Below are 57248 nucleotides of genomic sequence, written 5' to 3' on the forward strand. Positions count from 1 at the left end.
CCGCGTGCAGCGGGGTGGAACCATGCAGATGGTTGACGTCGAAGCCGAGACCGGCGAGCAGCCGCACCGCCGCGGGCTTGCGCCGCTCGGCCGCCCTGCTGATCAGCTCGGGGGATCGGGCGAGCGCCCGTGCCAGCGGTTGCGGGCCGAGTCCGGCCACCGCCTCGGCGTCGGCGCGCATGCAGGCGGCGGTGAACGTGTCCGTCTCGTCCATCACCGCCGAGGCGCCGGCCGCGGCGAGCGACTCCGCGACCTCGGTGTGCCCGTTCAGCAGGGCGAGCTCGTACGGCGTGCGTCCGCCGTACGCCGGATGACCGCCCAGGCCGTCCACCTCGGCGCCGTGTGCCAGGAGCAGCCGGGCCCGCCGCGGACAGCCCCGCAGCGCGGCGGTGGCCAGTTCGTCGCGCATGAGCTGTCGCGGAGACTGCAGCGTCGGTCCCATCCGGGCCTGCCACGGCCCGCCGTCACCGCGGCCCAGCCCGAACTCCAGCAGCAGCTCAAGGTGAGTGGTGTCGTCGGGGCAGGCGCCGCCGAGCCCGCGGTTGTACAGGGTCTGGCTGTCGTTGGCGTCCGCCCCGGCCTCCAGCAGCAGTCTGGCCAGCGCCAGGCCCTGCGGATGCGGCGGCTGATGGCCCTCTCCGCCGCCGAACGCGCCCGTGAGCGCGGTGAACGGCGAGGGCAGCCCGTCCCACAGGAATCCGGCGTTCGGGTCGGCGCCGTGCTTGAGGAGGAGCCGGGCCGCTGCTACATGGCTGCCGGGAGTATCGAGCCGCGCGTAGGCCAGGTACAGCAGCGGCTCCCACGCGAAGGGGCCGCCCTGCGCCCGGGCCAGCCCCGGATTCTCGGCCAGGGCGTCGGCCAGCGCATCGGCCGAGCCGGTGGCCGCCATCGTGAAGACGTTGGTGGTGGGCAACCGCGGATGCCGGGCCAGCAGCAGGTCGGCGTCCTCGGTCCGGCCCGGGTAGTCCGTGCCATAGGTGAGGCAGGCGAGCCGCAGGAACTCCTCCGGCAACTCTTCCCTCGGCGCGACCCGGTGCGGCGACCGGGAGTAGCGCTCGACGGTGCCGATGTGGTCTTTCAGCCTGGGCCAGCTCGCGAAGCCGTACATGCGGGCGGTGACGAGCTGCGCGTCGGATAGCTTGAGCGTCTCCGGAGTTCGGGGATGGAACTCATCGACGAGCCCGAGCGCCTCAGGAACTCCCGCCTTCACAGACCGCAGGAGTGTCTTGGCCTGCTTGCGGAGCTGTTCGATGCTGGGGTTGTCGGGCAGGCGATGGACAGGCATGAAAGCCTCCTTTCCGTCTGGCCTGGGGTCCGCATGATCAGGCTGGAAAAGAGGTCGGGCCGGGTCGTTCGATGAGCATCAGGTGGGCTTAGCCCTTCCCGCGGACCGGTGGCGCCCTGGGCGCGCGCCACCCAGCCTACTCCTCATCGCGTTCTCGGAGCCGGGCGCCTTCAGTGAGTCACCGCGCCAGTCGCCCCAACAGGCCGGACGCCGCCGTGATGCCGATCGCCGAGGCCGCGAGCAGCACCACGAAGTCCAGCGGCAGGTCCGAGGGGATGCCGAGCAGCAGCCCGCGCAGCGCGTCGACCTCGTAGCTGAGAGGGTTGATCACGCTGATGTACCGCAGCCAGTCCGGCATGGCCGTGGTCGGATAGAGCGCGTTGGACGCGAAGAACAACGGCATGGTGATGGCCTGCCCGATCCCCATCAGCCGGTCGCGGGTCAGCACGATCCCGGCGATCGTCACCGACAGGCAGGAGAAGAACGCCGAGCCGAGCAGCACGACCACGATCACGCCGGCCAGGCGCAGGGGGTTCCAGGTCATGCTCACGCCCAGCAGCGCGGCGATGAGCACCACGACCACCGCCTGGATCATCGCCTTCACCCCGGCGGCGAACGCCTTGCCGGTGACCAGCGCGACCCGCGGGGTCGGCGTGACCAGGAGCTTGGTCAGGACGCCCGAGTCGCGTTCCCAGATGATCTGGATGCCGTAGAAGATGGCGATGAACATGGTGGACTGGGCGATGATCCCGGGGGCCAGGTAGTCCAGGTACGGGATGCCGCCGGTCGGGATCACCTTGATGCGGGTGAAGGTCTCGCCGAAGATCAGCAGCCACAGGGCGGGCTGGATCGCGCGGGTGTACAGCTCGGTGCGATCGTGGCGCAGCTTCTGCAGCTCCACCACGCACATCGCGGTGACCCTGGCGGGCAGCACGCGCCACCCTGTCCGGGGGCGCGGCGGAACGAGCAGCAGGTCGAGATCACCGACGCCGGTCATGTCAGCCGACGCGGGAGGCGGTGTTGCGGGTACGGCGGACATCGCGGAACTCTCCTCCTCCTTCGTCGAGGCCGCTGCCGGCGACGTCACGGAAGACGTCCTCCAGCGTCGGCGTCGAGCCGTCGCCGAGGCGGACGCGCAGGTCGTCGGTGAGCTGCTCCGGCGTGCCGAGCGCCCGTACGCGTCCGTGGTGCATGAGCGCGATCCGGTCGCAGTACTGGTCGGCCTCGTCCATGTAATGCGTGGTGACCAGGACGGTCATCCCGGTGGCGGCGCGTACCGCCATGATGTGCTCCCACACGCTGGTGCGGGCGATGGGGTCGAGCCCGATCGTCGGCTCGTCCAGCATGAGCAGGCGTGGGGCGCTGACCAGTGCCTGGGCGAGTTCGAGGCGGCGTACCATGCCGCCGGAGTAGGTGGCGGCCAGCCGGTCGGCGGCGTCGGCGAGCCCGACCGCCTCCAGCGCCTGGCCGACCCGGGCCGCCCGCTCGCGCCGGGGGACGTCGAAAACGCGGGCGAACAGGGAGACGTTCTCACGCCCCGTCAGGCCCGCGTCCGCCGACAGTTGCTGGGGTACGTAGCCGAGCAGGCGGCGCACCGCCATCTGTTCGGTGGCCGCGTCGTGCCCGAACACCCGCACCATCCCGGACGGAACGGGCAGCAGTGTGGTCACGCAGCGGATGGCGGTGGTCTTGCCCGCGCCGTTGGGACCGAGCAGGCCGAACACCTCACCGGAGACCACCGTCAGATCGAGGCCGTCCACGGCTTTCGTCGGACCGAAGGCGTAGCTCAGGCCGGTGCAACTGACCGCCGGCGGGTCGTCCCTCATGCCATCTCCATCTCCTCGTGCAGTCCCTCGGCCAGCCTGCGCAGCGCCGGGAGCGCGACGCTCAGTGCGGCCCGGTCCTCCTCGCTGAGCCGTTCGATCTGCTCGCGGACGAGCGCGGCGCGCCGCTCCTCCCAGGCCCGCAGCCGCGCCTCGGCCTCGGGGGTGGCCAGCAGCCGGGCGGAGCGGCGGTCGTCATGGCCGGTCTCGCGGCGCAGCAGCCCGGCGGCCGTGAGCTGGTTGACCAGCGTGGACACCGAGTTGCCCGCCAGATAGAGCTCCTTGGCCGCCGCCGAGACCCCGATGCCGGGGTTGGCCGCGACCAGTCGCAGCAGCTCGACCTGGGCGCCGCGCAGCCGCGGCCCGGTCATCCCCTGACGCAGTCGGCGCCGGACCAGCCGCTGGATACCGGTCAGGACGCCGACGAGGACGTCGGGAAAGTCCGTTGTATCCATACCAAAAATATTAGCTCTGCTCACGAGTTAATAGGAAGCCCCCCAGCTCAGCCGGTCGTAGTAGGAGTTGACCGCGGGTTGGCCGGTGTAGTTGGGACCGGCCTGATCGTCAGAACCCTGGTAGCGGTACGGCAGGTCGATGAGGCGCCGACCCGTCCAGCTGATCCGCCGGGCGCGGCTGTCGTACCGCACGCCCTGCGAGCGCAGTGACGTGGTGAGGTGGCGGCCCGCGGGTGTGCCACCCCTTAGACGGATGGAGCGAACGTCGAAGTTCGCGACGAACAGGCCGTCATCGGCGAGCCATGTGCCGATCCTGGCAAGCACCCCGAGCTTGTCACCGATGTAGTGCAGCCCGTGAACGCAGGTGATCAGGTCGAAGGGCTGCTCGGGCTCCCACGTGACGACGGAGGCGGTGACCAACCGCAGGCGCGGTGGTCGCTGGGGGCGGGCGAAGAAGTCGACCAGGTCGACGCCGACGATCTCGGCATCGTCGCCGAGCAGGTCGGCGGCCTGGCCGAGGGCGTTCCCCGTCCCGCAGCACAGATCGAGCCAACGCACCGGCCGCCGCCTGGAGCGCAGCGTGTCGACGACGTTGATGCCCAGCTCTCGGTCGTAGCCGGGCAGGCGTCGCTCGCGATTCATCCGGCAGTTGGCCACGACGGAGGAGCGTTCGAGCGCGTCGTCGTCGAGCAGATTCATGAGCATCATGATGACCCTTGACAGCCAGCTTTACAGGAAAGAAACTTAACCAAATGCATCGAGAGAGCGCTCTCTCGCCATGGAAGACGAGGGCGCTCCGGCATTACGGTGAGGAGCCCGACACTCATGATCACAAGACGAACCCTGCTCGCCGGCGCGGCGGCAGCCGCCGCCACCCCGGTGCTGGCACTCACCCCCCGGGCCGAGGCCGCCACGGTGCTGCCCCTGACCGTCGTCAACCACACCTACCGCTACGCCAACAGCGCGATCTTCCTCTACGTCGTCGGCACCGACCTGAGCACCGGCCAGCAGGTCTACGTCCGGGCAGACGGCACAAGAGTGCCGGTATCGGCCTCCCTCAACGGCCCCGACGGCTTCGCCGACCTGTCCATCCCACTTGCGGCCAACGGCGACACCCACCTCAACCTGCCGTGGATGTCCGGCCGCATCTACGTCTCCATCGGCCAGAAGGTCAAGTTCAGGGTGGTCACGGATGGCAACGGCCGACCGGCGTTACAGCACCCGGCCGGTTGGGTGAGCTCGGACCCCAGCTACGGCGTGCTGCACGACTTCATGGAGTTCACGTTCAAGAGCGATGGGATGTTCTGCAACACCACCATGGTCGACATGTTCAGCATCCCGATGGAGCTCCGGCTCGACGGGCAGTCCAGCCACACCGTCGGCACCCTCGTCCCGAACGGCCGCGACACCATCTTCGCCGGCATCGCGGCCAACCCCGCCTTCCGGCCGCTCATCGTCGGCGACAACCTCCGGGTGATCGCCCCGGGACACGGCATCGACTCGGGCATCTTCTCTTCGACGTACTTCGATCCGTACGTCACTCAGGTGTGGAACACGTACGCGTCGGCCAACCTGCGGGTGGTGGTCGGCGGGACCACCTACACCGGGCGGGTGTCCGGCGGCCAGCTCGTCTTCAACAACGGCATCCGGACGTTCGCACGGCCGAGCACCCGCGACATCTTCTACTGCAACGGCGCCCTGGACGCCGGCGGCACCTCCGGCCCGGTCGCGGCGATCCTCGGCGCCGCGTTCAACCGCTCGACGCTGCACAACCACCCCGACCAGCCGACGACAGACCGGAGCACGTTCTATCTCACGTCGGTCAGCAACCACTACGCGCGGGTCCTGCACGAGAACACCCGGGACCACAAGGCGTACGGCTTCCCCTTCGACGACGTCGCGAACTTCGCGTCCTATGTGCAGGATTTGGCTCCGACGTCGCTGCGACTACGGCTCACGCCGTTCAACGCGACCGCCTGACCCCTTCTAACTGATGGGTCGACCGGTCTGCGGGGTGACCACAGAGATCGTCGTACTGCGCACCGCCCTGCGAGAGGCCGCTGTACGCCCCGCGACAAGTGCACGAGCGCCTGAAGTGCCAGCCCACCGAGTCGGCCAGGCGCGGGTGGTCCTACGCGGGCTGGACAGCGAGTTCACCATTCCCGGGTTCTCCGACAAAAGGGATCATCCCGACGTCCATCAAGAGAGATTGTTCGGGGATATCTTCGTGGAAGCACCCGGCGACGTAGCCCGCTATCGCATGGCCGCCGATGCCGCTCGCCGGACGGCTTTGGCAGCCCATGAGTCCGTGACCCTGATCAAGGGCACAAGGAAGGCGATGCGATGACTGACGAGCAGGGCTGGGTCTCCAGCAGCCGCAGCGGTAGTGGCCAGCAGTGCATCCAAATGAAGCAAAACGGCGCAGGGGCCACCTTACGTGATTCGAAAAGCCCCTCCGGTCCCCTGCTGTGGGCAAGTGCGGATGCCTGGCAGTCCTTCCTCACCGGAGCCAAGACGGCTACTTCGAGTTGCCTACTCCCCCACCCGCGGTTACGGGCCGTACGACGAAGCCGACATCCGAGGACCTCAATCTGATCAGCACCGAATGGCTGCACACCCCTGATCAGTCGGACGCTCTTCTGTTGGTCGCATTCGTCGGCGACCACGTTGTGATGCGTCTCTCCCCCACCGTTGAGACGCTCGTTTTCACACTCGCGGAGTGGCAGGCATGGTTAGCCGGCGCCAAGGACGGCGAATTCGACCATCTGGCATAAGCCGTACGACGTTGGCGGAGATGGACCTTGCCATCGGGCACCTCCAGGTCTTCGGTGAGGGTGTCGAGCTTGGCGTCGATCGTGTTGAGCTGAGCCTCGTCGAGTGACGCTTGCAGGTAATGGCCGCACAGCGAATCTCCGGCTGACGACCGTTTTGCTACAGTATCCGGGTCGTTCCTCTGCGGGCGTTCCGACTGGCACAGGCCAATCCTCACAGTCATGTCAGCGACAGAATACAGAGCGCCACACCCGAGATGACTCGCCGGCATATTGCCGCATGTTTTTTCATCCGTCATTGTTGCAGGTGATGTCTGTATTCCAGGCCGCGCAGTCTGCATGAGCGGACGCCAGGCCGAGGTGTGGATTGGTGTCGAAACGGCGTGGTAGCCAAGAGAAAACTGTCAGAAATTGTGTACAACGAGGCGGCTGGGATAGTTTACGGTTCGCTTGTCCAAGCCCGTGACATATTCGGCGGAGTCCATTTCCACGAAGCGGCCTCCCTGCCCGCGCCGAGCCAGCTTCCGCCGCGCCCGCGCCTGATCGACCGCGAAGCCGCCATCGCCGAACTGGATGCCCTGCGGGAGGACGCGACGGATGTGCCGGTCACCGCGCTGATAACGGGTTCGGTGGGTGTGGGCAAGACCGTGCTGTCCCTGAGCTGGGCGCACATGATCCGCTCGCACTACCCGGACGGGCAGTTGTACGCCGAACTGCGCGGACATTCCGCCGGCGACCCGGCCTCCCCTCAGGAGGTGCTGGGCGACTTCCTGCACGCCCTGGGCATCCCGGCAGAGCTCATACCGGGCGATACAGCCCAGCGTGCGGCGCTGTACCGCACAGTGACTCATGACCAGCGGCTTCTCGTCGTGCTGGACGACGCGTTCACCGCCGCTCAGGTGCGGCCGCTGCTTCCGGCCTCACCGGCGAGCCTCACCGTGGTGACCAGCAGGTACCGGCTGGCCAGCCTGCTGGTCCAGGGCGCCCGCGGGGTGTACGTCGACCGCTTCGACGCCGCGGCGAGCCTCGCTTTTCTCCGCGACGTGCTGGGGAGCGACCGGCTGGAGCGGCACCGCGAAGCGGCCTCTGAGCTGGTCGAACTGTGCATGCGGCTACCCCTGGCCCTGAGCGTCGCGGCGGCCCGCCTGGCCGCGCGGCCGAGTTGGCCGCTCCGCGAGATGGTCACCGCGCTGGCCGAGGAGCAGCAGACCCTGGCGGCGTTGACGATAGGAGACGACGTGGCACTCCGTTCCGCGCTCGACCTCTCCTATCGAGCGCTCCATCTCGACGCCGCCCGGCTGTACCGGCTCCTGGGCCTCGTACCAGGGAACACGTTCGGCGGTGACGCGACGGCCGCGCTCGCCGGCATCTCTCGGATGGAGGCCAGGCGGCTGCTTGGCGAGCTGACCGACGCGAACCTGCTGACCGACGTCTCGGACGGCCACTATCGATTCCATCACGCGCTGGTCCGCTTGCACGCCGCCCAACTGGTCGAGGCCGGGGACCAGCGCGAGGGCGCCGAAGGCCGATTGCTCGCCTGGTATCTCGCTACAGCCGCGCGTGCGGAACGGCAGCTCCGACCGTACCGTACCGGGCTGCCTCGCGACGCCGAGCCGCCTCCCGCCGAGCCGACGGACTTCGGCGGTCCGCAGGACGCGCTCGGCTGGCTGGTGTCCGAACGCGCGAATCTGAGCGCCGCCGTCACCCTGGCGCACGCGCGCGGGCGGGAGGTGATGGCGTGGCAGCTCGCCGATGCCATGTGGGCGCTGTTCCTGTACATGGGCCATCACGTGGAACGTGTCGGGGTGGAGGAGACGGGGCTGGCTGCGGCGAGGGCAGCCGGGGACGCGTACGCCCAGGCTAAATTGCTGAATCGCCTCGGGCTGAGCCTGAATGACCTGGGGCGCTATGACGACGCCGTCGCGCGGTTTGACGAAGCGCTGGAGATCTGGCGTCGGCTTGGCGAGCGGGGCAGGGAGGCAGGGTCGCTGCGGCGACTCGGGCTCGTCGCGGCGGGGCGGGGGGACCACGATGCGGCCATTGCCAGGTTCACGGCCTCGATCGCCATGTATCAGGAGTTGGGGGCCGATCGGAAGGCCGCGCTGGGACTCACGGATCTCGCCGGTGTCCTCGTGGCCCAGGGCCGGGGGCCTGATGCGGTGATTCACCTGGAGCAGGCGCGGGGGCTGCTGCGCGGGGTGGCTGACGACTTCAACCAGGCTCGCGTGGGGATCCTTCTTGGGTACGCCCAAATCGATCACGAGCAGGCGGATCGCGAGCTACGCTCCGCACTGGAGGTCATGAATCGGCTGGGATCTTCGGTCGGCCGGGCCGCGGCCCTGGAAGGCCTGGGCGAGCTGGCTCAACGTACCGGCCGACCGGAAGAGGCGTACCACTGCTATGAGATGGCGCTAGAAGTGCTTGGCGAAGCCGACTCTGCGACGTATCTCCGGCTCAGGGGCCGCCTGGACCACCTCACTTGAGTGGGTCGTCAGCTGCTACCAGCCAACAACCCACATCATCATATCGGTGTGCATTCTTCTTACCTTTCGGCAACTTCGGCGTTTACCGCAGTAAGTAGACCATGGCCGCTTAACAAAAACAAGAAAGGGCCCCTACCAGATTTCAACCCGCCGCATCGTGATCATTCAGTCGATTCTGCAGAATACCCGCCTCCGGAGCACCCAACCGCTCAAATATCCCCAAAGCCTCCCTCCATACCCCTTCCGCCGCACTCCTCCCATAAATATGCAAAAGACTCTCACCGAGGCGCCGCAGAGAACCCGCCACCAGGGAGGGATCCGCCACATCCCTCGCCAAAGAGAGCGCCCGCTCATAAGTCTCCCGAGCAAGGACAAACTGCCCACCGACCTGCTGAGTATCACCAATCCGCTGGAGCGCACGCGCAGTCTCGTACGAATCTCCTATATCCCCCGAGATGGCAAGCGCTTTCTGGAAATGGATCAGCGCTTCGGCGGTCATCCCCATGCCCAGGTACATCGACCCGATATTACTCAATGCGTCCGCCTCATTCCGGCGATCACCGGTCTCGCGGTAAATTGACAAGGCCTCACGATAGAAGTGCAAGGCCTCATCGCGGCGCCCCTCATAGGCCATGACGCCGGCCACGTTGTTCAAGGCCACAGCCTCGTTCTGCCGCCATCCCGCCTCCCGCATCGTGGCGAGCGCGTCCCGGAACAGACTGAGCGCCTCCCGGTGATCACCGCGGTTGAGGTGCAGCTCTCCGAGATTGTTCAACAACATCGCCTTGGTGGCGACATCCCCCATCTCCTCCACGATCTCCAACGAACTCTCGAAGACGGCCACCGCCTCCTCCGTACGCCCCAGGTACGAAAGCGCGATCCCCGAATGCAGCAACGCGTTCCCTTCCCCATGCCGATCCCCCACGGCACGAAACAGCGCGAGCGCCTCCTCCGCGTACGCCAGTGCCTCGCGGTTGCGCCCGGACAGCCAGTGCACGTGGGCGAGGTGGTCCAGGGCATCGGCCTCGCCACGCCGGTCGCCGAGGGCGCGGAAGGCACCGAGGCCGTTGACGGCGTGTTCGAAGGCCTCGGGATAGTGGCCCGTGCGGCTGCGTACCAAGCTCAGTTCGAGCTCCACGCGGGCCTCCCCCTCGCGGTCGCCCACCTCCTGACAGGCCCGGCGAGCGAACTCATGGATGCGGGCGGCGTCCTCCCAGTGCGCCGAGCGTTCGAGGTACGTCGCGACGGCCTGCGAGAGACGAACCGCATGCTCCGGAAAGCCTCGCTCGGCGGAGTGGCGTACGCACATGACCAGATTGATCCGCTCGGCGCGCAGCCACTCGGCGGCGGAACGCGGATCGCTCACAGACGATAGATCGGAGGGCGGATGGGCCACGTCCACGGCGGCCCTGCGCCTGTGCGGGTAGAGGGCGCGATCAGCCTGGTCGGCGGTGTGCAGGTAGAAGTCGAGCAGCCGATGTACGGCTCGCCGCAATTCCGCCGCGGGTTCCTCCTCAGCGGCGCGCTCCCCCGCGTACGCGCGGAGCAGATCGTGAAATCGGACCCGGCCGGAGTCCGGTTCCTCCACGAGGTGCCGGTCGATCAGTTCCTCCAGGATGCGCTCGGCCCGCGCGAGGTCGCAGCCGATCAGCGCCGCGGCCGCGCCCGCGGTGAGGTCGGCGCCGACGTGCAGGCCGAGGCGGCGGAACGCGTGCCGCCGCTCCGGAGTCAGTTCCCGGTACGACAGTTCGAACGCGGTGACGAGGTCCCTGTCTCCCGCGTGCATCTCGGCCAGCCGATCCCTGGATCGGGACAGCTTCGCCACCAGGTCTCCGACACCGCGCGCCGGCCGGTGGCGGAGCTTGTTCGCCATGATCGTGACCGCGAGCGGAAGGTACCCGCACAGCTGGACGAGCCGGTTGACGTCTCCGGCGTCGAGCTGCCGGTCCTGGCCGACGATCCGACGGAAGAGCAGCGCCGCCTCGGGTGGCGCCAGAGCGTCCAGCGGGAGCGGTCGCGCCCCTTCGAGGCCGGCCAGCCGCCGCCTGCTCGTGACCAGCACCAGGCAGCCGGGCGCCCCGGGAAGGAACGGCCGCACCTGGTCGGCGCCGGCCGCATCGTCCAGCACGATCAGTATCCGGCGGTTGGCGAGCCACGCCCGCCACAGCGCCGCGCGCGGCTCCAGCGCCTCGGGAATCCGCCGGGGATCCTCTCCCAGCAGCCGCAGCAGGGCGTCGAGACCTTCGGCCGGGTCGAGTGGCGGCTGGTGGGGATCGTGCGCGCGGAGATGGAGGTACCACCGGCCGTCCGGATACCGGTCCTTCAGCCGGTGAGCGGCGTGGATGGCGAGCGCCGTCTTGCCGATCCCGGCCATGCCGTCGATGGCCTCGATCACGACCGCTGAGGGGGAACGATCCACCACGGCGTACAGCCGGCTCAGCTCCGTCTCCCGCCCGGTGAAGTCCTGGACATCCCTGGGCAGGTTGTCGGCGAGCGGCCCGCCGGGGGTGCGGTGGCGGGCGGGCGGCGCGGCCAGCTCCGGATCGCCGCGGAGCATGCGCTCGTACGTGCCGCGCAGGGACGGCCCGGGTTCGGCTCCGAGGTCGCCGATGAGGCGGTGGCTGGCTCGGTGGTAGGCCTCCAGCGCGTCACCCTGACGCCCGCAGCGATACAGGGCCACCATCAGATGTTCGACGAACGATTCGTCATACGGATACTGATCGACCAGCCCGTACAACTCCCCGACTAGTTCGGCGTGCCGGCCCGCGTCGAGCTCCATCGCCAGGCGCGTGCCGATCGCCGCGCGGTGTTCGCTCTCCAAACTCGTTCTGAACGTCGTCACCCATTCTCCGGGCAGGCCGGAAAGCGGATCGCCCCGCCACAGATTCTCCGCTTCGCGGAGCAGGCGGAGCGCGTCTTCCGGGTTCCCGCTGGCCGCAATGGCCCGCGCCTGCACGTTCAGCTGCCGAAAACGATGCAGGTCTATCCGTTGGGGATCGACCTCCAGAACGTAAGCCCCGGAACGGGAAGTCAGCCGCGCCCGGGTATCGCCGAAGCGCCGATTCAGACGGCCGCGCAGCCGGGCGATATAGCTGTGGACGCTCTCACGCGCCTTTGCCGGCGGCGCGTCGCCCCAGACCCGGTTGATCATGGTCTCGATGGACACGGGCTGCCCGGGCGACAGGAGCAGGATCGCCAGCACGTACCGTTCCTTGGCAGATCCGAGCTCACACGCCTCCCCGTCCGCCCACAACTCCACGGAGCCGAGTATTCGGAACTCCATGAGTGTCCTTTCACCGCTAAAGGCCCACGTGTCGCCAGTTTCCCGCGTATTCGCTTAATGGTCCATACGCACCTTTGATCTGACTCTTCAACTTCACGATTGTTGCAAGGTTTTGTCCAGGAATGTGGTCGACTCTTGGATTGAGCCGTTAAGACGGGGATTACGGCCGGGGCGAATACGGCGAAAGGAAACCACGCCGTACACGAAAAGTGGGGGGTTCGAAAGCCCGATGTCCTGTTCAGAGGGGTACCGCGTGCCAGTGGGGCCAGATGCGGCGCGCTGGGTGACGCGCCGCGGCCTGCGGACTGTACTCGTGATCGTTCACACGGTCACCGCCGGGCAGCGTCTGCTGGACGTCGTCCGTCTTCTCGCCGCCGACCTGCGCGTCCAGGTGGTGTTCACCGTGGGCCCGGACGTCTTCGGCAACGGGGTGAGCGAGTTGCTCGGACGCATCGGCGGCGTGGTGATGCCGTGGCAACTGGCCATCCGCGAGCGCTTCGACCTCGCCGTCTCCGCCGCTTATGGGGGGATCGAGGATGTTCACGCGCCGCTCGTCGTCATCCCGCACGGCGCGGGTTACAACAAGCGGGTCAGCCGCCGGCTGGGCGGCGGCGCCGTCGCGGTCCGCGGCGTGTACGGGCTCAGCGCCCAGGAGCTGGTCCGGGACGGCATGGTGGTCCCGTCGGCGATCGTGCTCGCCCACGACGCGGAGCGCGGGCGGCTGGCGCGGAGCTGCCCGGAGGCCGTCGCGGTCGCCGAGGTCGTCGGCGACGCCTCCCATGACCGGCTGGTCGCCAGCGCGGGCGAGCGGCGCACCTACCGCCAGGCCCTCGGCGTCCAGGACGACCGCGAACTCGTGGTGGTGACCTCGACCTGGGGGACGCGGTCCCTCTTCGGGCTGCGTGCGGAGCTGATCCGGCGGATGCTGGCCGAGCTGCCTCGCGACCGCTACCACGTGGCCGCGCTCTTCCACCCGAACGTCTGGTTCGGGCACGGCATCTGGCAGGTGCGATCCTGGCTGGCCGACTGCCTCCGTGACGGGCTCGTCCTGATACCGCCCGAGGCCGACTGGCGCGGGGCGCTCGTCGCAGCCGATCACGTCGTGGGGGACCACGGCTCGGTCGCGGTGTACGGCGCGGTCTGCGGCGCCTCGGTCCTGCTGGTGGGCGGTTCGGGAGACGATGTGGACCCGGAGTCCGCCGGGGGGCTGCTGGCTTCGGCCGCGCCCCGGTTACGTTCCGATCAGCCACTGACCGCGCAGTTGCGCGCAGCTGCCGCCTGCCACCGTCCGGGGCTGCATGCCGCGGTCGTGGCACGGCTCACCTCGGCCCCCGGCCGCTTCGACCGGAACATGCGGCGCCTGATGTACCGGCTGATGCGGATCACGCAGCCGCCCACCATCCCACGGACCGATCCGGTCCCCCCGCCTCATCTTTGAAGGAGAAGGAATGGGCAGCAAGATAGTCGTAGCCGGTGTCACCAGCCTCTACCTGGCCATGCCGGTCGCGGAGTTCCCGCTCCCGTACACGTCGCAACGCTTCCCCGGCTGGATGCGAGCCGAGGTGTCCGGGGCCGCGTGCCACATCGCCGACACCCTGCGCACCCTGGGCGACGAGGCCCGCCTGTGCACCTTCGTGGGTGAGGACGTCGCGGGCGAGGCGATCAACGCGTCGTTACGCACCCGAGGGCTGTTCGGTCCTGGGGTGGTGACGGTGCCGCGCTCGTCGCTCGGCGTGGTGCTCGTGACTCCGGACGGACGGCGCTCCGGGCATCCGTACGTCGCCGCGGTCAACACCGTCGAGTACCCGGTCGAGGTGTTCCGCCGGCTGATCCGCGGCGTCGATCTCGCCGTACTCACCAACACCGCGTTCGTCCGGCCCCTGCTGGGGCACGCGCGGGCGTCGGACGTGCCGATCGCGGTCGACGTCCACCTGATCACGGACATCGACGACGCGTACAACCGGCCCTGGCTGGAGGTCGCCGACATCGTCTTCTGCAGCCACGAACGGCTGGCCGGGCCGCCGGAGCAGTGGGTGGCGGGGGTCTTCGAGCGCTATCCCGGATGCGCGATCGCCGCGGTCGGACTCGGCGGGCGCGGTTGCCTCGTGGGGCTACGCGACGGCACCCTGCTCGAGGCGGCGGGTGTCGCACCGCGTGGCGTGGTGAGCACCTCGGGGGCGGGGGACGCGCTGTTCGCGTCATTCCTTCATGGCTGGCTCGCCACCCGGAACCCCATCACCGCGCTCAAGGACGCCGTGCTCCACGCGGGCTGGAAGGTGGGTGACACGTTTCCCTCCGCGACCTCACTGACGGAGGAGGAGTTGGCCCGGCTACGAGAGAGCCACCAGATCACTACGTCCCTCGGTCGCTGGGACACCGCCGCGTGAGGGAAGGAGTACCGGAGCCGCCGTCGCCGGGGCCGTGTTCGGCGGGCTCCGGTTGCCCGGCTCGGCCATCGCCCAGTCTCACACACGCGACGGCCGCGAGGCATAAGGTCCAGATGTTCCTGCTGCGATGCTTCGACCGGGGATGATCTGGACTGGTTAGATCTGGGTCTTGTAGAGTCCTCGACATTCCCGTTCCCCGGGCATCCCATCAAGATCATTACAGCGGACCGCCACTCCCTCACGTAAGATCGCGAAAGGCTTTGGCTAGAAAAGAAAAGCTTGATAGATATACTAGCCTTCCCCCGGGGATGCGATTCACGTCCGACGATGCAGATGAGTGTCCGAAAGGACTGAAATGCGCCCTTTTGCGGTAGTTGATATGATGATGTGGGTTATATCCCACATCCTAACACTCATATCTCGCGCGACAGGCTGACCGATGCATGTCAAAAGCCACCGCCCACTGGCGGTGGCTTTTGACATGCGCCTTGTAGTGGCTAATTCTATCGCACAAATTCTCCCTGATGCGAGGCCCGCCAGTCCCGGCTGAACGAGATCCGCCGCACGCCCAGGAGTCCGCGCCATAGACCATCTGACCAGCGCCTGGAACGAGCGACACCGGCTTCCCCAAGGGCCAGGGACCCACATAAAGCAACCTTCCACGCACTCTCGCCACGGGTGGCAACCAAATCAACCGTTCCGCCAAGCACCGCAACGTAACAGGAACGACTTCGATCCCGAATACTTCGCCGCTGTCGCTACGCGGGTCGAGCACGCGAGCCTTTGCCTTGACATCGCCCCACTTGACGAATTCCGCGCCCATCGGCCCTCCTGCTCCTTCAACGCGATCAAATGCTCGATGAACCGCTCATCGGTCGGCGGAAATCGCCTCGTCGTACCAGGATCCCCAGCCCCCCGCCTTGTCACCAGCGACCAGGAAGATAGCTTCCCGCGCCGGATCGCATGCGAAAACCAGGTGAATCCCGGTCGCGCCCGAGAATGGCGCGCGCAACTCTTTCATGTTGTGGGACTGGCTGCCTTTGAGACTGTCAACCAGCGGACGGCGCGCTGTCGGCCCCTCTTCGGCGAGTTGGTCGATGGTGTCCCGGTCGGCCGCCTCAGCGGGAAGAGCGCCAGCCCGCGTCGCCTTCTACGCCGGACGACGCGTGAACGAGGTGGGCATGGTCCAACGCAACAACCAGGCCGCCGAACTCGCCGAAGCCCGTACACGAGTCCAGGCAACCGTCGCCCTCGCCCTCAAAGTCCCCGGGCTCGAATGGCCCACCTGTTCCGAGCCCCGATCTAGGGCGGGGCTCGGCCTACAGCTGTCATGACCGGGCCTTCCCCTTACGCCCGAGAGCTGGACGTGCGAGTGGATGGACCTGATCCGCCCTCGGTGAGCAGGCCGACAACGAGGTCGCGGGGCAGCCCATGGGTCTGGTGCAGGTAGTGGTAGTCCTCCTCGCTCAACTTCCCGACAAAACCCTCTCGGGTCAGCACCTGCCGCCCTCGCCTGAGGAGCGTGGAGAACCGTCGCTCCTCATCGAGCAACACCTCACGCACATGGCTGACCTCGCACGATTGCCGGAAGTGCTCCAGCGTGTGCCCAATGAGCTCCCGAGGAAGGTCAGACAAGAGGCGGGAGGAGTCATCGCGCCACAGAGCGGTGAGCACACGTCGGGTGAGCCGGCGCAGCACATAGCCTCGCCCGGTGGTGGACGGCGTGACCCCGTCGCCGATGACCACGATGCTGGAACGCAGGTGGTCCACGATGACACGTAGTGACGACTCGTCCGTGCTCCACAGGGGCGGGATGGTCTTCATCCATGGCAGGAACAGATCGGTCTCGAAGACCGACGGCTTGTCTTGCAAGACCGTGAGGAGCCGTTCCAGCCCCATCCCCGTGTCGATCCCGGATTGCGACAGGGGTTCCAGGCTGCCGTCCTCGTGGCGGCGGTAGCGCATCCGCACGTGGTTCCACACCTCCACCCACCGCTGATCACTGGTCGGGGTGCCCTGGGGCGGGCCGTCCCCGGTCCAGACGAAGATCTCCGAGTCGGGACCGCACGGACCAGTCGGCCCGTTGGACCACCAGTTGTCCTCACCGGTCAGCTCCACCGGCACGCCCAGCCCGCCCCATGTCCGCAGCGACTCGGTGTCGGGCCCGACCTGCTCGTCGTCACCGAAGACCGTGACGTACAGCCGCTCGGGGCGGATGCCGAAGCCATCGCGCAGCAGCTCGTAGCCCCATTGAAGGCTCTGCTGGTGGTCGTAGTCACCCAGCGACCAGGAGCCCAGCATCTCGAACACCGTCAGGTGGGTCCTGTCGCCGACCTCATCCAGGTCGGTGGTGCGCAGGCAGCGTTGCAGGTTGACCAGGCGCCGCCCGAGCGGGTGCGGGTGGCCCTCAAGGTACGGGGTGAGCGGGTGCATGCCGGAGGTGGTGAACAGCACCGAATCTCCGGAAGACGGCAGGAGCGAGCTTCCGGGGATGCGTTGATGGCCACGCTCCCGGAAGAAGTCAAGGAAGGTGCTGACGGTCTGATCGACGTTCATGGCAATAGGCCCTTCGTGGTCATGAGGGACCGGAAAGACCACAAGCACAGGCTGCGAACAAGAGTCAGACGACGCACTGGCGGCCGTTCCCGGTCGCCGGCGATGAGAAGGAGGTCAGGCAGCGGCAACCGGCGAGCTGGTAGCTCGTGCGGCTGCGGCGAGAGTGCGCTTGGAGACCTCCATGGGCCGGATGGTATCGAAACGGCCGGGTGAGGATCACCTGGATTTCCAGCCGGCAAGGGCGGCGGACAGCGCCGTCTTGCTGAACCCTCGCTTACGCGGAGATCGGACTCGTGCTCCCCGGCGGCGCCGGGACGCTGACTCCGTCCTGGGCGGTGCCGGCCCCCAGCTGGATGGACCGCGCACTCACCGACCACGTCCGATACCAGATATCGTCGAGAACGATGTAGCGCTCGCGCCGCCGGCCTTCGCGTTCGCGCCTGATCAGGCCGAGGCGTTCGAGGTAGCCGACTGCCTTGGAGATCGACGCCGGGCTGACGCGCAGCCGCTGGATGAGTTCAGCCGCCGTCAGGCCTTCGGTGTCGCTGGTGAACAGGTAGACGAGCACCTTCGCCATCATCGGCGGGAGCCCGGTCTGGACCATCATCGCTATGAACCGGTCCTCGAAGGCGCGTACTGCCTCTAGGTCGCGACCCTAAGGGGTCTCGGCAGCGATCGGCTCGGCCGGGGGCCGGGCTGGCTTGCGGCGGCGGGCGCGTCACGCGGTCGCGGCCTGTGCCGCGGCGGCCCGGTAGGCGTGGGGGCCGCCGTTGCGGCCACGTCGCGATGTGTCTCTCCCTCACCGCTGAGACGCTCATTTTCACGCTCGGGCAGTGGCAGGCATGGTTAGACGGGGCCAATGATGGCGAATTCGACCATCTGCCATAAATCGTATGGCATTGGCCTGAACAGTTCTTCCACGTCGGCGGCCTTCCGGACGGTACCCGCATGAGCGATCATGACAAGCCCACGCGGAAGCCTCACACGAGGCGGGAAACCTCGATGAATGGGCCATCTTCGACGATTTCCAAAGCTACGCTTTCGGTGACGGCGTCAACCGCTGTGTAAGCGCTCACGACGAAGGATTCGCAGTGGGGCAGCATTCCCTGTTTGGCCCAGACCTTGAAGCGGTCCAGTTGAAGCCGAACGACCCTCGATTTCAGCGACTCAGGGTGCTGATCACGGTGAAGGCCGCGCCCAACCCCTCCGAGACCTAAGAAGAGACCGTATGCGTCGCGGCGCTGCGCCTAGATCTCGACAAGCCTGGGTGGATACGGCTCTACCCGATCAACTTCCGGGAGCTGGACGGGGACAGCAAGTTCAAGAAGTACGACATCATTAGCTTGGACGCCAAACCCAACACAAGCGATCCACGGGCAGAGAGCTGGCGCCCCCGTGCAGATAGTTTCGCGGTCGAGACGCACGTCAAAGGATGGGACCGCCGGATGTCCTATGTCGACGACTACGTCGAGGGCTCGATGTGCCATCTCGTCGACGCCGTCCGCGAGAGGCCCGATGCCCGCTCGCTCGCCGCGATCCGGCCAAAGGAAATCATCGGAATCGACATAAGGCCGCATCCCGGCTGGACGCCCGAGGAACAAGCGAAGATCGACCGGTACGTACAGCAGCTTGACCTTCTCGACTCGGGGCCTCGCACCTCCCTGCAAGCTCCCCGGTTCAAGGCGTGGTACCGCTACCGGTGCCATTCAGGCGGCTGCACCACGCATCGCCAGGGAATCTATGACTGGGAGCTCGTCGCCCTGCAGCGTCGATTCAATGACCGCGATGATGACGGCCTGAAGCAGGTCATTCATGACAAGTTCTGGGACATGATGTGTTCGCCGAACCGCGACACGATCTTCTACGTCGGAAACCAGCAGGCGCATCCGCGGAGCTTCATCGTCTTGGGCGTCGTCTACCCCGAACGCGCTACGCCGAAATCGCGTAGCTGAACCGTTCGCGTAGCGCTTCCAGGACCAAATCCCGGTGACAGCGAACCTCATCGGCCTCGAAACACATCACCGCTACTCGCTGCTCTCGGGCAACAAGGGCAATGCGCTCAAGGCAGTCACGAGCGTCGTCGTCATAGAGCGACTGAGCGTAGATACCGCGAGCGGTCCCGAGCTCTGCGGGACTACCCCCGAAGGCTGCACGGTTCCATTTCGGGTTACCCAGTGCGCGCATGTGCTCATAGACGATCCCCGCATCGGTAAGGGCCGCGGACAGCGCCGTCTTGCTGAATCCCCGCTTACGGGAGATCGGAGTGAGACGAACATCGACCAGCATGGTCACGCCCTCGCGGCCCAGCTGCCCGATGAAACCGTCGAGGTCACATCCCTGGTAGCCGACGCCGACCACGCCAGTTCGCTGATCGTCTGTGAACATGCACCGCACTCTCTCACGCCAGGACGCCGCCGTCACTTCGTTCCCAGAACACGCCGGCAGCGATTCGCCGTCCCATCTCAGGGTCACCGAGGCAGACGAGGAAGTCGAATCGATCTACAAATCGGATGGCGAAGGAGCGGACGAGCGCGAGCGAGCCGGCGCTCCGGTTACGCCGACCATCCAAAGCTCAACCAAGAAGGACTCGTCGGGGATCGTCGAGCGCATCCAGCAGGGGCACCACGCTGCGTGCGGCGGGTACGTCGTCGACCAGGTGCCAGCGGGCGTTGCGGTCCGGCCAGTACAACAGCCAGCCGTCATGGCTGTACCGCAGTTGCGCTACCGGGCGCGAGGTCCACTCCTCATCGGGCGTCACCGGCTCCCACGGAACGCGTCGCTCGACAAGCGTCACGTTGCGTCCACGCACGCCGTACTCCATCCGGACCTGATCGCGCGCATGCTCGGGTACCTTCTCCGCACACCATCGCGCGACGCGAGCCACATCCGTTTCCGGAACGGAGGAAGCAGCCATCGCCAAAGGCTACCGACTGCACCGCGACCGCTAGCGTACGCGAGAGCCATCCCGTCACCACTTACCTCGATCGCTGAGACCTGGCGACAGGTCGCTGAGCAGGCCGGGCAGGACGAGCTCTTCCTCCACCCGGACCGCGTGGCGCTCCATCGCCTCCGCCAGGGCGGGATCCCACGGCGTCGGACACGGCCGTCCGGTCAACGCCGCCTGGGAGGCCACTGCCGGAGATACCGCCCCTTGAGAGGCCCCCGCTTGGGAGGCCACCGCTTGGGAAGCCGCTTGCGAGGCCGCTGCCGGAGAGGGCGCCGCCGCGGAAAGCGCCGCCGAAGAGGGTCCGGCCGGAGAGAGCGCCGCCTCGTAGGCGGCGGTGTCGAAGCGCCAAGGCTCGAAGCCGTACCGGTCGTGGACGGCCGCGGCGATCGCGACGCCGCCCCAGTCGAAGTCGCCGTGGTACGCGAACCGCCCGCCGCCCTCCGACAGCAGATCGAGCAGCCGCCAGACGGCCGCCGACGGCCGGCCGCCACCGCAGACCAGCGGCGGGCAGGACGGCCCCAGTTCGTCGGCGGCGGCCGCCACCACGACGGGGTTCTCGCAGATCCGCACCAACCCGGCAGAGGACAGTGGTCCGTCGTGGCGGCGGAGCTGGCGCAGGGTCAGAACGCAGGGCTCCCCTGCGGCACGGGCCGCCGCCAGCATGTGCCCGGTCGGCGTCCGATCGTCGCCCGGCAGACCGAGGCAGAGCACCAGCGAGGACAGGTCGTCGAGGTGCACGCCGACAGCCGCCCACGCGGCGCGGCGTGCGTCCGCGCCGCCTTCCCCGGGGTAGGCGCGGCCGGTGAGCGCCTTGGCCACCGACAGCGCGAGCGTCCCCAACGGCCGCCCCTCGTCCAGTGCGTGGGCGTCACCGGTGGTCTGCGCGGCCAGGCGGCCGATGGGCAGGCCGGGCGACGGCAGCCGGGCCACCACCCTGGCCAGCTGGTTGAGCAGGTGCCGTGCCTGGTCCGGATCCGGGGCGAGTCGCCTGACCAGGCCGGTGGACTCCAGCCAGGCCCGCCATCCGGCCAGCTCGGGGCGGTTGGCTGTCGCGGTGTCGAGGTTTCCGAACGCCTCCCGCCAGGCCGACGCCGACGCCTCCCGTTCCCCGGCCAGGTCACGTAGGGGGCCGCGGAGTCGTACCACCGCCTCGTGGAGGCCGTTCGGGGCGGCGCCGCTGGCGCGCAGCACTCGGTCCACCTCCTCCAAAGAGACCGACAGCGAGATGCCCGTGCCCGCGCGGCGGCCGAGCAGTAGTTCGGCCGCGCGGCGCTGCGCTGCGGAGGCGGTGCCGAGGGTGATCGTGCCGGTGAGTGGCCGGCCGCGTTCGAGGCGCTGCCGGGCGCGTTCGACGAGCCACGCCGTCTCCTCGCCGCCCAGCAACCGCCGCAGCCGCTCCTCACCGGTCAACCCGTTGCTGGTCAAACCCTCTCCCACCGCATCTCCGCCCGTCAAAGCAGGCTGTCCTGTACGGCGGTGGAGGTGGAGGAAGCATCCGCGGCCGAGGTGGCGGAGGTGGCGGAGGTGGCGGAGCCAGGCTCGGCGTTGACGGCATCGGCCATGGCCTGGGGCCGCTCGGCCCGTGTCCGCTCCCGCCCATCCCACCGCCACGGCGTCACCAGCACGGCGTCGATCCCGTCCCGCCTGGTCAACTGGCAGATCGCCAATCCCGGCACCGACGGATAACAACCCCACTCACGCTCGCTGGTCATCACAACGTCCATGTCAAAGGTAGCCAGCAGCCCCAGACACTTGGCCCGCGAATCATCATCCACCCCGGCGAACGCCTCATCCAGCGCCACCAGCCGCGGAGTGTACGGATTCCCCGCCGACTTGTAGTGCGCCGACGCGGCGGCGAACAACGGAACGGACGCGGCCAGCACCCGCTCACCACCCGAGGCAGGCCCGGTGGCCGGCCGCCACTGCCCGTCCTGGAGCCGCTGGATGGCGAACTCGTGCCAGGTCCGATAGTCCAACGCCCTGGTCAGCGCCTCGGTCCAGCCCGCCGCCGGGTTGTCGGCGTGTTCGCGGGCGATCCGCTCCTGAAGGAACGCCCCGACCGCCGCCCGATCCTCCAGCGACCAGGCGTCGACGATCTGCCGGAGCTTGTCCCGTACGCGATCGAGCCCTTCGGGGGCGTTCCTGGCCTGTTTCCACAGCAGACGCAACCGCATGCCGGTGGACGTGGGGCGGGCGGCCAGTTCGGCGTTCATCTCGCGTACCTCGGCCTCGGCCGCGGTGATCAGTTCCTGTAGCGTGCCCGCGACCTCGTTGAGCAGGTGGTTCTCCAGGATCTCGCGCTCTTTGGCCGACAGCAGCCGGGCGCGGTGCTCGGTCTCCTCGCCGAGCGCCGCCACCAGGCCGGGCACTTCCCGGGTACGGCCCTGAAAGAGCACGTCCACCACCATGACGCCTTCGCGCAGGGTCAGGCCGACCGAGTGGCCATGCCTGGCCATGGCGTCCGAGAGCAGTTTGTGCTCCTCCGCGATCTTCTTCTGTACCCGGTCCCAGGGCCCCTCGCCGTCATCGACGCTCTCAAGCGAGGCGTTGACGGTCCTGGCCAGGTGCACGGCGGGGGTGGCCGCCCATTCGGCGGCCGGATCGGGGATGTCGAGCTCGGGCAGCGCGACCCGCATCAGCCCGGTCGCGGCGAACGCCCGGAACTCGCGTACCTCGTCGTCACGAAGGTCGGCCGCCTCCTTGATCTGGCGGCGCAGGCTCGCGCTGGTGGCCTCGGCCCTACCCCGCTCGGTCAGCGCCTGCTGCTGGTCGGTCCGGGCCTGTTGTTCCTGTTTCGCGCGTTCGCGCAGCTGGAGCCGTACCTCTTCGAGTCGGCCGAACAGCTCTTCCACGGCGGCGCCCGCGGTCTCGGTCAGTTCCCGGTAGGTCTCAGCGGCGGCTTCCGCCTGCTCGCGCGCCTCGGCTGCCACCGAGGCCGCATCGGTCAGCGACTCGCGGGCCTGCGCGAGGTCGTCGGCGGCCTCCCGCGCGGCCTCCGCGGCCGTGCGCGCCGCCTGCGCGGCGGGCCAGAGCTCGGCCAGCGCCAGCCGGTACGCGGCCAGGCCCGCTTTGACCGCGGCCAGCTCCTCAGCGACGACGGGCAGGCCTACGTCACCCGCGAACTCCGCCGCCCGCTCCCGCGCACCGCCCAGCTCACCCTGCCGGTCCTCCGCGACCCGCTCGGCGTCGCCGTGTTCGGTCGCCAACTGGCCGCGCCGCTCGTGCTCGGCCGCCAGCTTGACGTGCGCCTCTCGGACGCTCGCGTCCGGCGGCAACGCCCGCTGCTCTGCGGCGAGGTCATCCTGGCGTACGACCAGCGCGGCCAGTTCCTCGCGCAACGCGGTGATCTGCGCGTCGACCCGGACGAGTTCTGCCCGGAGCGCGGCCAGCCTGGCCCGTCTGGCCGCTTCCCGGGCGCCTTCGCCGATGTAGTCGGCGCTGTCCTTGTGCCAGGATCCGGCCAGCACTCCGTTGCCCCACCGGCCGTCGACCGCGACCCACGTCGCCGCGCCCGGCCCCAGCCCGATCGCGGACAGTACGGCGTGCACGGCGGCGTCCGGCAGCGCGGCGGCCCGTGGGTCGGCCCGGTCGACGGCGGGGCGCAGCACGACGGCGCAGGACGGCCCGGAAACCGGCGTCCCCGCGACGATGGTCGTGTCGTCCTCGGCCAGGAGGGTTCCGGCGGGAGTCAGCCAGGCGTCGAGGATGCCCGCCGCTTCCAGCGCCGCTTCCAGTCCGGCCCGGTGCTCGGCGGGCACCGCGTCCGCGAAGTCCACGGCCCGCCACAGAGGTGCGCCCGGACGGCCATCGCGGGCGGCACCTCGGGTGTGCGGCACGGGCGGGGCATCGTGACCGCCCGCCTCCAGCCTGACGATCTCCTCCCCCAGCTCCCGGGCCGTCTGGCGGGCCGTGGTCAGGGCCGCGTCCAGTTCGGCGCCGCGGCGGGCGAGCGCGGCGGTGGCGGTGCGGACGGCGTCGTTGACGGCGGCTTCCGCCGGATTGGCCGCGTCTGCGGTGCTCGCCCAGGTCGCCAGTTCGGCGAGCACGCCGTCGGGGTCCTCCAGTCGCAGCTCGGTCAGTCCGGCCAGGTAGAGCGTGTACGCCTGGACGAGCTCGGTGATCCTGGCGGCCGTGGCCTCTTCCGCGGCGGCGATGCGTACGGCCGACGCCTGGAGTTCGCCGGTCAGCCGGTCCACTTCCGCGCGGGCCGCGGCCAGCCGGGACTCGGCCTGAACGACGGCGTGGAGCAGCCGTTCGAGCTCGGCCACGGCCTGTTCCTGCCGGGTGGCGAGCGCCTCAGCCGCCGACCTGTCCAGCGGCTCGCCGGCCAGCCCGGACGCGCGTGGCTCGCCAGGCAACCCAGCCGCGCGTGGCTCGCTGGGCAGCCTGGCCTCGCGGGCCGCCCGCGCCGTCTGCTCCTGGGCGGCCGTCAGCGCGGTGGCCGCCTGGTCGGCCTTGAGCTGGGTGGTGTCCGCCCGTCCGCGCATCTTGTCGACCTGCTGAGTCAGGCGGTCTCGATCGCGGTCGGCGCGGCTCGCGTGCTCGCCCAGCCGCCGGGCTTCTTCGCCGGCCTGCTTGAGCCGCTCGGCGGAGCGCATCTCCGGGCTCTCCTGGAGGGCGTTCCGGCGAGCCTCCAACTGGTTCTGCCGCGTGGCCAGGTCCGAGAGCAGGTCGTCGAGGTCCTCCAGCCTGGCTTCCGCGGCGGTCTGCCGGGCTTCCGCCTCGCCCAGGTCACGGCCCAGATGTTCGTAGCGGCTGTGCGCCAGGCGGGGGCCTGCCGCTTTGCGCTTGGCGGCGATGGTGGCGTACCGGCGGTAATGGGTGAGGAACGCGGCTGCGGCGGCGCGGGCCTCCTCCAGCCCGCGCAGGGCGTCGCGCTCCTCGTCCAGGCCGCGGAACGCCTCGGCGACGGTGGCGATCAGGGCGGGGCTGAGCGGCGGCAGCGCCTCGGTGAGAGCCCTGGACAGCAGCCTCTCGTCCGGCTTCTTGGACAACTGGGGCTGGCGGAGCTGGATGAGCAGGTTAACCAGCGCTTCGTAGCGGTATTCGCCGAGGCCGAACATCGCCTCGTCCACCGCCCGCCGATAGTCGGCCGCCCGGTCGTACACCATGCCGTGGCCCTCAACGGCCTCGCTCAGCTTCTCCCTAGTCAGCACCACCCCGGTGGCGGACAGCAGGTGCAGGTCGAGGCCGGGCCGCTGGGGCGTGACGAAGAACCAGTGCCGTATAATGCCACGGTCCTTGACCGCCTTGAGCCCGCAGCCGATCGTACGGAACTCGCGGGTGCCGTCGGCCGCGCGGCGGCCGAACTCCAGCCAGGCGTAGCCCAGTCGCTCGGTATGCGGGTGTTTGCCGCCGAGCAGGAGGTTCCACTCCATCCGCTTCTGCCGGTCGCCGTCGGGTTCGACCCGGTGCGGGGCCAGTTCGCCGTCCAGCAGGAACGGCAGGGTCAGGGCCAGCACCTTCGACTTGCCCGTGCCGTTGTTGCCACGCAGCAGCAACCGTCCGTCGTGGAAGTGGAACTCCTCCACGTCGTAGTAGAACAGGTCGACCAGGCCGGCACGCAGCGGCTTCCAGCGTTCTGAGGTGGGCTGGGGGAGCATCACGATCCTTTGACGACGGGTGCGTCGAGGGCGTAGCGGGCGATCGCCGGCAGCCCGGCGACCGTGTCATGGTGGACTTCGGCCAGGCGCAACGCGGTCAGCTTGCCCAGTGCCGTGGCCAGCAGGCCGTCCTCGGCGCCCGGCTCGGTCACGCCCTTGCGCCAGAAGGACGTGTGATCGCGGGCGGCCTGCTGTACGAAACTCCTGAGCTCTTCCATGCTCTGCTCGCCGCGCGCGGCGAGCAGCTCGGCCACCAGCAGCGTGATGTGGCCGTCAGTACGCTGCTCGGGCATGCGTACGTCGGTCAGCTCGTCGTCGGGGTCGGCCATCGCGATGCCCTCGGCGCGGACCTCGGCGACCAGGCCGGTGGCCTCCTCGATCCGGCGGGTGATCGCGTGCCGCTGGGAGGTCAGGTACGCGCGTTCGGCCTCGTCCAGATCGGTGTAGTAGACGACCGGATCCTCCAGAAGCCGCCGGGTGAGGCGGCGGCGCAGCGCCTGGTTACGCAGGTCGTCGGTGTCGGCGACCGGCTCGGCCGCCAGCTCCGCGATCCGCGCGCCAAAGGACTCGGCGGTGATGGTGGACGGGCCGCGGGTGCCCGTGAGCAGGGCGGCCAGCACCGGTCTGCGCACGTCGTACAGGACGTCGCCGGTGGCCGACAGATAGGCGTCCTCGTCGCCCGCGACCTTGCGCAGCACGCCCCAGTCGATGAGCGTACGCACCACCGCCACCAGGTCGGCCCGCTCCTGGCGGCTGTCCAGGGTGAAGGCGAAGTCCAGCTCCGGCTCAGCCGCCGCGCTCAGCACATCTTCGGCGAGCCCGCCGAGCGTGGTCTGCGCGTCGGCCCGCTCCAGCATGGCCAGGGCCAGGCAGAGCACCACATAGCGCCGCCGGCCGTACGGTTCGCCGGCCCTGCCGCGGGCGGGATGGGTGGCGTCGGACGGGTCGGGCGCCGTCTTGAACAACCGCGCGCTCTCGGAGTCGACGACCAGCCGCCAGCCCGTCTCGCGGGTCAGCCAGTCGCGCAGTTCGCTCAGGTGGCGTCGGACCAGCACCAGCTTGTCCGGATCGCGCAGCAGCGGGGCGGACAGCAGGGCACGCAGCGCGGTACGCCGCTGGGCCTGCTCCTCCTCCGGCGTCACGGCGCCACCATCAGGTCGGTGATCTCGACGACGTGCTCCGGCCCGGTCAGCACGCCGTCGTCGGTACGGATCTCGACCAGGTCGCCGCCGGGGACCAATGCCAGCCATACCTCAAGGGAGCCGTCGCTCGTCACGGTCTTCACCTCGACGTCGTCCGGGTGCCGCGCGGCCAGCGCGTCGCCCAGCAGACCGAGGAAGAGCCGGAACGCACGCGGATCGAGCACGTCCAGCTCCGACAGCAGCACCGGCCCGTCCGTACGCAGCCGCGCCCGCGCCGCAGCGGTCTCGGCCGCCTCGCGCTCGGCCTGCTCCAGCAGCAGCCGGCGAGCACGCGTGCGGTCGGTCACCTTGTTCGGCTTGCCCCGCCGCTCATAGGAGCCGGTACGGCGCAGCTGCGGCGAGATCCTGATCGGCGGCGCCTGCGCCCAGGGCGTGGCGGCCGGCACGTCCTGCCATTCGTCCAGCGTCGACGCGGTGACGCTCAGATGCCGAGCCGAGCTCAGCCCGAACGCCGCCCGCCACAGCCGGTGCATCGATGCCTCATCGGGCGCCTCGGCGAACCAGCGGGCCAGCGTACGGAAGTCGGCCGTACGGTCGGAGCGGCCCGCCCGCCGCTCGTTGAGCAGCCCGACCGTGTCGATGAGCTGCTTGATCGCGGTCACCGCCGCCTGCCGCAGCAGCCGTGCCTGCGACGGGTGGCCAGCGTCCTGGCTGACGAACCAGCCCGTCAGCCCGCGCCACCGGTTCCGCCACGAGCCGAGCGCCTTCTCCTGGGCCTGCCCCTGCTCCGCACCGTCCGGCACCGCGTCGGCGGCCTCACGCCGGGCGGCCAGCACCAGCAACCGCTCGTGATCGCTGCCCTCCAGCTCGACGAGCAGCGCCGCGATCCGCGCACCCGAGTTGGCCAAGTCGGCGATGAACCGGTTGATGTAGTCGATCAGCCGCTCCTTGTAGGCGACGAACCCCTCCACATCGCCGTCGGAGAAGTCGATGGCCCGCCGCAGCGACGCCATGAACGCCTGCGCGTTGTCGGCCAGCGAGGAGAACCGCTCGGCCAGCGACAGCAACAGCAGGTGCACCCTCGCGGGGTCGGGTTCGTCCTCCCCGGCGAGCAGGGCCAGCGACTGCAACTGCTCGGCGATGTCGGCCAGCGCCACCGACTGCAGCGAGCCGCGCCGCCCGATCGCCTCCTCGTAGAACGCGATGGCCTGCTCGGCGGCCTGACCGGCCGGGGTGAGCTGGAACAGCAGCCGTTTGCGATGGAACTCCTCGACCGTGGTGACTCGGCCGGTGTCGGCGTCGGCGCGCAGATTGCCCCACTCCACCAGCTTGTCCAGCGCGCCCGCCAACTGCTCGTCACTGTCACGCCGCAGCTCGGCGGCCACGTCCTCGGGGCGCAGATGCACGATGAACCGCTCTTTGGCGCTGACGAAGGTACGCAGGACGTCGCGGTAGAGAGTGGCATTCGGCGCACTCAGATGCGCGAAAGGCTGAGGCTCCTGGGGCGACGAGGACATGGAGTCAAGTGTCCCTCATGTCCTCCGCGTCGAACGGGGATTTCCGCTGCCGGTCGTGTCTGTCTGGTCAGGCCGCATGGGCCTCGAACCACAGGGAGCCGAGATCGTGCCCAGAAGTGAGCCGGACATCCGCGTCGAGAGCAGCGGCGAGGAGCCGGAGGGGTACTGACGTTTCCGCTGCTGACGAACAGTGCTCGCCCCACCGGAACAACGCCCGATCTCCCTCGATGTGCAGCAGGAACTCGGCGACAAGGATGCTGTTTGGCGTCACCCGGGCGAACTGGTCGGTGATCTGCCGTTCCTGGCGGAGCTGCCACCCCCAGGCGTCCATGTCAGGTGAGGTGCCTGGTGGACCCGATGAGCGCCGGACCGTCGAGGGCCTGTGGCGTGAGCCTTACTCCCGTGGCCCGCTCAGCCAGCGCGAACGCGGTGTGGATCGGATCGCCCCAGTCCTCGTCGTCGTCATCGACATCCTCGGTGGGCATGCCGAGTTCGACCATGTGCGCCAGCAGTCGATCCTCGTCACTGCCCGACCGGGAGCCCGGGTAGTCAGGCTCGAACCTGGTCACCACCTGGCCATCGGCCGCGTAGACAAAGTGCTGGTGGGCGTTGATGTTCAGGAACACAGAAGCGGTCACCGTTCCCACCGACAGCGGCTTGGTCACCGAGTCCTGTATCCCGGCGAAGCCGTTGGGCTCGATGAGGATGGTGCCGCCCTCGACCGCGCTCGCGGCGACCGCTCCCACGTCAAGGAAGTTCTCGATGTCCGCCTCAGGATCAGCGGTGATGCCCAACCGGTCGAACACCTCCTGCGGGGTCAGCCCTCGAACGAAAGTGATGCAGAAGGCCATGGCCAGACTTTCGTCGTGGTCGTCAAACCAGGCGTAGTCGTCGGCGTTCATTGGGCTCCACATCTTTGGGGTCAAACGCTGGAGATCCTGCCAGGCCAGTCCGACAGGAATTGTCGGTCTCCCTGCCTAAGGTCCAGGCTGTGATCACCTATCTCACGGGCGACGCGACCAACCCGGCCGACCAAAGACGGGCCGCCCATCCGCTACGACGCGATCGACCGGGGTCTGGAAGCCGTCGCTGCTACCGCCATCGAACTTGGCGCGAGCGTGCATATGCCACGGATCGGCTGCGGTCTGGCGGGCGGGACCTGGGACCGGATCGAACCACTCATCGCCCACCGGCTCGTTGAGCAAGGCATTCCGGTGACCGTCTACGACCTGGAGTGAGCGAGGACAACTGAGCGGAGACAAGACGATCAGACTGGCATCCCCGACAACATTCTGACTGTGCTCCCGGCGACGTGGCCGGGCCCGCCAGATGACGGACCCGATCCAGTGGTTCTTTGAGATTTGACATTGAGGCGGCGCCCCGCGACATGCTCAGCTGAGTGAACAGCTCACTTGGGGTAGCGCGTTGGTGGTGTTGTTCCAGGTGGCGGTGAAGCCGAAGGTCGTGGACGCGCCGACCGGCAGGTTGCCGTTGTAGCTCGCGTTGCGTGCTGTGACGGTGGCTCCGTTCTGGGTGAGTGTGGTGTTCCAGGATTGGGTGATCTGCTGGCCGTTGGCGAAGGTGAAGGTGGTCGTCCAGGCGGAGGAGGCGGTTGAGGAGTCGTTCTTCACGGTGATCTCGCCTTGGAAGGCGCCGCCCCACTGGGAGATCACCTTGTACGTGGCGGTGCACCGGGCCGGCGGCGGGGTCACCGACGGGGAGGGTGAGGTCGGTGGGGTCACGCCGTTGAGGATTTGCGCGAGCGGTGGGTACCAGCGGTCGGCCATCTTCTGGAAGCCGGTGTCGTTGGGGTGGACTCCGTCGCCGGTGTCGGTGGCCGTGTTGAAGCCGGTCCACAGGTCGGCGACGACGATGGGCGACTGTACGGTCGTGAGGCCGGCGGCCCAGCCCGGGATCGCGTTGTCGAGTGCCACCACATCAGCCGCACAGGTGGGGCAGCCGGACGGGTTCATAGGGATGATCTTGGCTACGATGATCTTCATGTTGGGGTTGTTGGCCCGCATCTGGCCGACCAGCTTGGTGTACGCGGCGAGGACGGTGCTGGTGGGGATGAAGCCGCCCCACATGTCGTTGGTGCCCAGGTGCATGAGGACGATGTCGGGTTTGGCCGCGTTCAGCCACGGCGGCAGTTGGTTCTGGTCGGCGATGCCGGTCGCGGCGTAGCCGCCGTGGCCCTCGTTGTCACCGTCGTACGAGTACCCGTAGTTGCAGCCGCCGTCAGGGACGCTGCCGACGAAGTCGATGTTCGTATATCCGGCGGTCTGCAAGTGGTGCCAGAGCTGGGCGCGCCAGCAGCCGGGTCCTGCGGTGATGGAGTCGCCGAGGGGCATGATGCGGACGGGGGCCGTCGCCGACAGCGCGGGCAGGGCGACGCCGAAGGCGACCGCCACGAGGAGCACGGTGAGGAAGGCGTACAGGTGGGATCTGCGACGCATGGCTGACTCCAGGTAGAGGGCACAACCGGGCCCGCCGACTGACGGACCCGGCCGAGTGGTTCTACGAGAGTGGGTTCTGGGTGAGCAGGTGTGCCTTGAAGCCCTCGCCGTAGGTGCTGGTGGGCGTTCCGCTGTAGTCGGTGATGAGTACGTTGCCCTGGCTGCAGCCCCATGGGTTCCAGGTCCAGGCGGTGTACCCGACGCCGTGCGCGTCGGCCCAGCTCATGACCTGGTCGATGTAGTCGTGGGCGCAGGAGTTCTGGCCGATCTCACCGGCGTGCACCGGCACCTGGGCCGCGACGGCGCCGACCTGGCTGTTCCAGCAGGCGGTGTTGGAGCAGGTGTTGAAGTTGTAGGTGTGCCAGGCGGCCATCAGGTTGCCGGTCGGGTCGGTCGGCTTGTACGTCAGCCACTGGCTCAGGTCGTTGGACCAGGCCAGTCCGCCGAGCATGATCACATTGGTGGCGCCGGTGGCGCGCACGGTGTTGACCAGCGACTGCATGCCGGCCACCGGGTAGCCGATGCCGGTGCAGGTGCCGCCGTCGCGCCAGCACTTCCAGCCGGCGGTGGCGTCCCAGTTGGCGGCCGCGTCCGGGTAGGGCTCGTTGAACAGGTCGAAGACGACCGCGTTGTTGCCCTTGAAGGCATTGGCCACCCCGGTCCAGAACGTCGGCGCGTACTGGGCGTCGGGCATCGGCTTCTGGCAGGTCGCCGTGGTGTCCGAGCAACCGGCGCCCTGGCCGGTGTACTGGCCGTAGTTCCAGTGCATCTCCACGATCGGCGTGATGCCGTTGGCGACCAGCAGGTTCACGTAGGTTTTGACGTTCTGCTGGTAGGTGGCGCCGCTGGGCGTGCCGTTGGTGCCGTTCCAGCACTCCTCGTTCAGCGGGATCCGGACCGCGTGGATGTTCCAGGCCTTCATCGCGTCGACCGAGGCCTGATCCACGGGGCCGCTGTCCCACATGCCCTTGCCCTGTACGCAGGCGAACTCGCCGCTGGCCCGGTTGACGCCCAGCAGGCGGTAGGTGGCGCCGGCGGCGGTGACCAGCCGGTTTCCCGAGACGTGCAGAGCGGGTGCCGCGCCTCCCGTGCTGCCGTCGTTGTCGACCTCGGTGGCGTTCACCGTCACCGAGGTCAAGCCGCTGGACGCCACGGTGATCGGCCGGGTGCCGTTCGTGGTGTCGCTGTCTTCCGAAGCGCTCAACGTCACCGTTTGCGGGGTGTTCCAGTTGGCCGTGGTGAAGGTCAGGGTGGCTCCGCCGGTCACGGTGATGTTGCTGTCACCGGTGCCCGCTGTGCTGGTGACCGTCACGTTGGCGGCCGGCTGGGACTGCAGGCGGACCGTGAAGCCGCCGGTCCCGCCCTCGGGCACGCTCACGCTGGTGGAGGAGGCCACCAGCGCCTGCTGCGTCCCGCCGGCACCGTTGCCGGTGCACGAGACGCTGGGCGGGTTGTTGTTGACACCCCCGGTGTAGGTGCCGTTGAAGCCGACGGTCCAGGTCGCCCCGGTGCCCTTGGCGGCGTTGTAGGAGACCGGATTGATGGTGATGACCGCCCCCGCCGGGGTGGGCGTCGCCGGGGTGGGTACGCCTTCCCACATCTGGGTGATCACCTGATTGTTGGGGAAGTCGAAGCTCAGTGCCCAAGTGGTCAACGGGTCACCGGTGTTGGTCACCGTTATGGTGGCGCCGAACCCGCTGCCGCTGTCCCAGCTCTTGGTATAGGTGGCCGAACACGACACGGCGGCGTCGGCCGCGCTCTGGACGGTGGCGAGCCCGAATCCGGCCAGCAGTACGGCGACTGCGGCCGTCCAGGCTCTGCGCCACAAGTTCCGGCGGAATGGCATGAGGGTCCTCCGTGACGAAACCGATGGGTACACCGCCTTCTTGAAGCGGCCAAGCAGCGCCCGTCCCGGCTCTCCCCGGCTTTTGGGAGCGCTCCCAACAATCTGCTGAACCGGTTTACCTCGCAAGAGCGTCCCCCGCCCCGGAAGTGGGGCACCCGCACCGACCTTGGACAAGACCGAGAACGCTGCTGAAACTTTCAGCCGGGGTCCGCCGACCCGAAAAGCGCTGATGCGTCAGGAGGCGAGGACGCGGGCCAGGGTATGCAGCGTCTCCGGAGAGGTGCCGGGCGGTGGGGAGACGCGGAGCACGGGTTCTCGTAGGTCCAACGGCGCCCGGCTGGTCGGCACGACGCTGACCAGCAGGGACGCCTCCGCCGCCCGGGCCGCGGCGTGCTCGGCCGTGTCGGTCGGCGGGGGTCTGAGCGTGACGAGGGCGGACGGCTCGTCGAGCGGTTCGGCCACGCGCCAGCCCCCGGCCCCGTCGAGGAGACCGCGTGCCGTACGACCGAGGTCGGCCAGAGCGGCTTGAAGCAAGGACGGGCCGAGCGCGTGCTGTTCGAGTACGGCCACACCGAGCCCGACCCGCGCCGCGATCGCTCCTTCTGAGCTCTCGTACCGCACCGCGCCAGGCAGTGGCACCGGCGACGGTTCGCTCCAGAGGTGCCCTCCGAGGGTGGGAGCCGCGGCGTCCATGGCAGGGGTGAGGTCGGGCACGATCAGGAAGCCGACGCCGCGCGGCCCGGCCAGCCACTTGCGCGAGGTCCCCACGTACGCGCTCGCGCCCGCCCCGCGTACCTCCACGTGCCCGAGCGACTGGCAGACGTCCAGCACGAGAGGGATCCCCGCCGCGCGGCACCGCGCCCCGATCTCGGCCGCCGGTTGCACGACGCCGCGGTGCGAGCCGATGTGGGAGAGGACCATCAGGTCCAGCCCGGCCCGCACGCCTGCAGCGTCGAGGCGGCCGTCGTCGTCCACCGGAAGTTCGACGAGCTTCCAGTCCCGCTGTTCGGCGAGGCGGCGCAGCAGCATCAGCGTGCTGCCGTACTCGCTGCGCGTGTATCCGACGCTGCTGCCCGACGCGAGCCGCCACCCGCCCAGCAGCGCCGCCATCGCGGCCGTCCCGCTCTCCAGGAAGGCCACGTCCTCCGGACCGGCGCCGACCAGCTCGGCCAGAGCCGACTTCGCCGTGGTCAGGTCCGGGACGGCGGCGTAGCCGCCGCGCTGCCGTTCCAGCCGCAGCTGCGCCATGACCGCGTCGAGCACCCGGTCGCTGGGCACGTTGCAGCCGGCCGCGTCGAGATGCCCGGGCGGTGCCGCGCCGCGCGCGGCCCGCCACAGGGTCCCAACGCTCACACTCCGGCCAGGACCAGGGTGAAGTCCCCGGCCGGGTCCGTGTAGCTGCGGCGCACCTCGAACCCCGCGTCCGCGAGCTCCGCCCGCAGCCCCTCCGGCCGGAACTTGGCGCTGACCTCGGTCCGCGTCTCCTCCCCCTCGGCGAAGTCGGCGACCAGCCCCAGCCCGCCGATCCGCACCCGCATGTCCCGGCTCGCCCGCAGCCGCATCTCGATCCACTCGTTCCGCTCGTCGTACAGCGCCACGTGCTCGAACGCCTCCGGGTCGAAGTCCGCCGCCAGCTCCCGGTTGATCACCCGCAGCACGTTCCTGTTGAAGGCGGCCGTCACCCCGGCCGGGTCGTCGTAGGCCGCGACCAGCCGCCCGGTGTCCTTCACCAGGTCCGCCCCGAGCAGGAACGTGTCTCCGGGCCGGAGCGTGGCCCGCAGGTCTTTCATGAACACCGCGCGGGCGGCCGGTTCGAGGTTCCCGATCGTGCCACCGAGGAAGGCCACCATCCGCCGCCCGGTACGCGGTAGCAACGCCAGATGGCGCTCGAAGTCGGCGCACACCGCCCTGACCCGCAGCCCGGGGAAGAGCCCGGCCAGCCGATGCGCCGCCGCCGACAGGGTGACCTCGTCGACGTCCACCGGCGTGTAGACGCGCGGGGCGAGAGCCTCGAGCAGCAGGACGGTCTTCTCGCTGGTACCCGAGCCCAGCTCGACCAGCGTGTCCGCACCGCTGGCGGCGGCCAGGTCCGCGGCCCGCGCGCGCAGGATGGCGAGCTCGCGCCGGGTCGGGTAGTACTCGGGCAACCGGGTGATGCGGGAGAACAACTCGCTGCCCGCGGCGTCGTAGAACCACTTGGGCGGCAGCCACTTGGGCACAGCCGTCAGTCCCGTCCTGACGTCGTGTTCGAGTGCCTGGCGTAGATAGCCGCGGTCAAGATGGTTGATCACGTGCACGGTGGACTGGCTGACGGGCATGAGGCCTCCCCGAGTGGATTACAACGGCTGGACGCGTACGTCGTCGCGGGTGACGGTCAGCAGGCTGCGCTCGGGTACCGCCTGCCATCCGGGCAGGTCGTCGAGCGGCTCGCTGGCCACCAGCACGCCGTCGTGAAGTCGGTGATGGAAGAGGGTGTCGCCCCAGACGGTGGCGGCGATCGACGCGCTGTCGCAGGCGAGCAGGTTCAGGCGAGCGCCGGGGTCCTTCTCCCCGGCGTGGACGACCACCTCGGCGAGCGCCTCGCCCAGGCCGAGCCCGGCGTGCCCGCGCTGGAACACGGCGGCGGCGACCCAGGCGGCGTCGCACGTGCTCTCGGCGTCGTCGGCCAGGTCCCTGACCGCGTCCCGCGCGACGCGGCCGTTGTGGCTGAGCAGCCACCGCCCGTCGGTGAACGGCGGGGTGGCACTCTCCTCGATCGGCATGCCGACGGTGGCCGAGCGGACGGCCGCCAGCAGGCAGGTCGAGCGGGCGATCCGCGCGAGCCCGGGCAGGTTGGCGTCGGTCCAGATAGGTACGGAACGGCGATACCGCACAGAGCGCCCCGATTCATACCAGCCCATGCCGTACCCGTCGGCGTTGATCGTGCCGTGACGCTGCCGCCGCGGCGCGTACGACTGTTTCAACAGGCCGTGTTCCGGCTCGTGAATGAGCCAGTCGAGCGAGCGGGCGGCGCCCAGCCAGGCCGCGTGCCTGCACATCAGACCCGCTCCGAACGGGCGCAGCGGAAGCCGGTGAAGATCTGCCGGCGGATCGGATAGTCCCAGTTCCTGAACGTGGTCCGCACCGCCGCCGGATCGGCCGCCCAGGAGCCACCGCGCAGCACCCGGTACTCCTGGCCGAAGAACACCTCGCTGTACTCCTTGTACGGAAAAGTGCGGAAGCCGGGATAGGGCTGGAACCAGGAGGCAGTCCACTCCCAGACGTCACCCACCATCTGCTCGGCCCCGTAGGCGCCGGCCCCGGCCGGGTAGGCGCCCAGCGGCGCGGGATGGGCGGCGCGGTGCCCGAGGTTCGCCCGGTCGGGGCCTGGGGCGTCCTCACCCCATGGGTACCTGTGCGCCTTCCCGGCCCGAGGGTCCCAGCCGCAGGCCTTCTCCCATTCGGCCTCGGTGGGGAGCCGCTTGCCCGCCCAGCGGGCGTAGGCGTCGGCCTCGTACCAGCTCACGTGCTGGACCGGCTCGTCCATCGGGACCGGCTCGGTACGGCCGAAGCGGGTACGCGACCAGGCGGCGCCGTCCCTGACCCAGAACAGCGGGGCGAAAACCCCGCTCCGCTGCCGCCACTGCCAGCCCTCCGCCGACCACCAGCGCGGGTCGTCGTAGCCGCCGTCCTCGATGAACGCCTCGTAGGCGCGGTTGCCCACGGGCAGCCGGTCGATCCAGTACGCGGGCAGGTCCACCCGGTGGGCCGGCCGTTCGTTGTCGTAAGCCCAGGGCAGGGTGTCGGTGCCCATGACGAAGGAGCCCGCGGGCACGAAGACCTCTTCCGGACCCTCGCTGCGGCCCGGCGGAAGGTCGCCGTCGCGCACCAGCCCGGGCTGCCCGGACAGTTGCAGGGTGGCGAGCATGGTCTCGTCATGCTGATGCTCGTGCTGGATGACCAGGCCGAACACGAAGCCGTCGCGGTGCAGCGGGGCGGGTCCGTCCAGGTCGATCGCATCGAGGACGTCGAGCACCCGCCCGCGTACGCCCTCGATGTAGCGGCGGGCCTCGGCCGGGCCCAGGAAGGGCAGGCTGGGACGATCCTTGCGCGGCGTCTTGAACGCGTCGTAGATGTCGTCGATCTCGGGCCGCAGCGGGTCGATGCCCCCGGCCGCGCGCAGCACCCAGAGCTCCTCGTAGTTGCCCACGTGCGCCAGGTCCCACACCAGTGGCGACATCAACTGGGAGTGCTGGCGTACCAGCAGGTCGTCCTCCGCCGCCGTGTAGGTGAGTGACCGGTCGCGCACCGCGATGAGCTCGGCCGCGATGCGTTCCTTGAAGTCGTTCATTCCCGTCCCTCGTCGCTCGGCCAGTTCGGGACATCCAGCAGGTCGGACGCAGGTGAGCGGCCCGTGCTCACGTGCCGGTCGGCGAACGCGGCCACCTCGCCGACCAGGCCGGGGCTCGCGCCGCAGCGTGGCAGCGCCTCCAGCGCGGCGCGGAAGCACGCCTCGGCGACCCGGCGCAGGTGCGGGTCGGCCAGCCCGCACCGCGCCGCCACCCCCCACAGCCGGCGGTACGGCTCCGCGGCGGCCATCGCGGCGTCGGCGGCGCGGTCGTCCATGATGAGGGCATGGGTCACGGCCACACAGACCGGCCAGATCGCCGGGTGCTGGGCGTCGAGGTAGCGGATCTCCAGCCAGCCCCGGGGCCGCACCGGTGGAAACAGCGTCGTGGCGTGGTAGGCCAGGTCCTCGGCGGTGGGCCGCCGCCCGCCGTCGGCCGTCAGCCAGTCTCGGAACGTGGAGCCATCACGGACCGGGCGATAGCTCTGCTCGTCCTCCCGTACCAGCATGAGCCGGGCATCCAGCAGGTATTCCGCCCAGTCCGCGGCAGGATCGCCCGAGGCGGGCACGGGCGAGGTCCTGGTGGGGTCGAGGTGATCCCAGACGGCCTGACGGCCCGACATCCAGCCGCACGGCCGGCCATCGCTCAGCGGCGAGTTGGCGAAGGCCGCCATCAGCACGGGGCCGAACGCGTGCGCCCGATCCCATCGCGCCGCCGGCCGCTCCCCCAGGTCCAGGTTGACCTGGATCGACGCGGTCGAGCACATCATGAGCTGCCCGTACGGCACACCGAGGAACTCGGCCATCGCCTCGTACCGGGGCTCACGCAACTGGCGGCGGGCCGGGCGTACCGGATCGAGGCCGATTCCGGCCAGCACCAGCCCTGCCGCTCGCAGGGCGGCGCGTACGGCGGCCACGTCGCCGGCCAGGCGGGCCAGCGCCTCCGGCAGCGGGCCCGCCGGGCCGGACAGTTCGAGCTGACCGCCCGGTTCGAAGGTCAACCGGCTGCCGCCGGCCAGTTCGGGCAGGGCCCGCTCGATCCTGGCCAGCGAGACCTGCCTGGCCACCTCCGTACGGTCGAAGATCAGGAATTCCAGCTCCACGCCCACCCGGTCCGCGGCGGCGGGACGGAAGCAGTGACGCGCGAAATCCGCCACCTCTGAGGCGTCCCGCAGCGGCGTACTCTCGGCTGTAAGCCCGATCATCGGCCCCCCTCGCATGGCGCATGGGTCTTGATGGTCCGCGTCCAGCGATCCGCCGCAGGCAACGGCGTCCCCATCTACAGACCCGCGAAGGGCGTAAGCGTTACAGACGGATTTTTCCGGATATCGGATGCGGTGTGACCGGCCGCTACGTCACCTGGAGGGCCTTATGACGGTCGCCGCTCGCGGAACGCGGACATGAGCCGGTCGCGCACGCCGGCGGGGAGTTTCTCCGGGGGCGGATCGCCTAAGGCGGCGATGGTCGCGCGGAACTGTTCGAAGTAGCGGCTACAGCCCTGGCAACAGGCCAGGTGCGCGTGCGCACCCTCGCGCTCGGCCGGATCGAGGGCGTCGTCAAGATAGGCGGTGATGAGATCCACCAGCTCGTCGCATGTGAAGCGCTTCACGACGCCGACCGCCTTGTCTCCTGAATGAACCGTTTCACCTATTGTGCCGCCGCGCGGAGCCGACGGCGCTAGTCCGGCTGTCCCACGGACTCGAAATAGTCCGCGAGCCAGCCGCGCACCGCGACACGGGCGCGATGCAGCAGGACCCGCTGGTTGGCGGCGGAGATCTTCAGGATCTCGCACACCTCGTCGGAGGTGCACCCCTCCACGTCCCGCAGGGTGATCACGATGCGCTGCCGGGGCGGCAGCCTGGCCAGGACCTCGCCGATCAGGCCGCGCACCTCCGAGGCCAGCGCCTCCCCCTCGGGCGTCGGCCAGGCCGCGGGCGGATCCGTCCAGCCGCCCGGCGGCACCGGGTCGAGGTGCTGCTCGGCGGCGTTGCCACCGTCTCCCTCGAAGGCGCTCCACGGCAGCGTGCGCCGCTCGCGGACGCCGCGCTTCTTCGCCGTGTTGACCACGATGCGGAATATCCACGTCTTGACCGAGGAACGGCCCTCGAAGCCATCGATCCCGCCGATCACCGCCAGCCAGGTGTCCTGGACGACCTCTTCCGCGGAGTGGTCGGTGGACACGTAGGACCTGGCCACGCGCAGCATGCCCCGGGACCAGGTGTCGAGCAGCGCCGCGAACATCGCCTCATCACCCGCGCGGAGGGCCCGGACAATGACGTCATCCGAGGGCAACCCTCCGCCCGCGAAAGACCTCACGATCGCTTCCCTCCGGTCAGACGTCGGGACATCCATGACATCCGGGCCGACCCGCGCCCCGCATCTACCCAGGCTAATCTGCCCACCAGCGCGGCCCGGAGGCTGGGCGGCCTCCTGCGTATTCTCAGAAGATGAAATCTCCGGCGAATCGATGAGGAGCATCCCATGCGTCGGTCGGAAAGGCTGCTCTACGCGGCGAACGGGGTCGACCTCAGCGTCGTGGACCTCGAACTGACCGACGGAGAGCACATGGAGCAACCTTTCATCCGCACGCCGCAAGCCGCCGGAGCGGTGGTCTTTCATGACGGGTGCGCGCTGTTGCTGTGGCGGCACCGCCCTGTCACCGACACGTGGGGGTGGGAGATCCCACTCGTCGAGATCGGCCCGGACGAGGACCCTGAGAGGGCCGCGGCCCGTCTCGTGGAGGAGCAGACCGGCTGGCGCCCCGGGCCCCTGACGCCACTGATCCGGATCCGCACCGCCGAGGACGTCGCCGACAGCGACCACGTGATCTTCGTCGCCTACCAGGCCACCCGCATCGCCGCGTCGGCCGGCGATCAGGCTCACGAACGGGCCGAATGGCTCCCGGTGCTGGGCATCCAGCGGCTGATCAGCGAGGAGGCCATCACCTCCGCGACCACGGCGGCGGCCCTGCTGCACCTCCTGGCCGACCTCCTGCAGGCCTGCGCGTCACACTGAAATGGCCGTCGCCCTCAGTCGTCACCGGACTCCAGGCGATAGAGCGCGTTCAGCAGGGGCCAGGTGGCGGCGGCCATCTCGGCCGGGGTTCGCGGACATCCGCGCTGGAGCCAGTCGACCGACACCCCGATGAGCGCACCGGCGGTGAAGGCCGCCGTGACATCGGGCGGAACGGGCGAAAGGTCGTCGAGCAGGTGGTCGCTGGTCGCCTCGGTGATCCGAGCGCGAATGTGGTCGATGACGCGCGCGCTGCCCTGTGATCCCAGCAGCGCGCGGAAGAGCCCGGCGTGCTCGGCCAGGCTGGCGAAGAAGGCGGTCAGCGATTCGGTCGTGTCCTGGGCCAGGTCGCCGGAGTCGAGCGAGGGCTTGGGCACCGCCTGGAGCAGGTCGTCGATCATCGCCGTACAGGCGTCCTCGGCCAGTTCGTGCACATCGCGGTAGTGGTCGTAGAAGGACGAGCGGCTCACTTCGGCGAGTTCGGCGACGTCCGAGACGCTGATTCTGGCCAGCTCCTGCTCCGCGACGAGCTGGATCAGCGCGCGGGCCAGGGCCGCTCGGGTGCGGCGAACGCGCCGGTCGCTCGCTTGGGTCTTGATCATCGCCACAGAAACAGCCTATCGCATGACGACATGTGTCGGTTTTCCTACAGATGTAGGCTAATGACATGACCCGTCGAGAAGGAGTAGCCACGTGACCCTGGCCTATCCGATCCCCAACGACGCAGCGCTGGAACCGCCCGCCGAATGGGCGAAGCTGCGTGGCGAGTGCCCGGTGGCGCACGTGAAGCTGCCCAGCGGCGACCAGGCGACCCTGCTGACCCGCTACGAGGACGTCAAGCAGGTGCTCGCCGACCCGCGCCTCAGCCGCCTGCTCAACGCCCCGGACGCGGCCCGGCTGTCGGACACCGACGATGGCGGCCTGTTCAGCAGCGAGATGGCGGCGATCATCCCGGACGGCGGCGAGGAGCACCAGCACTGGAGGCGCCTGGTCGGCAAGTGGTTCACCGCCAAGCGCATGTCCGCCCTGCGCCCCCAGATGGCGCGGATCGCCGAGCAATTGATCGACCAGATGGTCGAGCGCGGCCGGCCCGCCGACCTCAAAGCGTCGCTGGGCTTTCCGCTGCCGGTCTACGTCATCTGCGACATGCTCGGCGTGCCCGCCGCCGACCGCGAGCGGTTCTCCTACTGGTCCGACACCCTGCTCAACCTGACCAAGTACGAGAAGGCCGAGATCGACGCCGCGCAGGCCGAGTTCTTCCAGTACATGTCTGACCACCTCGCCGCCAAGCGCGCCGAACCCGGTGACGACCTGCTCAGCGAGCTGATCGCGGCCGGCGGGCCGGAGGACGGCGGGCTGACGGAGCTCCAGGTGCTGGTCACCGGGATGGCGCTGCTGGTCGCCGGGCACGAGACCACCGCCAACATGATCGGCAAGATGGTGGCGATGCTGCTGGCCGACCGCACGCGCTGGGAGCGGCTGCTGGCCGACCCGTCGCTGATCCGCACCGCGGTGGAGGAGTCGCTGCGCTTCGACGCCAACTCCGGCTTCGGCCTGCCCCGCTATCTGCCCGAGGAGACCGAGGTCGGCGGCACGGTGTTGCCGAAGGGCACCACGGTGATCTGCAGCATGGCCGCCGCCAACCGCGACGAGGGCGCCTTCGCGGCCGCCGACCGGTTGGATCTGACCCGCAGCCCCAACCCGCACCTGGCCTTCGGCTCCGGCGCCCACTCCTGCCTCGGCCAGGCGCTGGCCCGCACCGAACTGCAGGTCGTGCTGGAGGTTCTGCTGCGCAAGCTCCCGACCCTGGACCTGGCGGTGTCGGTGGAGGAGTTGGAGCGGTTGGACGGTCTGGCCGTCGGCGGCCTGCTCAAGCTTCCGGTGAGGTGGTAGCGGTGAAGATCACTGTTGACGAGGAGAAGTGCTGCGGCGCCGGCCAGTGCGTGCTGATCGCGCCGGAGGTCTTCGACCAGCGCGAGGATGACGGCATCGTCATCCTGCTGGACGCCGAGCCCGGCGCGGACCAGCACGCGGCGGTCCGCGAGACCGCCGCCGTCTGCCCCGCCGGGGCCATCTTCCTGGACGAATAGACAGCCGGGCTGGAGCCGAGCGGGCCCGAGAGCACGAAGACCAAGGGTGGCGACGCCGAACGGCTCAGGCGAGCTCGCGTGCCTGCCGAGCCACTGCCGAAGTGAGCTCGACGTCGTCGGCCAGACCGAGATCGGTCAGCGACGCCCCCGGCGTGCGCAGCAACCAGGCCGCGAGCACGCGGATCGCCCCTTCGGGCAGCCTGCCCTGCTTCCGTTCGGCGCGCAGGACCGGCAGCACGCGGGTGGCGATCTTCTGGTGGCCGTTTTCAGCGATCTTCGCCAGTGTGTGCCTGATCCTCGGGTTCGCGAAGCGTTCCAGCAGGGCATCACGGTAGGCGGCCAGTTCGATGTCGGGAAGCCCACGGGAGGCCTCCTCCCACCACTGCGCCAGCCAGGCGCGGCAGACAGGATCGGCCACGGCCTCGGCCACGGTCTCGTGCCCGCGCAGGGGCCCGCCGTAGGCCAGCAGGGAATGCCCGCCATTGAGCAGGCGCAGCTTGCGGTCCTCGAACGGCGTGACATCGGCCATGAACCGGGCGCCCGCCTCCTCCCAGGCCGGTCTGCCCGCCGGGAAGTCGCCGGCCAGCACCCACTCGCTGTACGGCTCCGTGACCACCGTGGTCGGGTCGTCCTCGGTGGAATAGGGCGTGATCCGGTCCACCATCGTGGAGACGTACGTGGCGTGCCGCACCGCGGCTGAGTGCCCCGTGGCCTCGGCCAGCTCGGCGAGCACGCGTTCGATCAGCTCGCCGTTGCCCGGCAGGTTGTCGCAGGGCACGATCGCGACCGGCCCGTGCCCGGCCTCCCGGCGAGCCACGAGCCCGGCCAGCAGCCGCGCGGCGGCCGTCGTCACCGGTGCACGGGGGTCGGCGCGGAGCGTCTCGGCATCGGAAGGCGTTCCGGGAACGTCGGAGGAGGTGCCCGGAACGTAGCCCGCCTCCGTGATCGTCAACGTGACGACGGCCAGGTCGGGCCGCCGCCAGTAGTCCAGCCACACGTCGTGGTCACTGCCCGGATGGGCGGCGACCAGGGATTCGACGACCTCACGCCGGTCGCCGTCGGGCGCGCGGGTGATCAGGGTATAGCGCCCCTCCCGCGCGGCGAGCCGTGCCGCCAGGTCGGTGCCGCGGTGGCTGAAGGCGGCGATCCCCCACTGCTCGGCGTCGGGCGCGTGGTGGGTGTACCAGGCCTGGTGGGCGCGGGCGAACCCGCCCAGGCCCACATGGAGGATGCGCACCGGACGTCTCACAGCTTGAACGCCTTTCGCGGGTCGACGGTGGAGAAGACCGTCTCTTCCACGGCGAACAACACTATCCGGCGTGCAACAGGCGGGTGGCATGGTGGTCGGGCGCGATGAACAGCTGGGTCGGCGAACGGCATGAGGCGCCGCGCAATTTGCCAGGTGGGCCACGCGCATGGTCGGCTGCACGCATGACCCAACAGATCGGCGGTCCCGGCGTCGTTCTCACCGATGAGCAGGTGCGGCGCTTCGTGGCCGAGCGGCTCATGGCCGAGGATCTCGACGGCCGCAGTGTCTGCGTGGTGGTCCCCGACGGGACCCGCACCTGCCCGCTCCCCCTCCTGCTCACCGCCGTTCGCGACGCGCTGGAGGGCCGGGTGAGCCGCCTGACCGTGCTCATCGCGCTGGGCACCCACGCCCCGATGGACGACACCGAGCTGGCCCCGGGGGTCCATGCGATCAACCACGCCTGGTGGGAGCCGTCGACGTTCGTCTCCCTCGGCACGATCTCCGCCGACCGGATCGGCGAGCTGTCGGGCGGGTTGCTGCGGCACGAGGTGGACGTACGGATCAACCGCGCGGTAGTGGAGCACGACGTCGCGCTGGTCCTCGGGCCGGTCTTCCCGCACGAGGTGGTCGGCTTCTCCGGGGGCAACAAGTACTTCTTTCCCGGCGTCGCGGGCGCGGATGTGATCGATCTGTCGCATTGGCTCGGCGCGCTGATCACCAGCTCGGAGATCATCGGCACACGCGGCATCACCCCGGTGCGCGCCCTGATCGACGAGGCCGCCTCGCTGATCCCGACCCGGCGGCTGGCGTTCTGCCTGGTGATGCAGTCGGGGTCGGACAAGCTGCATGCGATCGCGTACGGCACACCGCAGCAGGCGTGGGCGGCGGCGGCCGGGGTCTCCGCGGAGACACACGTCCGCTACCTCGACAAGCCCGTCAAGCGCGTCGTCTCCATCATTCCGACGAAATATCAGGACATGTGGACGGGGGCGAAGGGCTTCTACAAGCTCGAACCCGTGGTCGCCGACGGCGGCGAGGTCATCCTCTACGCCCCGCACATCTCCTCGATCTCCGAGATGCACCCCGAGATCGAGGAGATCGGCTACCACTGCCGCGACTACTTCACCAAGCAGTGGGACCGCTTCGAGCACCTGCACTGGGGCGTCCTGGCCCACTCCACCCACCTGCACGGCTCGGGCACCTACTCGCCGGAGGAGGGCGAGCGCTGCCGGGTCCGGGTCACCCTGGCCACCGCCATCCCCGAGCGGACAGTCCGCCGGGCCAACCTCGGCTACCTTGACCCGGCCAGCGTCGACCTCGAAGCGCTGGCCACCGATCCCGAGACGTTGGTGGTGCCCGAGGCGGGCGAGGTCCTCTACCGGCTGCGCTCATGAGGCGGGCCTGGATCGACGCCTCGGCCGGGATCGCGGGAGACATGCTCCTGGCCGCGCTGCTGGACGCGGGCGCCGGCCTGGAAACGGTCCGCGCGGCCGTGGCGGCGGTCATCCCGGATGAGGTACGACTGACGCCGCGCCAGGTCACCCGAGCCGGGATGCGGGCCACTCACGTGCGGGTCGAGAGCACCGACCACCACCCGCACCGAACCTGGGCCGAGATCCGCGACCTGATCGGCCGCGCCACTCTTCCGGAACAGGTGCGCGGAGACGCCCTGGCGGTGTTCGAGCGGCTGGCGCGGGCCGAGGCTCGGGTCCACGGCGTGCCTGTGGAAGACGTCCACTTCCACGAGGTCGGCGCCTGGGACTCGATCGCCGACGTGGTGGGCGTATGCGCGGCCCTCCATGATCTGGGCGTGCGCGAGCTGAGCGCGGGTCCGGTGGCGGTCGGCTCGGGCCGGGTGCGGACCGCCCACGGAGAGCTCCCGGTCCCGGTGCCCGCCGTGGCCGAGCTCGCCGCCGGTCGGCGGATCCTCGCGGGTGGAGAGGGCGAACTGGCCACCCCCACCGGCATGGCCCTGGTCACCGCGCTGGCCCGCGAGTGCGCCGAACTGCCGCCCATGCGCCTGGAGGCCACCGGGGTCGGCGCCGGCGGCCGTGACGTCCCCGAACGCCCCAACGTCGTACGCGTCCTGCTCGGCGCCGACGAGCAGGACGCCGGGAGGCAGGCGGAGGATTCGGTCCTCCTGGAGGCCAACGTCGACGACCTCGACCCCCGGGTATGGCCTTCCGTCCTGACCGCACTGCTCGAAGCGGGCGCGGCCGACGCCTGGCTGGTGCCGATCCTGATGAAGAAAGGCCGCCCCGCCCACACCCTCTGCGTCCTGGCGGCCACCGCGCGGGCGGATCCGCTGCGTGCGGCGATCTTCCGGCTGACCACGACGCTCGGCGTGCGCGAGCGGGCCGTGCGCAAGACCGCGTTGGCGCGTGGCTGGGCGCACGTGGAGGTCCTCGGCGCCCGCCTCCCCGTCAAGGTCGGGTACCGCGAGGGAGTGATCGTACAGGCCACGCCGGAGTTCGAGGACGCCGCCCGCCTCGCCGTACAGGAAGAACTCCCGGTCCGCGCGGTGCTGGACGCGGCCCTGGCGGCCGCCCGCACGGCCCGGCTCGCTCCCGGCGAGCCGGTTCCCTCTCACCTGGAGGACACATGCTCCCCCCACTGACCGGCCCTGAGGCCGCGCTCGCGGACCGGGCGGGCGCCCTGCTCCGGGTCGACGGACGGCTCGGTGTGGCCTTCTCCGGCGGCGTCGACTCCTCGGTCCTGCTGGCGCTGGCCGTCCGCGAGCTGGGCGCCGACCGGGTCGTGGCGGTCCTCGGCGTGTCGCCGAGCCTGGCCGCCGACGAGCGCGCGGCGGCCCACCAGGTCGCCGCGTACATCGGCGCCGAAGTGATCGAGGTGCCCACGTACGAGGGCGATCTGCCCGCCTACCGCGCCAACGGCCCGGACCGCTGCTTCCACTGCAAGGACGAGCTGTTCACCCGCATCTCCGCGGCCGGGCTCGGCCTGGCCGCGGTCGCCTACGGTGAGAACGCCGACGACGTGCGGCGCCCCGACCGGCCCGGCAGCCGCGCCGCCGCCGACCACCGGGTGCTCCGCCCCCTCGCCGACGCCGAACTGGACAAGGCCGCCGTCCGCCGCGTCGCCGCCGCCCTGGGCCTGCCCAGCGCCGACAAGCCCGCCGCCCCCTGCCTGGCCTCGCGCGTCCCGCACTTCGAGGAGGTCACGCCCGAGAAGCTGCACCAGATCGAGCGGGCCGAGCACGCGCTGCGCGCGCTGGGCCTGCGCGAATGCCGGGTCCGCCACCATGGCGAGATCGCCCGGATCGAGGTGCCCGTCGCCGACCTCCCGCTGCTCGCGGGCGAGCTACGGGAGCAGGTGTTGTCCGCGGTACGGCAGGCGGGCTTCCGCATGGTCGCCGTCGACCTGGCGGGCATCCAGTCGGGGGCTTTCACGCTGCCGTTGGTGGAGGTACGGGGTGGCTGACGCCTGGCAGCCGCCCGCCTCCTTCGCCCGGCTCGACGACGACCGGGTGGCGCGGCGGGGCTATCCGGAGGCGGTCTACTGCGAGGGCAAGACTCCCGAGCAGGTCCGCGCGATCGCGGCCCGGCTGACGGGCGACGCGGTCACGCTCTTCACCCGCGCCACCCCTGAGCACGCGCATGCCGTACGGGATGAGCTGCCGGACGCGCGGTACGAGCCGGAAGCCCGGCTGCTGGCCTGGCCACCGGAGCCACCCGCGCCGTCCGGCGGGCGGGTGGTCGTGCTGGCGGCGGGCACTTCCGACCTGCCGGTGGCCCTGGAGGCGGAGCTGACCGCGCGCTATCTCGGCCGCGAGTGCGAGCTGGTGGTGGATGTCGGCGTGGCAGGGCTGCACCGGGTGCTGGACCAGCTCGACCTGTTGCGCGCTGCCCGGGTCGTGGTGGTGGCGGCCGGGATGGACGGCGCGCTGCCGAGCGTGGTGGCGGGGCTGATCAGCGCGCCGGTGGTCGCCGTGCCGACCTCGGTCGGCTACGGCGCCGCCTTCGGCGGCCTGGCCCCACTGCTGGCCATGCTCAACGCCTGCGCGCCCGGCGTCGCCGTGGTCAACATCGACAACGGCTACGGCGCCGGTCACCTGGCGGCTCAGATCGCCTGCCGTTGAGCGTGAACGAAGAAACCCCAGTCCGGAAATCCGGGCTGGGGTCTTTCGGCGTGCGCCGTCAGGGACTCGAACCCCGGACCCGCTGATTAAGAGTCAGCTGCTCTAACCAACTGAGCTAACGGCGCTTGCAGAGAGGAATATACCGGCACTCCGCATCCTGGTCGAATCGGTATCACCTGCCTGCCAGCCGCTAGAATAAAGTTCGGCATTCAGACAGGAGCATCGATGTTCGACTCGCCCGCCGCCGTGACCGAGCGGCTCGCCGCCGTTGACTATCTCTCCGACGACGCCATCTCCACCTCGGTGTTCCTCGCCGCCGCCCTCGGCAAGCCGCTGCTGGTCGAAGGCCCCGCGGGGGTGGGCAAGACGCAGCTGGCCAAGGCCGTGGCGCTGGCCACCGGCTCCGAGCTGATCAGGTTGCAGTGCTACGAGGGGCTCGACGAGGCCAGGGCCCTGTACGAGTGGAACTACAAGAAGCAGCTCCTGCGCATCCAGGCCACCAGCGCGGATGACGACATCTTCAGTGAGGAGTTCCTGCTGGAGCGGCCGCTGCTCAAGGCGATCCGGGCCGGGGTGCCGACCGTGCTGCTCATCGACGAGACGGACAAGGCGGATGTGGAGGTCGAGGGGCTGCTGCTGGAGCTCCTGTCGGACTTCCAGGTGACGATCCCGGAGCTGGGCACCATCAGCGCGGTGCGCAAGCCGTACGTCGTGCTGACCTCCAACGCGACCCGCGAGCTGTCCGAGGCGCTCAAGCGGCGCTGCCTGTACCTGCACATCGAGTACCCGACGCCGGAACGCGAGCGCGACATCGTGCTCAGCCAGGTGCCGACGATCCGCGCGGACCTGGCCGAGCAGCTGGCCAGGACCGTGGCCACGCTGCGGTCCCTGGAGCTGAAGAAGGCGCCGTCGGTGGCGGAGACGGTCGACTGGGCGAACACGCTGCTCGCTCTGGGGCGCGACGAGCTGGACGAGGCGACTGTGGCGGGCACGCTGGGCGTGGTGCTCAAGCACGCCTCCGACCACGCTCGCGCGGTCAAGGAACTCGGGCTGCCTCATGAGTGACACGTCGCTGGTCGACAGGCATGTCGGGTTCGTGCATGCGCTGCGGGAAGCGGGGCTGCCCGTGTCGCTGGCCGAGGGGCTCGACGCGGTGCGGGCGCTGCGGGTGATCGACCTGACCGAGCGCGAGTCGCTGCGCGCCGCCTACGCGGCGACGCTGGTCAAGAAGCCGGGGTACCGTCCCGGGTTCGACATGCTGTTCGATCTGTGGTTCCCGTCCTCCACAACCGGTCTGAGCACCATAAAAAATGACAGCGCGGAGCTCAGTGAGCTGCGCGACCACCTGGCCCGGCTGCTCACCCATGGCGGTGAGGCCGAGATGCGGGAGTTCGCCAGGGACATGGTCGGGCGGTTCGGCCGGCAACCGGCGGGTCCCGGCCGCCAGAACTGGTTCTCCTACAGCGTCCTGCGCGCGTTGTCCCCCGAGACGCTGATGGCGCGGATCCTCCAGGAGGTCCTGGCCGGTCAGGAGCGCGGCGGCCTGGCCGAGAAGACGGCGCGGCAGCGGGTGAACGCCGGCATCAAGCGCTTCGAGGACGCGGTCGCCACCGACGTACGCCGCCGCATCGCCGAGGACTCCGGCGTCGAACGCATCGCCCGCTCGGCCGTCCGCCCCCCGCTCGACCAGCTCGACTTCCTCCGCATCACCAAGGCGGACCTGGCCAGGCTGCGGCGAGAGGTCTACCCGCTGGCCAGGCGCCTGGCGGCCAGGCTGACGATCAAGCATCGGAAGGGCAGACGCGGCCGGCTCGACTTCCGCCGCACCATGCGGGCCTCGCTGCAGAGCGGCGGCGTCCCGCTGACCACGCATTTCAAGCCGCCCCGGCCGCACAAGCCCGAGCTGGTGATCCTCTGCGACACCAGCGACTCGGTCTCGTCGTTCGCGCACTTCACGCTGCTGCTCACGTACGCGCTGAGGGAGCAGTTCACCAAGGTACGGGCGTTCGGGTTCGTGGACACGGTCGACGAGATCACCCGCTTCTTCGTCCCCGGCGCGGACGTGGTGGAGGCGATGACGCGGCTGGCCAACGAGGCGGACATGGTGCGCTTCGGCCGGACGAACTATGGCCATTCCTTCGAGCGGTTCGCCGAGCGCTACGGCGACGCGATCGGCTCCAAGACGTCGCTGCTGATCCTCGGCGACGCCCGTTCCAACTACCAGCCGGCCGCCGTCGACACCCTGCGCGCCCTGGCGGCCAAGGCCCGGCACGCCTACTGGCTGAACCCGGAGCCCCGGCAGCAGTGGGACACGGGCGACTCCATCGCCACCGACTACGACGCGGTCGTGCCGATGTACGAGTGCCGCAACGTCGCGCAGCTCAGCGCCTTCATCCAGGACCTGGCCTAGGCACGCTGGAGCTCCCGGGCGGCGGTGCGGGTGAGCAGCTCGATCTGCTGCTCGTCGAGCACCTCTCCGGCGGTCGCCTTGATGCGCCGGGCCACCAGGCTCGGCTTGAGCAGCGTGAGGCCCTCAGCGGTGACCTGACCGCCGCGCGGCAGCAGGCCGCAGTGCACGGCGAGCAGCGGGGTGATCGTCACCGGGATCCCGGTCTCGCGGGTCAGCAGCTCGGCGAAGGCGTTGGAGGTGTCGACCAGCGACTTGGCCACCTTGCTGCCGTACTTCTCGCCGAAGAAGAGCCGCCCGGTGTAGGTGGCGATCTCGGTGTCGGGGCTCCACGACTCGTTGTCGATGACCCACACGCCGCCGGGTCCGATCACGAGGTGGTCGATGGACGCCTGATCCCTGATGGCCCGGCCGTCGAGGACGCTGTAGCCGTGCTTGCCGAGCGAGCGGCGGAGCATCCGGCCGGTGATCACCTCACCGCGCCGCCGGCCACGCCAGACCGCGGTCAGGCGGAAGGAGCGCCAGGCGACATACCAGTCGATGCCGGCCACGAGGCCCGCGAACGCGAGGCCGTAGAGGGCGGTGAGCCCTAGGTCGAAGCGGAGCGCCAGGCCGATGCCCGCCGCGAAGCCAACGGCCGCCTTGATCATCCTTGATCGCTTGCGGTTGTTGGCGTCCTCGCGCCAGAACTTCTCGTAGTACCACTGCGGCGATGCCCCAGTGAACTTCTCGTCCTGCTGCACGTAAATAGAGCCACCGGGCACGGCAAACTCCCCCAATGAGTCGCTGCATCCATCAGGATCTGCCACGCCGAAGATCCTCGCCGAGTTAATTAATACCCCACGCGCCCCCGGCGGAAGCAAGGGGACCCTAAGGTGACGGAAATAGCACCTGTCGGAACGTCATCAACCGACCAGTCGGTATGCTGTGCCACGTGAAGGACGAACCGGTACGCAGGAGGCTGCTGGGCGAAGCGACCCGGCTGTTCGCGGAGCGGGGCTTTGAGGGCGCCTCCGTGCAGGAGATCGTACTGGCCGCCGGCGTCACCAAAGGCGCCATGTACCACTATTTCGACTCCAAGGATGATCTGCTGCACGAGATCTACGGCCGGGTGCTGCGCCTGCAGATGGAGCGCCTGACCGAGATCGCCGACGGCCCCGGCACGGTCGCCGAGCGGCTGCACGCGGCGGCGGCCGACGTCATCGAGACCACCACCGCGAACCTCGACGACTCCAAGATCTTCTTCCGGTCGATGCACCTGCTCGCGCCCGCGACCCGCAAGACCGTACGAGCCGAGCGCCGCCGCTACCACGAGCGCTTCCGCGACCTGGTGATCGAGGGCCAGCGCGAGGGCGTGTTCAGCGACCGCGTCCCGGCCGAGCTCGTCGTCGACTACTTCTTCGGCTCGGTGCACCACCTGGGCACCTGGTATCACACGGATGGACCGCTGACCGGCGCCCAGGTGGGCAAGCACTTCGCCGACCTACTCCTGACCTCCCTCGGGGTGACCTCTCTCGAGGGCGGGCACGTCGGCGAGTGACGCCAGCGCCTCCCGGTGGTCGCCGGGTGTGCCGAGCGCCGTCTCGCAGGCCTTGGCGCGCTTGAGGTAGAGATGCAGGGGGTGCTCCCACGTCATCCCGATCCCGCCGTGCAACTGCACGGCCTCCTCGGCCGCGTGTACGGCGACACCCGCGTTCCACGCCTGGGCCACGGCGACCGTCACGGCCGAATCGTCACCGGCGGCCGCACGGGCGGCGGCCCTCGCCCTGACCACGTCGAGCCAGAGATCCGCCAGCCGGTGCTTGATGGCCTGGAACGAGCCGACCGGGCGGGCGAACTGGTGGCGTTCCTTCACGTACGCGAGCGTGGTGTCCAGACACCACTCCGCCACCCCGAGCTGCTCGGAGGCGAGCAGCCCCGCACCGAACCGCAGCACCTCGGCCAGATCGCACGGACCCAGCAACCGCGCGGGCGCCCCAACGATGCGGACCGTGGCGACCGGACGGGTCAGATCCAGCGACGGTACGACCTCGACGGCGGCGTCCGCGGCCTCGACCGCGTACAGCTCCCCGCCGACCGGCACCAGCAGCACGTCGGCCACCTCCGCCCCGGCGACCGCGGACACGGCCCCGGACAGCGTCCCGCCGTCCACATTCACCGACGAACCCCGCCACGGCCGGTACGGCGAGGCGGCGAACGACACCACCAGGGCCGCGGTCGTCCGGCCCTCGGCCAGCTCGCCCAGCAGGTCCGCCGAACCCGTCGCCAGCAGCGCGTGGGTGGCCAGCACGGCACTGGTGAAGAACGGGACCGGCGTGACGCCCCGGCCGAGCTCCTCCAGCACGACAGCGGCCTCGCGGGCCGAGGCGCCCGCGCCTCCGTACTGCTCGGGAATGAGCAGGCCCGCCACGCCGATCTCCCCGGCGAGCGTCTTCCACAGGTCGAGGTCGTAGGGGTCGGACTCCACCCGCTTGAGCACCGCGGCGGGCGGGCAGCGGTCGGCGAGCAGGCCGCGCACGGCGGCGCGCAGCTCCTCCTCGACCTCCGAGTACAGCAGGGTCATCGGGGCAGGTCCTTCCAAGGGACGTCCTTGTCGACGCGGGGTTCGGAGGGCAGGCCGAGCACCCGTTCGGAGATGATGTTGCGCAGGATCTCCGAGGTGCCGCCCTCGATCGAGTTGCCCTTGGCACGCAGGTAGCGGTAGCCGGCGCCACGCCCGTAGAAGTCGACGTCCTCCGAGCGGCGGAAGGTCCAGTCGTCGTAGCCGAGGTCGCGCTTGAGCTCGACGTCGAGGCCCGACAGCGCCTGGTTCAGCTTGGCGAACGACAGCTTCATGCCCGACCCCTCCGGACCGGGCTGCCCGGCGACGAGCTGCTCGCGCAGCCGTACCCCGGAAAGGCGGGTCACCTCCGACTCCACCCACAGCGACAGCAGCCGCTGATGCAGGTCGTGGGTGCGCAGCTCGGGGTGCTCGCGCCAGGTGTCGAGCACGGGGCCGATCATGCCGCCGCCGCGCCGTACGGGGGCGCCGCCGATCGCGACGCGCTCGTTCATCAGCGTGGTCTGGGCGACGCGCCAGCCATCGCCGACCTCACCGAGCCGCAGGTCGTCGGAGAGCCGCACGCCGGTGAGGAACACCTCGTTGAACTCGGCCTCCCCGGTGATCTGCCGCAGCGGGCGCACCTCGACGCCCGGCGCGTGCATGTCGCAGATGAAGTACGTCATGCCGCGGTGCTTGGGCACGTCCGGGTCGGTACGGGTGACGAGGATCGCCCACCGGGAGTGGTGCGCGCCGGACGTCCAGACCTTCTGACCGTCGACGACCCATTCGTCGCCGTCCCTGACCGCCCTCGTGGCGAGCGTCGCCAGGTCGGACCCCGCGCCCGGCTCGCTGAAGAGCTGGCACCAGATCTCCTCGCCCGTCCACAGCGGCCGGAGGAAGCGGCGCCGCTGCTCGTCGGTGCCGAACGCCAGGATGGTCGGCGCCGCCATGCCCAGGCCGATGCCCTGCACGCCGGTGTTGAGCTGCGGCGTCCCGGCGAGCTCCCGCTCGACGACCTGCTGCAGGTCCCGCGAGACGCCCAGCCCGCCGAGCCCCTCGGGGAACCACACCCACGCCAGCCCGGCGTCGAACCTGGCCCGCAGGAACTCCAGCCGGTTCTCTGGGTCGTGCGCGCCTCGGAAGGCGTCTATGCGGTGCTTGATGTCCGCCTCGTTCACATGTACCTCTTCAGTTCGCGGTAGGCGAGTGAGCGCTTGTGCACTTCGTCGGGACCGTCGGCCAGGCGCAGCGATCTGGCTCCCGCCCAGAGCGCCGCCAGGGGGAAGTCCTGCGAGACCCCGCCCGCGCCGTGCACCTGGATGGCCTTGTCCAGGATCCATTCCACGGTGATCGGGGTGGAGATCTTGATGGCCTGGATCTCGGTGTGGGCGCCCTGGTTGCCGACGGTGTCCATGAGCCAGGCCGTCTTGAGGACGAGCAGCCGCAACTGCTCGATCCGGATGCGGGACTCGGCGATCCACTCCTGGATGACGCCTTGCTGCGCGACGGGCTTGCCGAACGTCGTACGCTCCAGCGCGCGGCGGCACATCAGCTCGACGGCGCGCTCGGCCATGCCGATCAGCCGCATGCAGTGGTGGATGCGGCCCGGCCCGAGCCTGGCCTGGGCGATCGCGAAGCCGCCGCCCTCCTCGCCGATCAGGTTGTCGACCGGCACCCGTACGTCCTCGAACACGATCTCGGCGTGACCGCCGTGGTCGGCGTCGCTGTAGCCGAACACGTGCATGCCGCGCTTGATCAGCATGCCGGGGGTGTCGCGCGGCACCAGCACCATGCTCTGCTGGCGGTGCTTCGGCGCGTCGGGGTTGGTCTTGCCCATGAGGATGAAGATCTTGCAGTCGGGGTTCATCGCGCCGGAGATGAACCACTTGCGGCCGTTGATGACGTACTCGTTGCCGTCGCGGGCGATGGAGGTGGCGATGTTCGTCGCGTCGGAGGAGGCCACGTCGGGCTCGGTCATCGCGAACGCCGAGCGGATCTCACCGTCGAGCAGCGGCTGCAGCCACTCCTTGCGCTGCCACTCGTTGCCGAACATGGAGAGGACCTCCATGTTGCCGGTGTCCGGCGCGGCGCAGTTGGTGGCCACGGGCGCCAGGCTCGGGCTGCGGCCCATGATCTCCGCCAGGGGCGCGTACTGCAGGTTCGTCAGCCCCGCGCCGTGCTCTCCCGGCAGGAACAGGTTCCACAGGCCGCGCTTTCTGGCCTCGTCCTTCAGGTCGGCGACCAGGGGCGGCGAACCCCATCCGCTGGTCGCCGCCTGCTCCTCGAAGGCGGCCTCGGCCGGGTAGACGCATTCGTCCATGAAGCGCAGCAGGCGCTCGCGCAGGTCCTCGGTGACGCTGTCGAAGGCGAAGTCCATACCCGTGACCCTACCGACCGGCCGGTATGAGTGTCGACAGGTGGTCGCCGGTAAAACCGGGCGGGTGGCCATAAGGGTGATCCGGATCCTGTTTTAGGGTGACCGCCATGAACTTGCTCTCTCCTGTGGTGCTCGAGAACGACGTCGTCCGCCTTGAGCCGCTCACCCTGGAGCACATCCCCGACCTGTTCCTCGCCGGAGGCGGGGACGAGGAGGTCTGGCGCTGGCTGCCTGTCCCGCCGCCGCGTGCCGAGCAGGAGCTGGCGGAGATCGCCCGCGGCCTCCTCTCGGACGGCAAGCACGTCCCTTTCGCGGTCGTGCACAAGTCGTCGGGGCGGGCCGTCGGCTGGACGACGTACAGCGACGTGCCGGGGTTCGAGAAGAGTGTCGAGATCGGCTGGACCTGGTACGGCCGGGCGGTCTGGCGGACGGCGGTCAACACCTCGTGCAAGCTGTTGCTTATCGACCACGCCTTCGACAAGCTGGGCTACAACCGCGTCATGCTCAAGACGGACGTGCTGAACGAGCGGTCGCAGAACGCCATCAAGCGCATCGGTGGGGTGCATGAGGGCACACTGCGGCGCCAGCGCAGGAGGCCGGACGGCACCTGGCGCGACACGGTCTATTTCGGCATCCTCGAAGAGGAGTGGCCACACCACCGCGCTCGCCTGAACCGTTAGCCGAAAGGGCCGCATGACTGACCGGCTGGGGGGCTACTGGTTAGGCTCCCGGCTCGGCGGCGCCGTCCATGACGCTTACGACGAGTCGGGCACTCGGTATGCGCTCACACTCCTCCCCTCGCGGCCCCCATACCAGGTCAAGGCCGCCATGCAGGTGCGGTCGCGGTCTGTCGCGCGGGTGGTGGACGCCTGCCTGGATGGGGAGGTGCCGTATCTGGTCAGCGAGTACATCCCCGGGCCGACGCTGGGGGAGGTGGTGGGGCGGCGCGGGCCGTACGAAGGGGGTGACCTGTACCTGCTGGCGGCGGCCACGGCTACTGGGCTGGCGGCGATCCATGAGGCTGGGGCGGTGCACGGCGGGCTGACGCCGGACCGGGTCGTGCTGGGGGTTGAGGGGCCGCGGCTGGTCGGGCTCGGCCTCGGGGGTGATGGGAGCGGGCCTCCCGGGGATGTGCGGGAGTGGGGCAGGCTGCTGGTGTTCGCGGCATACGGCCCCTCCGGCCCGTCTGGCCCATCATCGCCCGACGGGCAGGACCGATTACCTGATCAGCCCGGTCGGCTGCTCGATCGGCTTGATCGGCCGCTTCGGGAGCTCGTGCTGGCGGCGCTCCGCCGGGATCCGGATCGGCGGCCGAGTGCGCATCAACTGCTGCTGTCCCTGCTCGACGTGCCTCAGTCCCAGCAAGGGCGCCTCCTTCCGCCGGAGCCTGTGGACGACCCGCCGCTCGGTGCGCGGGCGGAGAGCCTCTATCTCCAGCTCAGCCGGGCGGACCAGGACGTGGTGCCGGAGGTGTTCCTGCGCCTGGTGGGGATGGACCCCGACGGCACCGACACCCGCCGTCGGGCCACCCGTACCGAACTGGTCACCGGCCGCCCTCCGGAACAGGCCGCCCTGGACCGCGTCCTCAAGGCGTACACCGAAGCGGGCCTGATCACACAGACCCACGACCCGAACTCCCCCACCGCACCGAACCACAACCCCAGCGCACCCACCCTGACCGCACCTGCCCCCAACCCGAGCCTGGCCGCGCACCCCCACCCGACCTCCCTCGCGCAGAACCACGGCCCGAACTCCCCCAGCCCTCGCCAGACCCCCGCCCCGAACTCCGCCGGCCCTCGCCTGATCCCCGCCGCGCAGAACCCCGAGCTGGAACCGGCCGACCAGAGCCACGCTCCCGGAGACGGCGTGATCATCGCCCATGCGGCGCTGCTACGGGCCTGGCCACGCCTGCACGAGTGGCTCGACGCCGAACGCGACGGCCTCGCCGTACACCGGGACCTGACCGGGGCCGCGCGGCGGTGGGAGGCGGGCGGGCGGCGGGAGACCGACCTGTTCCAGGAGGACGAGCTGGACAGGGCGCTGGCGTGGGCGGCGAGCGGGCGGCGGCGGGTGACGTTGAGCGCCGCCGAGCAGGCGTTCCTGGACGGGGGACGCGCGCTGGTGCGCGGCCGGGCCCGCGGCCGGCGCCGGGCCATGGCGGTCCTGGCCTCGGTGACACTCATCGCCGTCTTGGCGGCGATCGTCGTCGCCGTCTGGCAGAACGGCACGGCCGACGGGCGGCTCGACCAGGCCATGGCCAGGGTGGCGGCGTCCAGGGCGCGGGCGCTGCGGGCGGCCGACCCCGTGACGGCCCGCAGGCTGAGCCTGGCCGCGTGGCGCCTGGCCCCGGTCGCGGAGGCCCGTGCCGCGCTGGCGGACTCGGCGGCCGATCCGGCGGTGGACGTGTTCGCCGCCCCGTACGGCGGCGCGCGTTCGCTCGACGCACTCAGCGACGACGGCACTCGGTTGGCCGCGCTGACCGACGGGACACTCCGGGTGTACGACACCATTTCCGGCAGGCAACTGGCCACGACCGCCGGTCCTGCCCAGAGCGTACGGGCGATGGCCTGGTCCCCCGACGGCCAGACGCTGGC

The 57248-nt window shown here is 69.7% G+C and carries 51 protein-coding genes and 1 tRNA gene (2 of these 52 cut by a window edge); 19 read left to right on the forward strand and 33 right to left on the reverse strand.

The genetic code is table 11. The features are described from left to right. The 5 genes from AB0B91_RS22625 to AB0B91_RS22645 all read right to left on the reverse strand — a co-directional run. On the reverse strand, positions 1–1285 hold the 5' portion of the coding sequence (locus AB0B91_RS22625) for an ankyrin repeat domain-containing protein (RefSeq protein WP_358322723.1). It extends 161 nt beyond the left edge of the window; the window shows 1285 of its 1446 coding nt (coding positions 1–1285); it begins with the start codon at positions 1283–1285; its stop codon lies beyond the left edge, outside the window. Between the two features lie 178 nt (positions 1286–1463). Continuing rightward, complete coding sequence (locus AB0B91_RS22630) at positions 1464–2324, reverse strand: ABC transporter permease (protein ID WP_358322725.1); 861 nt, start codon at positions 2322–2324, stop codon at positions 1464–1466. Continuing rightward, complete coding sequence (locus AB0B91_RS22635; RefSeq protein ID WP_358322728.1) at positions 2284–3111, reverse strand: ATP-binding cassette domain-containing protein; 828 nt, start codon at positions 3109–3111, stop codon at positions 2284–2286. Before AB0B91_RS22635 ends, AB0B91_RS22630 begins: the two co-directional genes overlap by 41 nt. After that, complete coding sequence (locus AB0B91_RS22640) at positions 3108–3563, reverse strand: MarR family transcriptional regulator (protein WP_358322730.1); 456 nt, start codon at positions 3561–3563, stop codon at positions 3108–3110. The genes AB0B91_RS22635 and AB0B91_RS22640 overlap by 4 nt, the downstream gene beginning before the upstream one ends. A 27-nt stretch (positions 3564–3590) precedes the next feature. Beyond that, on the reverse strand, positions 3591–4262 hold the full coding sequence (locus AB0B91_RS22645) for a class I SAM-dependent methyltransferase (RefSeq protein WP_358322732.1): 672 nt from the start codon (positions 4260–4262) through the stop codon (positions 3591–3593). Positions 4263–4388: 126 nt separating this feature from the next. Here AB0B91_RS22645 and AB0B91_RS22650 point away from each other — a divergent pair, with 126 nt between their 5' ends. The 4 genes from AB0B91_RS22650 (at position 4389) to AB0B91_RS22665 (ending at position 8817) form a co-directional block, all read left to right on the forward strand. Further along, positions 4389–5543, forward strand: coding sequence for a beta-1,3-glucanase family protein (locus tag AB0B91_RS22650; RefSeq protein WP_358322735.1), 1155 nt, complete (start codon positions 4389–4391; stop codon positions 5541–5543). Positions 5544–5577: 34 nt separating this feature from the next. After that, entirely contained in the window at positions 5578–5910 is a 333-nt protein-coding gene (locus AB0B91_RS22655; protein WP_358322738.1) for a Scr1 family TA system antitoxin-like transcriptional regulator, read from the forward strand. Further along, complete coding sequence (locus AB0B91_RS22660; protein ID WP_358322741.1) at positions 5907–6158, forward strand: DUF397 domain-containing protein; 252 nt, start codon at positions 5907–5909, stop codon at positions 6156–6158. The genes AB0B91_RS22655 and AB0B91_RS22660 overlap by 4 nt, the downstream gene beginning before the upstream one ends. Positions 6159–6747: 589 nt before the next feature. Continuing rightward, positions 6748–8817 (forward strand): tetratricopeptide repeat protein, encoded by a 2070-nt coding sequence (locus AB0B91_RS22665; protein WP_358322744.1) that lies wholly within the window; start codon positions 6748–6750, stop codon positions 8815–8817. Between the two features lie 142 nt (positions 8818–8959). On the opposite strand, the gene AB0B91_RS22670 is transcribed toward AB0B91_RS22665, so the two are convergent. Beyond that, positions 8960–12100 (reverse strand): tetratricopeptide repeat protein, encoded by a 3141-nt coding sequence (locus AB0B91_RS22670; RefSeq protein ID WP_358322747.1) that lies wholly within the window; start codon positions 12098–12100, stop codon positions 8960–8962. Between the two features lie 313 nt (positions 12101–12413). Here AB0B91_RS22670 and AB0B91_RS22675 point away from each other — a divergent pair, with 313 nt between their 5' ends. Both AB0B91_RS22675 and AB0B91_RS22680 read left to right on the forward strand, forming a co-directional pair. Then, positions 12414–13538: a hypothetical protein gene (locus AB0B91_RS22675; RefSeq protein WP_358322750.1), complete on the forward strand. Its 1125-nt coding sequence runs from the start codon at positions 12414–12416 to the stop codon at positions 13536–13538. 10 nt (positions 13539–13548) lie between these two features. Then, the gene (locus AB0B91_RS22680) at positions 13549–14487 is read left to right on the forward strand and encodes a carbohydrate kinase family protein (RefSeq protein ID WP_358322753.1); all 939 of its coding nucleotides are present in this window, start codon (positions 13549–13551) and stop codon (positions 14485–14487) included. Positions 14488–15355: 868 nt separating this feature from the next. Here AB0B91_RS22680 and AB0B91_RS22685 read toward each other — a convergent pair. The 3 genes from AB0B91_RS22685 to AB0B91_RS22695 form a co-directional block, all read right to left on the reverse strand. Then, positions 15356–15586 carry a type II toxin-antitoxin system RelE/ParE family toxin gene (locus AB0B91_RS22685; RefSeq protein WP_358323564.1) on the reverse strand — a complete coding sequence of 77 codons (231 nt, stop codon included), beginning with the start codon at positions 15584–15586 and terminating at the stop codon, positions 15356–15358. Between the two features lie 248 nt (positions 15587–15834). Then, positions 15835–17043 carry an alanine--tRNA ligase-related protein gene (locus AB0B91_RS22690; protein ID WP_358322756.1) on the reverse strand — a complete coding sequence of 403 codons (1209 nt, stop codon included), beginning with the start codon at positions 17041–17043 and terminating at the stop codon, positions 15835–15837. 274 nt (positions 17044–17317) lie between these two features. Beyond that, positions 17318–17650: a helix-turn-helix domain-containing protein gene (locus tag AB0B91_RS22695; RefSeq protein ID WP_358322759.1), complete on the reverse strand. Its 333-nt coding sequence runs from the start codon at positions 17648–17650 to the stop codon at positions 17318–17320. A gap of 838 nt (positions 17651–18488) precedes the next feature. Here AB0B91_RS22695 and AB0B91_RS22700 point away from each other — a divergent pair. Next, complete coding sequence (locus AB0B91_RS22700) at positions 18489–18995, forward strand: hypothetical protein (RefSeq protein WP_358322762.1); 507 nt, start codon at positions 18489–18491, stop codon at positions 18993–18995. Here the strand turns inward: AB0B91_RS22700 and AB0B91_RS22705 are convergent. From AB0B91_RS22705 to AB0B91_RS22785, 17 genes are all read right to left on the reverse strand, one after another. Further along, the gene (locus AB0B91_RS22705) at positions 18973–19428 is read right to left on the reverse strand and encodes a DUF488 domain-containing protein (RefSeq protein ID WP_358322765.1); all 456 of its coding nucleotides are present in this window, start codon (positions 19426–19428) and stop codon (positions 18973–18975) included. The two genes, AB0B91_RS22700 and AB0B91_RS22705, sit on opposite strands and share 23 nt — an antisense overlap. Before the next feature lie 187 nt (positions 19429–19615). Then, on the reverse strand, positions 19616–19957 hold the full coding sequence (locus AB0B91_RS22710; protein WP_358322768.1) for a DUF3024 domain-containing protein: 342 nt from the start codon (positions 19955–19957) through the stop codon (positions 19616–19618). A 54-nt stretch (positions 19958–20011) separates the two neighbouring features. Further along, the gene (locus tag AB0B91_RS22715) at positions 20012–21427 is read right to left on the reverse strand and encodes a TIGR02679 family protein (protein ID WP_358322771.1); all 1416 of its coding nucleotides are present in this window, start codon (positions 21425–21427) and stop codon (positions 20012–20014) included. Positions 21428–21441: 14 nt separating this feature from the next. Continuing rightward, the gene (locus AB0B91_RS22720) at positions 21442–25593 is read right to left on the reverse strand and encodes a TIGR02680 family protein (RefSeq protein ID WP_358322773.1); all 4152 of its coding nucleotides are present in this window, start codon (positions 25591–25593) and stop codon (positions 21442–21444) included. Next, positions 25593–26735, reverse strand: a complete 1143-nt coding sequence (locus AB0B91_RS22725; RefSeq protein WP_358322776.1) for a TIGR02678 family protein — start codon at positions 26733–26735, stop codon at positions 25593–25595. The genes AB0B91_RS22720 and AB0B91_RS22725 overlap by 1 nt, the downstream gene beginning before the upstream one ends. Further along, the gene (locus AB0B91_RS22730) at positions 26732–28252 is read right to left on the reverse strand and encodes a TIGR02677 family protein (protein WP_358322779.1); all 1521 of its coding nucleotides are present in this window, start codon (positions 28250–28252) and stop codon (positions 26732–26734) included. Before AB0B91_RS22730 ends, AB0B91_RS22725 begins: the two co-directional genes overlap by 4 nt. A gap of 67 nt (positions 28253–28319) precedes the next feature. Then, positions 28320–28583: a hypothetical protein gene (locus AB0B91_RS22735; RefSeq protein WP_358322782.1), complete on the reverse strand. Its 264-nt coding sequence runs from the start codon at positions 28581–28583 to the stop codon at positions 28320–28322. Position 28584: 1 nt separating this feature from the next. Beyond that, a complete protein-coding gene (locus tag AB0B91_RS22740; protein ID WP_358322785.1) occupies positions 28585–29154 on the reverse strand; it encodes a DUF6461 domain-containing protein in 570 nt (189 codons plus the stop codon). Between the two features lie 489 nt (positions 29155–29643). Further along, complete coding sequence (locus AB0B91_RS22745) at positions 29644–30708, reverse strand: cellulose binding domain-containing protein (RefSeq protein WP_358322786.1); 1065 nt, start codon at positions 30706–30708, stop codon at positions 29644–29646. A gap of 61 nt (positions 30709–30769) precedes the next feature. Next, positions 30770–32554 carry a cellulase family glycosylhydrolase gene (locus AB0B91_RS22750; RefSeq protein ID WP_358322789.1) on the reverse strand — a complete coding sequence of 595 codons (1785 nt, stop codon included), beginning with the start codon at positions 32552–32554 and terminating at the stop codon, positions 30770–30772. A 234-nt stretch (positions 32555–32788) separates the two neighbouring features. Further along, positions 32789–33907, reverse strand: a complete 1119-nt coding sequence (gene egtE, locus AB0B91_RS22755; RefSeq protein WP_358322792.1) for an ergothioneine biosynthesis PLP-dependent enzyme EgtE — start codon at positions 33905–33907, stop codon at positions 32789–32791. Beyond that, positions 33904–34872, reverse strand: coding sequence for an L-histidine N(alpha)-methyltransferase (egtD, locus tag AB0B91_RS22760; protein WP_358322795.1), 969 nt, complete (start codon positions 34870–34872; stop codon positions 33904–33906). Before egtD ends, egtE begins: the two co-directional genes overlap by 4 nt. 18 nt (positions 34873–34890) lie before the next feature. Next, entirely contained in the window at positions 34891–35592 is a 702-nt protein-coding gene (egtC, locus tag AB0B91_RS22765) for an ergothioneine biosynthesis protein EgtC (RefSeq protein WP_358322797.1), read from the reverse strand. Next, a complete protein-coding gene (egtB, locus tag AB0B91_RS22770; protein WP_358322800.1) occupies positions 35592–36884 on the reverse strand; it encodes an ergothioneine biosynthesis protein EgtB in 1293 nt (430 codons plus the stop codon). Before egtB ends, egtC begins: the two co-directional genes overlap by 1 nt. Continuing rightward, the gene (gene egtA, locus AB0B91_RS22775; protein ID WP_358322802.1) at positions 36881–38086 is read right to left on the reverse strand and encodes an ergothioneine biosynthesis glutamate--cysteine ligase EgtA; all 1206 of its coding nucleotides are present in this window, start codon (positions 38084–38086) and stop codon (positions 36881–36883) included. Before egtA ends, egtB begins: the two co-directional genes overlap by 4 nt. 164 nt (positions 38087–38250) lie before the next feature. Further along, positions 38251–38490 (reverse strand): zf-HC2 domain-containing protein, encoded by a 240-nt coding sequence (locus tag AB0B91_RS22780; protein ID WP_358322805.1) that lies wholly within the window; start codon positions 38488–38490, stop codon positions 38251–38253. Between the two features lie 68 nt (positions 38491–38558). Continuing rightward, positions 38559–39197 (reverse strand): RNA polymerase sigma factor, encoded by a 639-nt coding sequence (locus AB0B91_RS22785; RefSeq protein ID WP_358322808.1) that lies wholly within the window; start codon positions 39195–39197, stop codon positions 38559–38561. A 165-nt stretch (positions 39198–39362) separates the two neighbouring features. Between AB0B91_RS22785 and AB0B91_RS22790 the strand changes: the two genes are divergently transcribed. Next, entirely contained in the window at positions 39363–39896 is a 534-nt protein-coding gene (locus AB0B91_RS22790; protein ID WP_358322810.1) for an NUDIX domain-containing protein, read from the forward strand. A 14-nt stretch (positions 39897–39910) separates the two neighbouring features. On the opposite strand, the gene AB0B91_RS22795 is transcribed toward AB0B91_RS22790, so the two are convergent. Next, positions 39911–40495 (reverse strand): TetR-like C-terminal domain-containing protein, encoded by a 585-nt coding sequence (locus AB0B91_RS22795; protein WP_358323566.1) that lies wholly within the window; start codon positions 40493–40495, stop codon positions 39911–39913. 91 nt (positions 40496–40586) lie between these two features. On the opposite strand from AB0B91_RS22795, the gene AB0B91_RS22800 reads away from it, so the two are divergent. Beyond that, positions 40587–41786, forward strand: coding sequence for a cytochrome P450 (locus tag AB0B91_RS22800; protein WP_358322813.1), 1200 nt, complete (start codon positions 40587–40589; stop codon positions 41784–41786). A gap of 2 nt (positions 41787–41788) precedes the next feature. After that, positions 41789–41983: a ferredoxin gene (locus AB0B91_RS22805; protein WP_358322816.1), complete on the forward strand. Its 195-nt coding sequence runs from the start codon at positions 41789–41791 to the stop codon at positions 41981–41983. A 64-nt stretch (positions 41984–42047) separates the two neighbouring features. On the opposite strand, the gene AB0B91_RS22810 is transcribed toward AB0B91_RS22805, so the two are convergent. Continuing rightward, positions 42048–43232: a mannitol dehydrogenase family protein gene (locus AB0B91_RS22810; protein WP_358322819.1), complete on the reverse strand. Its 1185-nt coding sequence runs from the start codon at positions 43230–43232 to the stop codon at positions 42048–42050. A gap of 182 nt (positions 43233–43414) precedes the next feature. On the opposite strand from AB0B91_RS22810, the gene AB0B91_RS22815 reads away from it, so the two are divergent. Genes AB0B91_RS22815 through larB form a run of 4 tightly spaced genes read left to right on the forward strand, consistent with a single transcriptional unit; the run spans position 43415 to position 47328 of the window. Beyond that, on the forward strand, positions 43415–44626 hold the full coding sequence (locus AB0B91_RS22815) for a lactate racemase domain-containing protein (protein ID WP_358322822.1): 1212 nt from the start codon (positions 43415–43417) through the stop codon (positions 44624–44626). Beyond that, positions 44623–45849, forward strand: coding sequence for a nickel pincer cofactor biosynthesis protein LarC (larC, locus tag AB0B91_RS22820; RefSeq protein ID WP_358322825.1), 1227 nt, complete (start codon positions 44623–44625; stop codon positions 45847–45849). Before AB0B91_RS22815 ends, larC begins: the two co-directional genes overlap by 4 nt. Continuing rightward, positions 45834–46670, forward strand: coding sequence for an ATP-dependent sacrificial sulfur transferase LarE (gene larE, locus AB0B91_RS22825; protein ID WP_358322828.1), 837 nt, complete (start codon positions 45834–45836; stop codon positions 46668–46670). The genes larC and larE overlap by 16 nt, the downstream gene beginning before the upstream one ends. After that, a complete protein-coding gene (gene larB / locus AB0B91_RS22830) occupies positions 46663–47328 on the forward strand; it encodes a nickel pincer cofactor biosynthesis protein LarB (protein WP_358322831.1) in 666 nt (221 codons plus the stop codon). The genes larE and larB overlap by 8 nt, the downstream gene beginning before the upstream one ends. Positions 47329–47379: 51 nt before the next feature. On the opposite strand, the gene AB0B91_RS22835 is transcribed toward larB, so the two are convergent. After that, positions 47380–47453 (reverse strand) — tRNA-Lys (locus tag AB0B91_RS22835). 100 nt (positions 47454–47553) lie between these two features. Between AB0B91_RS22835 and AB0B91_RS22840 the strand changes: the two genes are divergently transcribed. Continuing rightward, positions 47554–48393, forward strand: a complete 840-nt coding sequence (locus AB0B91_RS22840; RefSeq protein ID WP_358322834.1) for a MoxR family ATPase — start codon at positions 47554–47556, stop codon at positions 48391–48393. After that, positions 48386–49738 carry a VWA domain-containing protein gene (locus tag AB0B91_RS22845; protein WP_358322837.1) on the forward strand — a complete coding sequence of 451 codons (1353 nt, stop codon included), beginning with the start codon at positions 48386–48388 and terminating at the stop codon, positions 49736–49738. The genes AB0B91_RS22840 and AB0B91_RS22845 overlap by 8 nt, the downstream gene beginning before the upstream one ends. Here the strand turns inward: AB0B91_RS22845 and AB0B91_RS22850 are convergent. Then, complete coding sequence (locus AB0B91_RS22850) at positions 49735–50499, reverse strand: nuclease-related domain-containing protein (RefSeq protein ID WP_358322840.1); 765 nt, start codon at positions 50497–50499, stop codon at positions 49735–49737. The genes AB0B91_RS22845 and AB0B91_RS22850 overlap by 4 nt on opposite strands. A 170-nt stretch (positions 50500–50669) precedes the next feature. Here AB0B91_RS22850 and AB0B91_RS22855 point away from each other — a divergent pair, with 170 nt between their 5' ends. Next, the gene (locus AB0B91_RS22855) at positions 50670–51275 is read left to right on the forward strand and encodes a TetR/AcrR family transcriptional regulator (protein WP_358322843.1); all 606 of its coding nucleotides are present in this window, start codon (positions 50670–50672) and stop codon (positions 51273–51275) included. Here the strand turns inward: AB0B91_RS22855 and AB0B91_RS22860 are convergent. The 3 genes from AB0B91_RS22860 to AB0B91_RS22870 are packed head-to-tail and all read right to left on the reverse strand — an operon-like array spanning position 51219 to position 54654. Next, positions 51219–52298 carry an acyl-CoA dehydrogenase family protein gene (locus AB0B91_RS22860; protein ID WP_358322845.1) on the reverse strand — a complete coding sequence of 360 codons (1080 nt, stop codon included), beginning with the start codon at positions 52296–52298 and terminating at the stop codon, positions 51219–51221. The genes AB0B91_RS22855 and AB0B91_RS22860 overlap by 57 nt on opposite strands. Then, positions 52295–53455: an acyl-CoA dehydrogenase family protein gene (locus tag AB0B91_RS22865; protein WP_358322848.1), complete on the reverse strand. Its 1161-nt coding sequence runs from the start codon at positions 53453–53455 to the stop codon at positions 52295–52297. Before AB0B91_RS22865 ends, AB0B91_RS22860 begins: the two co-directional genes overlap by 4 nt. Beyond that, positions 53452–54654 (reverse strand): acyl-CoA dehydrogenase family protein, encoded by a 1203-nt coding sequence (locus AB0B91_RS22870; protein WP_358322851.1) that lies wholly within the window; start codon positions 54652–54654, stop codon positions 53452–53454. Before AB0B91_RS22870 ends, AB0B91_RS22865 begins: the two co-directional genes overlap by 4 nt. A gap of 107 nt (positions 54655–54761) precedes the next feature. Between AB0B91_RS22870 and AB0B91_RS22875 the strand changes: the two genes are divergently transcribed. Both AB0B91_RS22875 and AB0B91_RS22880 read left to right on the forward strand, forming a co-directional pair. Continuing rightward, complete coding sequence (locus AB0B91_RS22875; RefSeq protein ID WP_358322854.1) at positions 54762–55334, forward strand: GNAT family protein; 573 nt, start codon at positions 54762–54764, stop codon at positions 55332–55334. Between the two features lie 13 nt (positions 55335–55347). After that, a protein-coding gene (locus AB0B91_RS22880) for a hypothetical protein (protein WP_358322857.1) crosses the window boundary here: on the forward strand, positions 55348–57248 show its 5' portion. The gene runs 778 nt beyond the window's last position; 1901 of the gene's 2679 nt are visible here — the first part of the coding sequence; the start codon lies at positions 55348–55350; the stop codon falls past the right edge of the window.

The organism is Nonomuraea sp. NPDC049141 (assembly GCF_040648415.1).
Taxonomy (GTDB): domain Bacteria; phylum Actinomycetota; class Actinomycetes; order Streptosporangiales; family Streptosporangiaceae; genus Nonomuraea.

Excerpts from the sequence above, each read along its gene's own strand:
- AB0B91_RS22630 (WP_358322725.1), bottom strand. The coding sequence starts at position 2,324 with ATGTCCGCCGTACCCGCAACACCGCCTCCCGCGTCGGCTGACATGACC.
- AB0B91_RS22635 (WP_358322728.1), bottom strand. The coding sequence starts at position 3,111 with ATGAGGGACGACCCGCCGGCGGTCAGTTGCACCGGCCTGAGCTACGCC.
- AB0B91_RS22640 (WP_358322730.1), bottom strand. The coding sequence starts at position 3,563 with ATGGATACAACGGACTTTCCCGACGTCCTCGTCGGCGTCCTGACCGGT.
- AB0B91_RS22645 (WP_358322732.1), bottom strand. The coding sequence starts at position 4,262 with ATGAATCTGCTCGACGACGACGCGCTCGAACGCTCCTCCGTCGTGGCC.
- AB0B91_RS22650 (WP_358322735.1), top strand. The coding sequence starts at position 4,389 with ATGATCACAAGACGAACCCTGCTCGCCGGCGCGGCGGCAGCCGCCGCC.
- AB0B91_RS22660 (WP_358322741.1), top strand. The coding sequence starts at position 5,907 with ATGACTGACGAGCAGGGCTGGGTCTCCAGCAGCCGCAGCGGTAGTGGC.
- AB0B91_RS22670 (WP_358322747.1), bottom strand. The coding sequence starts at position 12,100 with ATGGAGTTCCGAATACTCGGCTCCGTGGAGTTGTGGGCGGACGGGGAG.
- AB0B91_RS22680 (WP_358322753.1), top strand. The coding sequence starts at position 13,549 with ATGGGCAGCAAGATAGTCGTAGCCGGTGTCACCAGCCTCTACCTGGCC.
- AB0B91_RS22690 (WP_358322756.1), bottom strand. The coding sequence starts at position 17,043 with ATGAACGTCGATCAGACCGTCAGCACCTTCCTTGACTTCTTCCGGGAG.
- AB0B91_RS22695 (WP_358322759.1), bottom strand. The coding sequence starts at position 17,650 with ATGATGGTCCAGACCGGGCTCCCGCCGATGATGGCGAAGGTGCTCGTC.
- AB0B91_RS22700 (WP_358322762.1), top strand. The coding sequence starts at position 18,489 with ATGTCCTATGTCGACGACTACGTCGAGGGCTCGATGTGCCATCTCGTC.
- AB0B91_RS22705 (WP_358322765.1), bottom strand. The coding sequence starts at position 19,428 with ATGTTCACAGACGATCAGCGAACTGGCGTGGTCGGCGTCGGCTACCAG.
- AB0B91_RS22710 (WP_358322768.1), bottom strand. The coding sequence starts at position 19,957 with ATGGCTGCTTCCTCCGTTCCGGAAACGGATGTGGCTCGCGTCGCGCGA.
- AB0B91_RS22720 (WP_358322773.1), bottom strand. The coding sequence starts at position 25,593 with ATGCTCCCCCAGCCCACCTCAGAACGCTGGAAGCCGCTGCGTGCCGGC.
- AB0B91_RS22730 (WP_358322779.1), bottom strand. The coding sequence starts at position 28,252 with ATGTCCTCGTCGCCCCAGGAGCCTCAGCCTTTCGCGCATCTGAGTGCG.
- AB0B91_RS22735 (WP_358322782.1), bottom strand. The coding sequence starts at position 28,583 with ATGGACGCCTGGGGGTGGCAGCTCCGCCAGGAACGGCAGATCACCGAC.
- AB0B91_RS22740 (WP_358322785.1), bottom strand. The coding sequence starts at position 29,154 with ATGAACGCCGACGACTACGCCTGGTTTGACGACCACGACGAAAGTCTG.
- AB0B91_RS22745 (WP_358322786.1), bottom strand. The coding sequence starts at position 30,708 with ATGCGTCGCAGATCCCACCTGTACGCCTTCCTCACCGTGCTCCTCGTG.
- AB0B91_RS22750 (WP_358322789.1), bottom strand. The coding sequence starts at position 32,554 with ATGCCATTCCGCCGGAACTTGTGGCGCAGAGCCTGGACGGCCGCAGTC.
- egtD (WP_358322795.1), bottom strand. The coding sequence starts at position 34,872 with ATGCCCGTCAGCCAGTCCACCGTGCACGTGATCAACCATCTTGACCGC.
- egtC (WP_358322797.1), bottom strand. The coding sequence starts at position 35,592 with ATGTGCAGGCACGCGGCCTGGCTGGGCGCCGCCCGCTCGCTCGACTGG.
- egtB (WP_358322800.1), bottom strand. The coding sequence starts at position 36,884 with ATGAACGACTTCAAGGAACGCATCGCGGCCGAGCTCATCGCGGTGCGC.
- egtA (WP_358322802.1), bottom strand. The coding sequence starts at position 38,086 with ATGATCGGGCTTACAGCCGAGAGTACGCCGCTGCGGGACGCCTCAGAG.
- AB0B91_RS22790 (WP_358322810.1), top strand. The coding sequence starts at position 39,363 with ATGCGTCGGTCGGAAAGGCTGCTCTACGCGGCGAACGGGGTCGACCTC.
- AB0B91_RS22795 (WP_358323566.1), bottom strand. The coding sequence starts at position 40,495 with ATGATCAAGACCCAAGCGAGCGACCGGCGCGTTCGCCGCACCCGAGCG.
- AB0B91_RS22815 (WP_358322822.1), top strand. The coding sequence starts at position 43,415 with ATGACCCAACAGATCGGCGGTCCCGGCGTCGTTCTCACCGATGAGCAG.
- larC (WP_358322825.1), top strand. The coding sequence starts at position 44,623 with ATGAGGCGGGCCTGGATCGACGCCTCGGCCGGGATCGCGGGAGACATG.
- larE (WP_358322828.1), top strand. The coding sequence starts at position 45,834 with ATGCTCCCCCCACTGACCGGCCCTGAGGCCGCGCTCGCGGACCGGGCG.
- AB0B91_RS22840 (WP_358322834.1), top strand. The coding sequence starts at position 47,554 with ATGTTCGACTCGCCCGCCGCCGTGACCGAGCGGCTCGCCGCCGTTGAC.
- AB0B91_RS22845 (WP_358322837.1), top strand. The coding sequence starts at position 48,386 with ATGAGTGACACGTCGCTGGTCGACAGGCATGTCGGGTTCGTGCATGCG.
- AB0B91_RS22860 (WP_358322845.1), bottom strand. The coding sequence starts at position 52,298 with ATGACCCTGCTGTACTCGGAGGTCGAGGAGGAGCTGCGCGCCGCCGTG.
- AB0B91_RS22870 (WP_358322851.1), bottom strand. The coding sequence starts at position 54,654 with ATGGACTTCGCCTTCGACAGCGTCACCGAGGACCTGCGCGAGCGCCTG.
- AB0B91_RS22875 (WP_358322854.1), top strand. The coding sequence starts at position 54,762 with ATGAACTTGCTCTCTCCTGTGGTGCTCGAGAACGACGTCGTCCGCCTT.